Annotated in this window: 48 protein-coding genes and 3 tRNA genes (2 of these 51 running past the window's edge); 28 read left to right on the plus strand and 23 right to left on the minus strand. The window is 53.1% G+C overall.

Annotated features, from left to right (window positions below):
• Positions 1-581 carry the 5' portion of an A/G-specific adenine glycosylase gene (mutY, locus tag AACH44_RS04445; protein ID WP_261848234.1) on the minus strand. 526 nt of this gene lie to the left of the window's left edge, so 581 of the gene's 1,107 nt are visible here — the first part of the coding sequence; it begins with the start codon at positions 579-581; its stop codon lies off the left edge, out of view.
• Positions 582-746: 165 nt separating this feature from the next.
• Between mutY and trmB the strand changes: the two genes are divergently transcribed.
• The 3 genes from trmB to AACH44_RS04460 all read left to right on the plus strand — a co-directional run bounded on the left by trmB (position 747) and on the right by AACH44_RS04460 (position 2,640).
• The gene (gene trmB / locus AACH44_RS04450; protein ID WP_261848235.1) at positions 747-1,466 is read left to right on the plus strand and encodes a tRNA (guanosine(46)-N7)-methyltransferase TrmB; all 720 of its coding nucleotides are present in this window, start codon (positions 747-749) and stop codon (positions 1,464-1,466) included.
• A 1-nt stretch (position 1,467) separates the two neighbouring features.
• The gene (locus AACH44_RS04455) at positions 1,468-1,812 is read left to right on the plus strand and encodes a YggL family protein (protein ID WP_261848236.1); all 345 of its coding nucleotides are present in this window, start codon (positions 1,468-1,470) and stop codon (positions 1,810-1,812) included.
• Positions 1,813-1,926: 114 nt separating this feature from the next.
• Entirely contained in the window at positions 1,927-2,640 is a 714-nt protein-coding gene (locus AACH44_RS04460) for a DUF2884 domain-containing protein (RefSeq protein WP_261848237.1), read from the plus strand.
• Positions 2,641-2,697: 57 nt separating this feature from the next.
• Here AACH44_RS04460 and AACH44_RS04465 read toward each other — a convergent pair whose 3' ends face one another.
• The 3 genes from AACH44_RS04465 to mutH form a co-directional block, all read right to left on the minus strand.
• Entirely contained in the window at positions 2,698-3,759 is a 1,062-nt protein-coding gene (locus AACH44_RS04465; RefSeq protein ID WP_261848238.1) for an NADP(H)-dependent aldo-keto reductase, read from the minus strand.
• Positions 3,760-3,963: 204 nt separating this feature from the next.
• Positions 3,964-4,170, minus strand: coding sequence for a YgdI/YgdR family lipoprotein (locus tag AACH44_RS04470; RefSeq protein ID WP_261848239.1), 207 nt, complete (start codon positions 4,168-4,170; stop codon positions 3,964-3,966).
• A 109-nt stretch (positions 4,171-4,279) separates the two neighbouring features.
• Positions 4,280-4,972 carry a DNA mismatch repair endonuclease MutH gene (gene mutH, locus AACH44_RS04475; protein ID WP_261848240.1) on the minus strand — a complete coding sequence of 231 codons (693 nt, stop codon included), beginning with the start codon at positions 4,970-4,972 and terminating at the stop codon, positions 4,280-4,282.
• A gap of 696 nt (positions 4,973-5,668) precedes the next feature.
• Here mutH and rppH point away from each other — a divergent pair.
• The 12 genes from rppH (at position 5,669) to recD (ending at position 24,528) form a co-directional block, all read left to right on the plus strand.
• Complete coding sequence (gene rppH, locus AACH44_RS04480; protein ID WP_261848241.1) at positions 5,669-6,202, plus strand: RNA pyrophosphohydrolase; 534 nt, start codon at positions 5,669-5,671, stop codon at positions 6,200-6,202.
• A gap of 12 nt (positions 6,203-6,214) precedes the next feature.
• On the plus strand, positions 6,215-8,461 hold the full coding sequence (ptsP, locus tag AACH44_RS04485) for a phosphoenolpyruvate--protein phosphotransferase (RefSeq protein WP_261848242.1): 2,247 nt from the start codon (positions 6,215-6,217) through the stop codon (positions 8,459-8,461).
• Between the two features lie 308 nt (positions 8,462-8,769).
• On the plus strand, positions 8,770-9,636 hold the full coding sequence (gene lgt, locus AACH44_RS04490; protein ID WP_261848330.1) for a prolipoprotein diacylglyceryl transferase: 867 nt from the start codon (positions 8,770-8,772) through the stop codon (positions 9,634-9,636).
• Positions 9,637-9,672: 36 nt separating this feature from the next.
• A complete protein-coding gene (gene thyA / locus AACH44_RS04495; protein WP_261848243.1) occupies positions 9,673-10,467 on the plus strand; it encodes a thymidylate synthase in 795 nt (264 codons plus the stop codon).
• A gap of 181 nt (positions 10,468-10,648) precedes the next feature.
• Positions 10,649-11,152: a prepilin peptidase-dependent protein gene (locus AACH44_RS04500; protein WP_261848244.1), complete on the plus strand. Its 504-nt coding sequence runs from the start codon at positions 10,649-10,651 to the stop codon at positions 11,150-11,152.
• A gap of 5 nt (positions 11,153-11,157) precedes the next feature.
• Positions 11,158-11,772, plus strand: a complete 615-nt coding sequence (locus tag AACH44_RS04505; RefSeq protein WP_261848331.1) for a prepilin peptidase-dependent protein — start codon at positions 11,158-11,160, stop codon at positions 11,770-11,772.
• Positions 11,769-12,224 carry a YgdB family protein gene (locus AACH44_RS04510; protein ID WP_261848245.1) on the plus strand — a complete coding sequence of 152 codons (456 nt, stop codon included), beginning with the start codon at positions 11,769-11,771 and terminating at the stop codon, positions 12,222-12,224. Before AACH44_RS04505 ends, AACH44_RS04510 begins: the two co-directional genes overlap by 4 nt.
• Complete coding sequence (locus tag AACH44_RS04515; RefSeq protein WP_261848332.1) at positions 12,211-12,603, plus strand: prepilin-type N-terminal cleavage/methylation domain-containing protein; 393 nt, start codon at positions 12,211-12,213, stop codon at positions 12,601-12,603. The genes AACH44_RS04510 and AACH44_RS04515 overlap by 14 nt, the downstream gene beginning before the upstream one ends.
• Before the next feature lie 59 nt (positions 12,604-12,662).
• Entirely contained in the window at positions 12,663-16,061 is a 3,399-nt protein-coding gene (gene recC, locus AACH44_RS04520) for an exodeoxyribonuclease V subunit gamma (RefSeq protein ID WP_261848246.1), read from the plus strand.
• 96 nt (positions 16,062-16,157) lie between these two features.
• The gene (gene ptrA, locus AACH44_RS04525; protein WP_261848247.1) at positions 16,158-19,094 is read left to right on the plus strand and encodes a pitrilysin; all 2,937 of its coding nucleotides are present in this window, start codon (positions 16,158-16,160) and stop codon (positions 19,092-19,094) included.
• Positions 19,091-22,672, plus strand: a complete 3,582-nt coding sequence (gene recB / locus AACH44_RS04530; protein ID WP_261848248.1) for an exodeoxyribonuclease V subunit beta — start codon at positions 19,091-19,093, stop codon at positions 22,670-22,672. The genes ptrA and recB overlap by 4 nt, the downstream gene beginning before the upstream one ends.
• Positions 22,669-24,528 carry an exodeoxyribonuclease V subunit alpha gene (gene recD / locus AACH44_RS04535; protein WP_261848249.1) on the plus strand — a complete coding sequence of 620 codons (1,860 nt, stop codon included), beginning with the start codon at positions 22,669-22,671 and terminating at the stop codon, positions 24,526-24,528. The genes recB and recD overlap by 4 nt, the downstream gene beginning before the upstream one ends.
• A 13-nt stretch (positions 24,529-24,541) precedes the next feature.
• Here recD and AACH44_RS04540 read toward each other — a convergent pair whose 3' ends face one another.
• Entirely contained in the window at positions 24,542-25,564 is a 1,023-nt protein-coding gene (locus tag AACH44_RS04540) for a LacI family DNA-binding transcriptional regulator (protein ID WP_425606629.1), read from the minus strand.
• 324 nt (positions 25,565-25,888) lie between these two features.
• Here AACH44_RS04540 and AACH44_RS04545 point away from each other — a divergent pair, with 324 nt between their 5' ends.
• A complete protein-coding gene (locus AACH44_RS04545) occupies positions 25,889-27,085 on the plus strand; it encodes an L-talarate/galactarate dehydratase (protein WP_261848250.1) in 1,197 nt (398 codons plus the stop codon).
• A 63-nt stretch (positions 27,086-27,148) separates the two neighbouring features.
• Here AACH44_RS04545 and argA read toward each other — a convergent pair whose 3' ends face one another.
• Positions 27,149-28,474, minus strand: a complete 1,326-nt coding sequence (gene argA / locus AACH44_RS04550) for an amino-acid N-acetyltransferase (protein ID WP_261848251.1) — start codon at positions 28,472-28,474, stop codon at positions 27,149-27,151.
• A gap of 276 nt (positions 28,475-28,750) precedes the next feature.
• Here argA and amiC point away from each other — a divergent pair, with 276 nt between their 5' ends.
• Entirely contained in the window at positions 28,751-29,995 is a 1,245-nt protein-coding gene (gene amiC / locus AACH44_RS04555; protein WP_261848252.1) for an N-acetylmuramoyl-L-alanine amidase AmiC, read from the plus strand.
• 146 nt (positions 29,996-30,141) lie between these two features.
• On the opposite strand, the gene AACH44_RS04560 is transcribed toward amiC, so the two are convergent.
• The 3 genes from AACH44_RS04560 to AACH44_RS04570 form a co-directional block, all read right to left on the minus strand.
• Positions 30,142-30,218: transfer RNA gene (locus AACH44_RS04560), tRNA-Met, on the minus strand.
• 47 nt (positions 30,219-30,265) lie between these two features.
• Positions 30,266-30,342: transfer RNA gene (locus AACH44_RS04565), tRNA-Met, on the minus strand.
• 48 nt (positions 30,343-30,390) lie between these two features.
• Positions 30,391-30,467, minus strand: a tRNA-Met gene (locus tag AACH44_RS04570).
• Between the two features lie 274 nt (positions 30,468-30,741).
• On the opposite strand from AACH44_RS04570, the gene mltA reads away from it, so the two are divergent.
• A complete protein-coding gene (mltA, locus tag AACH44_RS04575; protein ID WP_261848253.1) occupies positions 30,742-31,872 on the plus strand; it encodes a murein transglycosylase A in 1,131 nt (376 codons plus the stop codon).
• A gap of 95 nt (positions 31,873-31,967) precedes the next feature.
• On the opposite strand, the gene AACH44_RS04580 is transcribed toward mltA, so the two are convergent.
• From AACH44_RS04580 to AACH44_RS04605, 6 genes are read right to left on the minus strand one after another with little or no spacing between them, the layout of a single operon-like run.
• Positions 31,968-32,885 carry a 4-hydroxy-tetrahydrodipicolinate synthase family protein gene (locus AACH44_RS04580; protein WP_261848254.1) on the minus strand — a complete coding sequence of 306 codons (918 nt, stop codon included), beginning with the start codon at positions 32,883-32,885 and terminating at the stop codon, positions 31,968-31,970.
• 43 nt (positions 32,886-32,928) lie between these two features.
• Positions 32,929-33,630, minus strand: a complete 702-nt coding sequence (locus AACH44_RS04585; protein WP_261848255.1) for a TetR/AcrR family transcriptional regulator — start codon at positions 33,628-33,630, stop codon at positions 32,929-32,931.
• Complete coding sequence (locus AACH44_RS04590) at positions 33,615-35,318, minus strand: ABC transporter ATP-binding protein (protein ID WP_261848256.1); 1,704 nt, start codon at positions 35,316-35,318, stop codon at positions 33,615-33,617. Before AACH44_RS04590 ends, AACH44_RS04585 begins: the two co-directional genes overlap by 16 nt.
• The gene (locus AACH44_RS04595; RefSeq protein WP_261848257.1) at positions 35,315-36,250 is read right to left on the minus strand and encodes an ABC transporter permease; all 936 of its coding nucleotides are present in this window, start codon (positions 36,248-36,250) and stop codon (positions 35,315-35,317) included. Before AACH44_RS04595 ends, AACH44_RS04590 begins: the two co-directional genes overlap by 4 nt.
• A gap of 1 nt (position 36,251) precedes the next feature.
• Complete coding sequence (locus AACH44_RS04600; RefSeq protein WP_261848258.1) at positions 36,252-37,238, minus strand: ABC transporter permease; 987 nt, start codon at positions 37,236-37,238, stop codon at positions 36,252-36,254.
• A gap of 52 nt (positions 37,239-37,290) precedes the next feature.
• The gene (locus AACH44_RS04605; RefSeq protein WP_261848259.1) at positions 37,291-38,877 is read right to left on the minus strand and encodes an ABC transporter substrate-binding protein; all 1,587 of its coding nucleotides are present in this window, start codon (positions 38,875-38,877) and stop codon (positions 37,291-37,293) included.
• A gap of 413 nt (positions 38,878-39,290) precedes the next feature.
• Between AACH44_RS04605 and AACH44_RS04610 the strand changes: the two genes are divergently transcribed.
• Entirely contained in the window at positions 39,291-41,549 is a 2,259-nt protein-coding gene (locus tag AACH44_RS04610; RefSeq protein ID WP_261848260.1) for a molybdopterin-dependent oxidoreductase, read from the plus strand.
• A gap of 68 nt (positions 41,550-41,617) precedes the next feature.
• A complete protein-coding gene (tcdA, locus tag AACH44_RS04615; RefSeq protein WP_182812851.1) occupies positions 41,618-42,436 on the plus strand; it encodes a tRNA cyclic N6-threonylcarbamoyladenosine(37) synthase TcdA in 819 nt (272 codons plus the stop codon).
• 15 nt (positions 42,437-42,451) lie between these two features.
• On the opposite strand, the gene csdE is transcribed toward tcdA, so the two are convergent.
• On the minus strand, positions 42,452-42,907 hold the full coding sequence (gene csdE / locus AACH44_RS04620; protein ID WP_261848261.1) for a cysteine desulfurase sulfur acceptor subunit CsdE: 456 nt from the start codon (positions 42,905-42,907) through the stop codon (positions 42,452-42,454).
• Positions 42,908-42,910: 3 nt separating this feature from the next.
• On the minus strand, positions 42,911-44,116 hold the full coding sequence (gene csdA, locus AACH44_RS04625) for a cysteine desulfurase CsdA (protein WP_261848262.1): 1,206 nt from the start codon (positions 44,114-44,116) through the stop codon (positions 42,911-42,913).
• 183 nt (positions 44,117-44,299) lie between these two features.
• Between csdA and AACH44_RS04630 the strand changes: the two genes are divergently transcribed.
• The 4 genes from AACH44_RS04630 to rlmM all read left to right on the plus strand — a co-directional run bounded on the left by AACH44_RS04630 (position 44,300) and on the right by rlmM (position 47,544).
• The gene (locus tag AACH44_RS04630) at positions 44,300-44,521 is read left to right on the plus strand and encodes a YgdI/YgdR family lipoprotein (protein WP_005975888.1); all 222 of its coding nucleotides are present in this window, start codon (positions 44,300-44,302) and stop codon (positions 44,519-44,521) included.
• Between the two features lie 536 nt (positions 44,522-45,057).
• Positions 45,058-45,981, plus strand: a complete 924-nt coding sequence (locus AACH44_RS04635; RefSeq protein ID WP_014700927.1) for a transcriptional regulator GcvA — start codon at positions 45,058-45,060, stop codon at positions 45,979-45,981.
• A 74-nt stretch (positions 45,982-46,055) separates the two neighbouring features.
• A complete protein-coding gene (locus tag AACH44_RS04640; protein WP_261848263.1) occupies positions 46,056-46,451 on the plus strand; it encodes a DUF423 domain-containing protein in 396 nt (131 codons plus the stop codon).
• Entirely contained in the window at positions 46,444-47,544 is a 1,101-nt protein-coding gene (gene rlmM / locus AACH44_RS04645) for a 23S rRNA (cytidine(2498)-2'-O)-methyltransferase RlmM (protein ID WP_261848264.1), read from the plus strand. Before AACH44_RS04640 ends, rlmM begins: the two co-directional genes overlap by 8 nt.
• Before the next feature lie 53 nt (positions 47,545-47,597).
• On the opposite strand, the gene xni is transcribed toward rlmM, so the two are convergent.
• From xni to queF, 3 genes are all read right to left on the minus strand, one after another.
• Complete coding sequence (gene xni, locus AACH44_RS04650; protein WP_261848265.1) at positions 47,598-48,380, minus strand: flap endonuclease Xni; 783 nt, start codon at positions 48,378-48,380, stop codon at positions 47,598-47,600.
• Positions 48,381-48,443: 63 nt separating this feature from the next.
• Positions 48,444-49,808, minus strand: coding sequence for a nucleotide 5'-monophosphate nucleosidase PpnN (ppnN, locus tag AACH44_RS04655; RefSeq protein ID WP_261848334.1), 1,365 nt, complete (start codon positions 49,806-49,808; stop codon positions 48,444-48,446).
• A gap of 317 nt (positions 49,809-50,125) precedes the next feature.
• Entirely contained in the window at positions 50,126-50,974 is an 849-nt protein-coding gene (gene queF / locus AACH44_RS04660; RefSeq protein ID WP_261848266.1) for an NADPH-dependent 7-cyano-7-deazaguanine reductase QueF, read from the minus strand.
• Between the two features lie 75 nt (positions 50,975-51,049).
• Here queF and syd point away from each other — a divergent pair, with 75 nt between their 5' ends.
• From syd to AACH44_RS04680, 4 genes are all read left to right on the plus strand, one after another.
• Complete coding sequence (gene syd / locus AACH44_RS04665) at positions 51,050-51,598, plus strand: SecY-interacting protein (protein WP_261848335.1); 549 nt, start codon at positions 51,050-51,052, stop codon at positions 51,596-51,598.
• A 726-nt stretch (positions 51,599-52,324) separates the two neighbouring features.
• Positions 52,325-52,675: a YqcC family protein gene (locus tag AACH44_RS04670; protein WP_261848267.1), complete on the plus strand. Its 351-nt coding sequence runs from the start codon at positions 52,325-52,327 to the stop codon at positions 52,673-52,675.
• A complete protein-coding gene (truC, locus tag AACH44_RS04675; protein ID WP_261848268.1) occupies positions 52,668-53,453 on the plus strand; it encodes a tRNA pseudouridine(65) synthase TruC in 786 nt (261 codons plus the stop codon). The genes AACH44_RS04670 and truC overlap by 8 nt, the downstream gene beginning before the upstream one ends.
• Before the next feature lie 81 nt (positions 53,454-53,534).
• Positions 53,535-53,990, plus strand: coding sequence for a flavodoxin (locus AACH44_RS04680; RefSeq protein ID WP_261848269.1), 456 nt, complete (start codon positions 53,535-53,537; stop codon positions 53,988-53,990).
• A 103-nt stretch (positions 53,991-54,093) separates the two neighbouring features.
• On the opposite strand, the gene AACH44_RS04685 is transcribed toward AACH44_RS04680, so the two are convergent.
• The 3 genes in view from AACH44_RS04685 to glnD are tightly spaced (at most 53 nt apart) and all read right to left on the minus strand, a layout consistent with a single transcriptional unit that may run on beyond the window.
• A complete protein-coding gene (locus tag AACH44_RS04685; protein WP_261848270.1) occupies positions 54,094-54,483 on the minus strand; it encodes a DUF3461 family protein in 390 nt (129 codons plus the stop codon).
• 53 nt (positions 54,484-54,536) lie between these two features.
• Positions 54,537-55,364 (minus strand): 2,3,4,5-tetrahydropyridine-2,6-dicarboxylate N-succinyltransferase, encoded by an 828-nt coding sequence (gene dapD, locus AACH44_RS04690; protein ID WP_261848271.1) that lies wholly within the window; start codon positions 55,362-55,364, stop codon positions 54,537-54,539.
• A 28-nt stretch (positions 55,365-55,392) separates the two neighbouring features.
• Positions 55,393-57,671: the 3' portion of a bifunctional uridylyltransferase/uridylyl-removing protein GlnD gene (glnD, locus tag AACH44_RS04695; protein ID WP_425606631.1), read on the minus strand. The gene runs 433 nt beyond the window's last position; the window shows 2,279 of its 2,712 coding nt (coding positions 434-2,712); the start codon falls outside the window, past its right edge; the stop codon is at positions 55,393-55,395.

Raw genomic sequence — 57,671 nt, forward strand, 5'->3', positions numbered from 1 at the left:
GTGCAAACCATCGCACCGAGATCCATCATCGCCTGATTAAACTGGCTGACGCCTTCGGCTGGTGTGACGTCTTCACTCCGCGCCCACAGTTTCTTCTCAACCTCTTTCTTGCCCGGCCAGCCGTCAACGGCGTAGCAGCGTGCCAGCACGCGCTTCACATTGCCATCGAGAATCGGGTAATGCTGGCCGAGGGAGAGCGACAGTACCGCGCCAGCGGTGGAACGGCCGACGCCCGGCAGCGCCGCGACTTCATCAAAGGTGGTGGGGAATTCGCCGCCGTGGTGCGACACGATGGTCTGCGCGGCTTTATGCAAGTTGCGCGCACGGGCGTAGTAGCCCAGCCCGGTCCATAAGTGGAGCACTTCATCCAGCGGTGCTGCCGCCAGTGCCGTTACGTTGGGAAAGCGTGCCATAAAGCGTTGGAAATAGGGGATAACCGTAGTGACCTGCGTTTGTTGCAACATCACTTCGGATAGCCATACTTTATAGGGAGTTTTCTCAAGCTGCCATGGCAGGGTTTTGCGGCCATAGCGTTGATACCAGTCCAGCACCTGATGGGCCAACTGTTGCGCTTGCATCATAAAATGGGATCACTATCCGACAGGTAAAAAGTTTGACTGCGATTCCAGCACAGAGTGAATGTGCTGTAAACCGGAACTTTCCGAGGCCGTGGGGTTGCTAAACCACGGTATCCTTGCATAATGCGCGTTTCCTTAATGTAATCGGACAGCAAGTAAGCACTCTTTATGATTAACAACGTCATTTCACCGGAATTTGATGAAAACGGGCGCCCGATGCGTCGTATTCGCAGTTTTGTCCGCCGTCAGGGGCGTTTGACCAATGGGCAACAACTGGCGCTGGATAACTACTGGCCGGTGATGGGCGTGGAATATCAAACCGAGCAGGTAGATTTTAACGCGCTATTTGGCCGTGACGCCCCTGTGGTGCTGGAGATCGGTTTTGGGATGGGTGCCTCGCTGGTGACGATGGCGGCACAGCACCCTGAGCAGAATTTCCTCGGTATTGAAGTTCACCTACCGGGCGTGGGGGCGTGTCTCGCGTCTGCGCAGGAAGCAGGCATCAGCAATCTGCGCGTGATGTGTCATGATGCGATCGAAGTGCTGATGAACATGATCCCCGATGGTTCACTGTCCATGGTTCAACTCTTCTTCCCAGACCCGTGGCACAAAGCCCGCCATAATAAACGCCGTATCGTTCAGGTGCCGTTTGTCCAGATGGTACAGAGTAAGCTGAAAGTCGGCGGCGTGTTCCACATGGCAACAGACTGGGAACCTTATGCGCAACATATGCTCGAAGTGATGACCTCTGTCACCGAGTACCGTAATCTTTCCGATAATAATGAGTACGTTGAGCGGCCGGAATCCCGTCCGCTGACGAAATTTGAAGCACGCGGCCAGCGTTTGGGGCATGGCGTGTGGGATCTGATGTTTGAGAGGATAAAATAAAATGGCACAAGCTCGTAGCCGTCGTTTACGTAAAAAACTTCACATTGATGAGTTTCAGGAATTAGGTTTTTCTGTCAGCTTCCGCTTTCCAGAAGGCACTAACGTTGAAGATATCGATAAGCTGATGGATAAGTTCGTTGACGACGTCATTGAACCACAAGGATTGGCATTCGAAGGCAGCGGTTATTTGTTCTGGGAAGGCCTGATCTGTCTGCAAAAAATCGGCCACTGCACCGAAGAGCATCGCCAACTGGTTAGCCGCTGGTTGGAAGAGCAGAAACTGACGGACGTGAAAGTCAGTAACCTGTTCGATATCTGGTGGGATCTGCCAGAACACCTGCTGTAATCCCTGGCCTTACCACGGCATGTCTGAGCTGATTGTGGCTCAGGCGTTATCCGCCTCATCAACGTGCGGATTGCCGCTCTCCCGTCACTGCTGTTGTTTTCTTCAGGAGAAAATATGTCGCGTAAAATGACCTTGGGTTTGCTGATGTTGTTGTCCTGGCAAGCGCAAGCGGCTTACCAGTGCAATGTGAATCCACAGGACGACATCATTATCAGTCCGCAACACGTACAGGTCGTGGGTGCCAGTGGCAATTTACAGTTCTCCCCACAGGGCGATATCGTTCGTAATGGTGCGCCATTGACCCTGAATGCTGAGCAGCGCCAGAAATCCAAAGCCTATCAGGCGGATTTACGCCAGCAACTGCCATGGATTGACCAGGGTGCGCAGCAGCATCTGGAAAAAGCGCGCGTCGCGCTGGATAACGTCATCGTGCAGGAGCTTGGCAGCAACAGCAATGTGCGCAATCGCCTGACTACGCTGGATAAACAGCTTAAACAGCAGATGAACCGTATTATTGAACACCGCAGCGATGGCCTGACGTTCCACCATCAGGCGATTAAGCAGGTTGAGCAAGATGGTAAGCAGATCGTGCAGCAAAGCATGGGCGGCGTCTTACAGGACAGCCTGAACGAGATGGGCGTAAAACAGATGTCCAGCGGCGGTAATCCACTACAGGCGATGATGGGCAACCTCGGCGGTTTGCAGAAAGCGATTCAAGCCGAATGGAATAATCAGGAACTGGAGTTCCAGCGCTTCGGCAATGATGTTTGTAGCCGCGTCACGTCGTTGGAAAACCAGCGCAAGAGCCTGTTGCTGACGCTGAAGTAAGCGTTCAATGTTTTTTCACGGATTAAAGAAAACCGGGCGATGCCCGGTTTTTTGCGTTTACGGCGCCGGGAACGTGAAGCGGCGGTGGATGGCTTCCAGTTCGTCAAGGATCTCGCTGCTCAGCGTCAGGTTCTGGCTATCGAGGTTGATTTGCAACTGCTCCAGCGTGGTCGCGCCCAGCAGCGTACTGGCAACGAACGGCTGTTGACGCACAAATGCTAATGCCATTTGCGCCGGATTTAGTTCGTGTTTTTGCGCCAGCGCTACGTACTCGGCAACCGCCGCCTGAGCCTGTGGGCCGGTATAGCGCGTGAAGCGGCTGAATAGCGTGTTACGGGCGTTCGCGGGTTTCGCACCATTCATGTATTTACCTGTCAGCGTACCGAACGCCAGCGACGAATAGGCGAGGAGTTCTACGCCTTCATGCTGGCTGATTTCCGCCAGACCAACTTCAAAACTGCGGTTCAGCAGGCTGTAGGGATTCTGAATCGAAACGATACGCGGCAGATCGTGCTTTTCCGCCAAATGCAGATAGCGCATCACACCCCATGGGGTTTCGTTGGAAACGCCGATATAGCGAATCTTACCAGCACGTACTTGCTCATTCAGCGCTTCCAGCGTTTCCAGCAGCGTCACTACTGATTTGTCGTCGGTATATTGTGGTTTGTCATCAGTATATTGATAGTTAAGCTTGCCAAAGCAGTTGGTTTGGCGCTGTGGCCAATGCAACTGATAGAGATCGATATAGTCAGTATTCAGACGTTGCAGGCTGGCATCCAGCGCTGCGCGGATGTTTTTTCTATCCAGCGCCTGCTGTGGGCGAATGCTGTGATCGCTTCCGCGCACAGGACCTGAGACTTTACTCGCCACAATCAATTTCTCGCGTCCGCCACGCGATTTCAGCCAGGAACCGATATAGCTCTCGGTTAACCCTTGCGTTTCTGGACGTGGGGGAACGGCGTACATTTCTGCTGTGTCAATCAGGTTAACACCTGCGGCAATGGCGTGATCTAACTGGGCATGAGCGTCTGCTTCGCTGTTTTGTTCGCCAAAGGTCATCGTACCAAGACCCAGCACGCTCACTTCTAAAGAACTATGGGGAATACGGTGATATTGCATTGCCAGCTTCCTTATGTCTGAAAATAGCAGGCGTATTTCCCGTCATCTCCGCATGATTTACTGCGATTCCAATGAGTTTGGGAAGACACACCTGAATTCGACTATAACGAAGCCGTGGCGAGTGGGGAAGTCTCTTCTGCTATCCTTTTCGGATTATTCTCGATGATGCAGCCCGATGCGCGGCGTTCCGAGCTGACCGCGATCTTAGCGCTGTACGATCTGAGAAACGCGATCGCTGTTGATTTGTTTCTGATTGCCCTGCTCATCGGTATAGCTTAGCAGCCCGGTATCTTTATCTAACACGGGTTTCCCCTGTGTCAGGAGCATTTGCCCCTCTTTTGTTGCCATCACATAGTCACTGGAACAGCCTGCAAGGGCGAATAGTAATGCCAGTGTTATCGCCATTTTCATCGTATTAACCCATAAAAAAATCTAACGCTTAAGGTGAGTCTAGCAAATGGTCGCGAGGGATAACGTAGGAATAATGGAAAAAATGCATTGGGAAGGCATTCATTATGTATCACTCGACCTGCATAAAATGCCGGGCCAGTAGTGGCGCAGTAAAAGTTTTCTTCAAATAGAACCCGCGTGGTAAGGTCAAAATCGGTTGACCAAATTCGCCAATGGCCTCCGTTAATGCCCGGCTATTTGCCGCCTTGGGGCGCAGTTGCAGTACTTCACCATGTCGGGCGGTGATACTTTCTACCCGGCCAAGTACGATCAGATCCATTAACTCTTCCCAATCGCAGCGCAACTGCTCCTCTTCTTCTTCATTGGGGCTCCAGATCAGCGGCGTGCCGATACGACGTTCCCCCAGCGGAATGTGCCGCGAGCCTTCCACCGGAATCCACAGTACTCGGGCGAGCTTATGCCGCACATGGCTGCTTTCCCACGTTACGCCGCTGTTGCCTGTTAACGGGGCGACGCAGACGAAAGTGGTTTCCAGCGGTTTACCCTGTTCATCAATAGGAATCGTTTTTAGCTCAATACCAATGTCAGGGAAATCCTGCTCTGGCTTACTGCCCGCGCTTGCCCCCAGAAAACGTTCCAGCAACACGCCAATCCAGCCTTTATCGCGTTTTAGGTTGGCAGGAAGGGGCAGGCGAGCGAGGTCTGCTAATTCTGCGAGATTGTAGCCCGCGAGGGACTGCGCACGCTCCAGCAAGACGTGTTCATTTTGCGGTGCTGTGGTGTGAACTGAGGGTGAATTCATAAGGTATAACTCGAATATTTTCCGCTCAAAAAAAATACAACAAATGGAAAAGACAAACGCACAGTCTGCAAGGTTGTGGAGAGAAACAATAATAGCATGATTCGTAGCGTTTTTTTTCAGTGTGATGGCGATCACTGAATGCAGTTTTGCAAACTGTGCACGTATAACCACCGACAATAAACAGGATTTTACACTAGGTTATCCACAGATATCTTGGATAACCCACATAAACATGAATTACTGGTTCCATTTACAGCCTTGACTCCCGGGGTTTTTACTGTTTTTGCCTATTTATTGCCTGAGTTTGAGACATTCCCTGTGGATAAAATCGGCATAGTGCGATCTTTCACCAATCTTACGTTGAACGCCATTTGAACAAACAATCAGGGGGCGTTTTTTCGGTTGATATCGTTTGTAATTTAATGAATGAAAAGCATTATTTTTTAATGTGCAGTGATTTTTTTTCTTCATGAGAAATGAGTTTTACTCACTTCTTCATGGGTTCTGCACAAAGATGTCCACAGAAAAAGTGAATAAATTTCAGGTTATGGTCTTCACATGTTTATAACTTTGATCTTATCTGTGGGTTATCTTAATTTTATTAGTGTCACATGCTTTCTAAGCAGTGGTTTACCGCCTGACGGGAGTGTGAAACAATCAGGTCATCTTTGCATTGATGTTTATTGAGGTAGTCCGGTGATCGATGATGATGGCTACCGCCCAAACGTTGGTATTGTAATTTGTAATCGGCAGGGGCAGGTGATGTGGGCCCGGCGCTATGGTCAGCACTCCTGGCAGTTTCCGCAGGGGGGAATTAACCCCGGTGAAAGTGCCGAGCAGGCGATGTACCGCGAACTGTTTGAGGAAGTCGGGTTAAGAAAAAAGGATGTGCGCGTGTTGGCATCTACCCGTAACTGGTTACGCTATAAATTACCAAAGCGTTTGGTGCGTTGGGATACAAAACCGGTCTGTATCGGCCAAAAGCAAAAATGGTTTTTGCTACAGTTGATGTGTAATGAGTCGGATATCAATATGCAGAGCAGCGGCACGCCAGAGTTTGATGGCTGGCGCTGGGTGAGTTACTGGTATCCGGTACGTCAGGTCGTCTCTTTTAAGCGAGATGTGTATCGTCGCGTGATGAAGGAATTTATCAGCCCGGTGATCCTGCTTCAGGAGAGTGCTGCGGTTCGGATGGCGCCCCCACCCGGTTCCCGGCGAAAAAGAGGGTAATTCAGGCACATTATGCTCACGCGCTTGCGAGAAATTGTCGAAAATGTTGCGGCAACGGCCCGCCTTAGTGATGCGCTGGACATTTTGGTCAATGAGACCTGTCAGGCTATGGACACGGAAGTCTGTTCCATTTATCTGGCCGATCACGATCGTCAATGCTATTACCTGATGGCGACACGCGGGCTGAAAAAACCGCGTGGGCGCACGGTTACGCTGGCATTTGGGCAAGGTATTGTTGGGTTGGTCGGACAACGCGCTGAACCCATCAATCTGGCCGATGCACGTGCACATCCCAGCTTTAAGTTCATCCCCGCGGTGAAAGAGCAACATTTCCGTTCTTTTCTTGGTGTCCCCATTATTTATCGTCGTCACCTGTTGGGCGTGCTGGTGGTTCAGCAACGCGAACATCGTCAGTTTGATAAAAATGAAGAATCGTTCATGGTGACGCTGGCCACGCAGATGGCCGCGATTCTTTCCCTTTCGCAAATAAAAACGCTCTTCGGTCAATACCGCCAGACGCGCGTTAAGGCGCTGGTGGCTTCACCCGGAGTGGCGATTGCCCCCGGCTGGCAGGATTGTACCCAGCCTTCTTTGGAACAGGTTTTTCCCGCGTCGAGTTTGGACAGCGAACGCGAGCGTTCTCGATTAACGCAGGCGTTGGAAGACGCGACGGCGGAGTTCCGGCGCTTTAGCAAACGGTTTAGCGCCAGCGCGCAGAAAGAGAGCGCGGCGATTTTCGATTTGTACTCGCACTTGCTGAATGATGCGCGGCTCAAACGTGAACTGTTTCAGGAAGTGGATGCGGGTAACGCCGCTGAGTGGGCCGTGAAACTGGTGATCGAACGCTTTGCCGCGCAATTCACTAATTTGCAGGATACCTACTTACGCGAGCGTGCGGGCGATCTGCGCGCGTTAGGGCAACGGCTGCTGTTTCATCTCGACGATAACGCGCAAATCATGGGGCAGTGGCCTGAGCGCTTTATCCTCGTGGCGGACGAATTAACGGCCACGTTGCTGGCAGAGTTGCCACCGGAGCGGTTGGCCGGTGTTGTCGTGTATGACGGTGCCGCCAATTCACATGCGGCGATCTTGGTGCGGGCTATGGGCATTCCGACGCTGGTGGGTGCGGATATTCAGCCTGACTTGCTGCATCAGCGCCAGCTTATCATTGACGGCTATCGCGGTGAGCTGTTGGTCGATCCTGAGCCTGTGCTGGTTCAGGAATACCAGCGCCTGCTGACGGAAGAAAATGAACTGACCCGTTTGGCTGAAGGCGATATGGAGCGGCCTGCGGTGCTGAAAAGCGGCGAGCGCATTCAAGTCATGTTGAATGCAGGATTAAGCGCCGAACACGAAAAACGCTTTATCAATCAGGTCGATGGCGTTGGGCTGTACCGTACGGAAATTCCTTTTATGCTGCAAAGCGGGTTTCCGTCCGAAGATGAGCAGATGGCGCAATATCAAAGCATGTTGGAGCTTTATCCTACACGCCCTGTAATGTTGCGCACGCTGGATATCGGTGCGGATAAGCCATTGCCTTATTTGCCTATCAGCGAAGAGAACCCGTGTCTCGGCTGGCGCGGCATTCGTATTACGCTCGATCAGCCTGAAATCTTTCTGATTCAGGTACGTGCCATGCTGCGTGCTAATGCGCATACCGGCAATCTCAATATCCTGCTACCGATGATCAGCAGCCTGGATGAAATCAGTGACGCGCGCCGCCTGATCGATCAGGCCGCAGGTGAGGTAGAGGAATTGCTGGGCTTCCCACAGCCCAAGCCGCGCATTGGGATCATGATTGAAGTGCCGTCGATGCTGTTCCTGCTCCCTCATTTGGCTTCTCGTCTCGATTTCGTTTCGGTTGGCACCAACGATCTGACGCAGTATCTGCTAGCGGTGGATCGTAACAACGCTCATGTGGCATCGCTTTATGACAGCCTGCATCCTTCCATGTTGCAGGCGTTAAAGATGATCGCCGTCGAGTGCGATCGGCATAACATACCGCTTTCCGTATGCGGTGAAATGGCGGGAGAAGCGCTCGGCGCACTGCTGCTGATCGGACTGGGTTATCGCTCGTTCAGTATGAATGGACGCAGCGTGGCGCGAATTAAATATCTGCTGCGCCAGATTACGCTAGCTGAGTCTCAGGCACTGGTGAAGCAATTGCTGCACGCACAGAGCGCGCCGGAAGTCCGACAGTGGTCGGCGATTTTCATGGAAGAGCGCGGATTGGGCGGCTTGATTCGCGGTGGGCGCTAATTCGTTTAAGTAAGTGATTCGGGTGACTGACAAACCTGCCTTTAGCAGGTTTGAACGCTGCTTGCAGCGGCCCCAACGGGGCGAGGCACACGCGAGTGTGCCGAGTAGCGCAGCCAAACGTACATGCAACTTGAAGTATGACGAGTATAAATGTTTTACAGAACTTTTCCCCTCAGCAAGCAACGGGCGCGGGTGCGTATGCTATGATTCGCCACCGCGGTTCGCAGGAACGGATTCATTCTCCTGCCTTTTGCCTATCAATGACGATCCCGAAAGCAGGGATAACACAATAAAATATGTGGTGAATGATGACGACAAGCTATCTGGCGTTTCCTCAGTTTGATCCCGTGATTTTCTCAATTGGTCCACTGGCGCTACACTGGTATGGGCTGATGTATCTGGTGGGTTTTGTATTTGCCATGTGGTTGGCGGTGCGCCGGGCGAATAAACTGGGGAGCGGTTGGACCAAGGATGAAGTCGAAAACCTGCTGTACATGGGTTTCCTTGGGGTTTTCGTCGGTGGGCGTCTGGGCTATGTCCTGTTTTATGCCTTCCCGTCATTTCTTGAAAATCCACTCTACCTTTTCAAAGTCTGGGATGGCGGTATGTCTTTCCACGGTGGCTTAATGGGCGTTATTGGCGTCATGCTGTGGTTCGTGCATCGAACCAAACGCCACTTCTTCCAGGTCGCTGATTTTATTGCTCCCCTGATTCCTTTCGGGCTTGGTGCAGGCCGGTTGGGCAACTTTATCAACGGCGAATTGTGGGGGCGTGTCACAACGGATACCCCGTGGGCGATGCTGTTTCCTGGCTCGCGCAGCGAAGATATGATGCTGGCCGTTAGCAACCCGCAATGGCAGACGATTTTCAATCAGTACGGTATGCTACCGCGTCATCCTTCTCAGTTGTATCAAATGATGCTGGAAGGCGTGGCGCTGTTTATCATTCTGAATCTCTTTATTCGTAAACCTCGGCCGATGGGTAGCGTGTCAGGGCTTTTCCTGATCGGCTACGGCACGTTCAGAATTATTACCGAATTCTTCCGCCAGCCGGATGCGCAGTTGGGGCTATTCGGTGACCTTTTCAGCATGGGACAAATCTTGTCGCTGCCGATGGTGCTCGCGGGTATTCTGATGATGGTCTGGGCTTATCGCCGTCAGCCTGCACAGCAATAATCCGCCGTCCTTCTTTAATCTTTGTGGTGAGGTAGTATGAAACAGTATCTGGATCTGATGAAAAAAGTGCTTGAAGAGGGCACGCCGAAGGCCGACCGTACCGGTACGGGCACGCGTTCTATTTTCGGCCATCAGATGCGTTTCAACTTGCAGGACGGATTTCCTCTGGTTACCACCAAAAAATGCCACCTGCGTTCGATTATCCATGAACTGCTCTGGTTTCTGAATGGCGATACCAATGTTGCTTATCTGCATGAAAACAAAGTCAGCATTTGGGACGAATGGGCTGATGAGAACGGTGATTTGGGGCCGGTTTATGGCAAGCAGTGGCGTTCTTGGGGAACAGCAGACGGTCGCCAGATCGACCAGTTGAAGAATGTCCTGACCCAATTGAGACAAGATCCAGATTCTCGCCGTATTATCGTCTCGGCCTGGAACGTGGGCGAACTGGACAAAATGGCGCTGGCACCGTGTCACGCGTTTTTCCAGTTCTACGTGGCAGATGGCAAACTCTCTTGCCAGCTTTATCAGCGTTCATGCGATATCTTCCTCGGCTTGCCATTCAACATTGCCAGCTATGCGCTGCTGGTGCATATGGTGGCGCAGCAGTGCGATCTGGAGGTCGGTGATTTCGTCTGGACAGGGGGTGACACGCATCTGTACAACAACCATATGGAGCAGACGCACTTGCAACTGAGCCGTGAACCACGCGCGTTGCCTAAACTGGTGATTAAGCGCCGCCCAGATACGCTGTTCGACTATCGCTTCGAAGACTTTGAAATCGAAGGGTACGATCCGCATTCCGCCATCAAAGCGCCGGTTGCTATCTAACATTTCCCCATGTTTTCCAGGGCCGCACGATGCGGCCCTTTTTTATTATTTCCTCTGTACTTTCCCCACCTCCCCGCACGTTTTTTCTATTGTTGCATCATTGCAGTGAAACATTGCGAGCCGCCGCGAATAATGCTGTTAACACGCTGTTTTTATCGAAAGGACTCACTATCCTGACGCCATGAAAACAGGGAAGAGACAACCGCGGGGATTTACCTTGCTCGAATTATTGGTGGTGCTGACGATTGTGGCGCTGATGGCTGGCGGTGGCCTGCATGGTTGGGTTCAGTACCAGCAGGCAATCCGTCTGGAGCAGAGCGCACAGCAGTTGTTGGACTTCTTGAGTCGGGTTCAGGCGAATGCCTACTGGCATAACGAAACCCAGACCGTGAAGCTGCAACAGCAGGGGGCGCTGTGGTGCATCGTTGTAGGTCAGAGTGAAAAACAGGTCGAGGAAGTGTGCCGTGAGAACCATTTGGGGCAGTTTGTTCGCCGTTCTCAGGATGTTGTACTGACAACGTTCACCAGCAATGTTTTCACGTTCTTTGGTTTGCGTAACGCGGCGCAGGCTGGGCACATTTCGTTGTCGAGTGCGGCGGGGAAACTACGTCTTGTTATTTCGGTGAGGGGACGCATGCGCCTGTGCAGCGAGTCGCAAGCTGTCCTGGCGATTCCATTATGTTGAAATCGATGGTGTGGAGACAAACAGAATTGAGGCAACCAAGGTTGAGGAGTAAGCAGCGCGGCTTCACTCTACCGGAAATTCTGCTAGCGCTGAGCTTAGGTAGCCTGATTATGCTCTCGGCGGCACAGTTGTACCCGCTACTGCGCAGTCAAAGTCAGGATAGCGCACAGCGTTTTCGGCTGGAGCAACTGTTCAGTCAGGTGGCGATGGGAATCGAGAAAGATATCCGTCGGGCAGGTTTTTGTGCGGGAACCTGTCAGGGAAAGGCGATCAGCTTGGGGAATTATCCAGGAGAGGCAGAAAGCAGCTGTCTGAATGTTTCTTACGATCTTAACCGAAATGGGATTTGGGATGGCGGAGAACAGCAGGATGCCGAGTCTTTTGGCTATCGCCTGCGTGGTCGGTCACTGGAGATTCAGAGTGGCGCACATAACTGTCAGGGCGACAGATGGGAGAAGCTGTTTGATCCGCAGGAGGTTGTACTCACGGTGTTCCGGTTACAGCGTCTATCTGCGAAAAATAATGCGGCGTTGTATGAATTACAACTGGCCGGTTATTGGGCCAAACGTCCTGCCGTTCGGCAACATATCACTCGCATCATTCTCGGACGTAACCAATGAGAAAAGGAAAGCAGGAGGGAAGTGGAACGCTGGCTATGGTGATGCTGATCGCCATTATTGGCCTGCTGTTGATGTCCGGTTTGCAGCGCCAGCTTGATACTGCCATTCAGGTGGGAAACGATGAGCGACATTATCTACATGCCTTCAATCAGGCATTATCTTCGTTAAATTGGGGAAAAGGGCTGCGTTGGAATGCGCTAACGGAAAGCTGGCAGTGCCAGCGGTTGTCGACGGAACAGCTTGTGGTGTGCTTGCGTATGGCCTCTGATGGGACGCAAGGGTTATTGCGTGGTGAAGGGACATTCCCTACTTTGGCGCGGCCGTTGAGGTTGTACCAACGTGTGTCATTTTCGGCACTGTCGTCGGGTCAGATGGCGATCCAACCATTGGGTAGCGGCTGGCTGGACTTTTGCCCAGATAAGGATGCGGCACGCTGTGATGCAACGGAATAGCGCAGTTAACAACAGATTCGTGAGTCATCAATCCGGTTTTAGCCTGCCGGAGACGCTGGTGGCGGCACTGCTGTTCGCCGTCTCACTGATGGGATTATTGCAATATCACCAGATCTTACAGCAATCATTTCAGCACCAGTGGCAGCAGCGTCAGGCCTGGCGATTTGCGATGCAGCAGTTGGAGGCCTATGAGGCGGGTGTGCCGTATCATCCGTCAGATCCTGATAATATTGCGTCCTTTTCGAGTAAAAACTGGCAGTTTAGTCTGTCAGAACAGTTACAGAGCGGCGAATGCCGTCAGGTAACCGTAAGGGTCATGACGCCACGTCGCTATCAGGCTACACTGAACCGTTGGTTTTGCTCGCCATCGCCTGTGTAGTCGGCGTGTGTGAGTAAACGATGAATGATCAACGGTAAACAGCGGCAGCAGGAGCCAGAATGTTTAGAATCTATCACTCCAATCAGTTGGATATCTTGAAAGAACTGATGGTTGAGCTGATAAAACGTCAGCCGCTTGCGGACCCCTTCCAGCAGGAAGTGATTTTGGTGCAAAGCCCCGGGATGGCGCAGTGGCTGCAAATTGAACTGGCTGGGGATTTTGGTATTGCTGCCAACATCCAATTCCCGTTGCCCGGCGTTTTCTTGTGGAATATGTGTCGCTATGTGCTGTCAGATATTCCAAAAGAAAGTGCCTTCAGCAAGGATGCGATGACGTGGAAGCTCATGCATTTGCTGCCTGATTTACTGGCACAGCCTGATTTTGCGGCGCTTAACCACTATTTGCAGGATGATGATAACCAGCGAAAGCTGCATCAACTGGCCGGGCGCGTGGCGGATCTTTTTGACCAATACTTGATTTATCGCCCCGAGTGGATCAAAGCATGGCAAGAGGGGAAACAGGTTGACGATCTCGGTGGTAACCAGCTGTGGCAGTCGGCGCTGTGGCGTGCGCTGGTGGATTACACGCGAGAACTGGCGCAACCTGAATGGCACCATGCGATTCTGTATCAACGCTTTATCAAGGCGTTAGAGCAGGCAAACGTGTGTCCGAAAGGCTTGCCGCCACGGGTTTTTATCTGCGGTATTTCAGCGCTTCCCCCTATCTATTTACAGGCGTTGAATGCGCTAGCGCAGCACATTGATGTGCACCTGCTGTTTACCAACCCTTGCCGCCATTATTGGAGTGACATTCAGGATTATAAATTTTTGGCGAAGCTAAAGGCCCGCAATCGTCGCCTACATCGTTTTGACGGTGAGCAGACTGATGAAACCCGCTCGCTCTTTCGCGATCCCTCACAGGCAGACATGCTGTTCAATGACGACGGTAAACAATCAATTAATAACCCGTTGCTGGCATCGTGGGGCAAACTGGGGCGAGATAATCTTTATCTGCTGGCTGAGCTGGATAACGTGCAGGAGATCGATGCCTTTGTTGAGTCGGATGGCAAAAATCTGCTGCAAACCTTGCAGCGCGATATTCTTGAGCTGGAAGACCACGCACTGGTGGCCGTTAGCCACGAAACACAAAATACCAGCACGCAAAAGCGTCGATTGGCACTCGACGATCGTTCGGTTGATTTTCACGCCTGCCATAGCCCGCAGCGCGAGGTAGAAGTGCTTCACGATCGGCTATTGGCCATGATGGCGGACGATCCTGAACTGATGCCGCGCGACGTCATTGTGATGATGGCGGATATCGACAGCTATACACCATTTATTCAGGCGGTGTTTGGTAATGCGCCGGACAACCGCTATCTGCCTTTTGCCATCTCCGATCAGCGTGCGCGACATGCGCATCCCGCATTGCAGGCGGTAATCAGCCTGCTGGATTTACCCACCAGCCGTTTTACGGCAGAACAGGTTTTGGCATTGCTTGAAGTGCCTGCTCTGGCTGCGCGTTTCGGTATTCAGGAAGAAGGGTTACGTCGTCTGCGCCTGTGGGTGGTGGAATCAGGTGTGCGTTGGGGATTGGATGACGACAACGTGCGCGATCTGATGCTACCGCCAACAGGTCAGCATACGTGGCGTTTTGGCCTGACGAGAATGCTGTTGGGCTATGCGATGGACAGTCAGGTCGGTGATTGGCAGGGAGTACTGCCTTACGATGAGTCTAGCGGTCTGATTGCGGAGCTGGCTGGTCAACTGGCCGAGTTGCTGATGCAGATCCATCAATGGCGCCAGCGCCTGTCTCAATCGCGTGTGCTTGTCGATTGGCTACCGCTCTGTAGAGAGCTGATCGAAACCTTCTTTGATACTGATAGCGAGACCGAAGCGGCGCTGGCATTGGTTGAAAAGCAGTGGCAGTACGTGATTAGCATGGGCACGGTGGCGCGTTATCCGCAGTTGGTGCCGATTTCCCGACTGCGTGATGAACTGTCGCGGCGTCTCGATCAGGAGCGACTTAGCCAGCGCTTTTTAGCTGGATCTATCAATTTCTGTACGCTGATGCCTATGCGCTCTATTCCGTTTAAGGTCGTGTGTTTACTGGGCATGAATGATGGCGTCTATCCACGGACGCTGCCGCCGCTTGGGTTCGATCTAATGGGGAGAAAAATCAAACGCGGTGACCGTAGCCGACGTGACGACGATCGCTATCTGTTTCTTGAAGCGCTCCTGTCGGCGCAGCACAAACTTTATATCAGCTATATCGGGCGATCGATTCAGGATAATACGCGCCGCTATCCTTCCGTATTGGTCAGCGAACTGACGGAATATATTGCACAAAGTTACGTCCTGCCGGGTGATGAAGCGCTGGATATCGATAGCAGCGCAGAGCGTGTCGTGAAGCATCTTTGCCGTGAGCATAGCCGGATGCCTTTTGATGCGGATAACTTCCTGTCAGCACCGCAGCCGTTGAGTTTTGCGGCAGAATGGTTGGCGGCGGCGAACCGAAAAGGGGAAGCTCAGCCGGACTTTGATCGTGAAACGCTCTCCGAAAGAGTGAATGATTGCAGTATCAGTCTGGATGATTTGAAGCGTTTTTATCGCCACCCCGTGCGAGCTTTTTTCCAACTACGGCTTGGTGTGAGTTTTATGCTGCACAGTGACGAACTGTTGGACGAAGAGCCCTTCGTGGTTGATAGCCTCAACCGTTATCAATTGAATAGCGAGTTGCTTAATACCTTGATTAAGGAAGGTGATACGGAAAAACTGTATCGTCGAGCCAGAGCCGCGGGCGAACTACCTTATGGGGCATTCGGTGAAATTTACTGGCAGGAGCAACAGCAGGATATGGCGCAGCTAGCCGCGCGCGTGCGTGATGAGTTAACGCCAGCGCTGCCGGTGAGTCAGGAAGTGGACATTATCCTTGACGGTGTGCGCGTCAGCGGTTGGCTGAATCAGGTACAGCCGGATGGTTTGCTGCGCTGGCGTCCGGGCACACTTTCCATGAAAGATGGCATTACGTTGTGGCTGGAACATCTGGCCTACTGTGCTGCGGGCGGGCAGGGCGAAAGTCGGCTGTATGGGCGGGAAGACACCGCATGGTGCTTTGCTGCCTTATCGGAAACGCAGGCCAGAGAACAGCTGGCCGTGATGGTGGATGGATATCGTCAGGGCATGAGCAAGCCGCTATTACTGCTCAATAAAGCAGGGAGTGCGTGGTTAGCTGAATGTTATGATCGTGAAAGCGATAGTCTGCGGTTGGATGTGGAGGCGCAGAACAAGGCGCGTACCCGCTTGCTGCAAGCCTGGCAGGGCAATATGGGAATGCGGGGCGAAGGCGAGGATTATTACCTGCAACGTATTGTTCGTGAGTTGGATGAAAAGCGAATGAATGAGGTGATTGAAGCGGCGAAAATCTGGCTACTGCCACCGTTCCGCTTTAATCTGGCTTGATGGGCTTGTTTTGGATGATGCCCGAATAGATTTCTAGGTGCGAGAAGGTAACGCACTGCAACGTGAAAAGTGATGGATATGAAGTTGGAGAATTGCATGCGTAAACAGTGGATCTGGATTACCGGATGGTTTCTTTTATTCACATTCTGGCTTCCGGCGAGTTGGGCTGAAACGGGTTGGCAGCCGCTGGCTCAGACCATTCGAAAAAGCGAAAAAGATCCGCGACAATATCAGGCGATCAAACTGGATAACGGCATGACGGTTCTGTTGGTTTCCGATCCACAAGCACCCAAATCGTTGGCATCACTGGCGCTGCCTATTGGTTCGCTGGACGATCCCAATAACCAACTGGGATTAGCGCATTACCTCGAACATATGGTGCTGATGGGATCGAAACGTTACCCGGAACCGGAGGCGCTGTCCGAGTTTTTGAAAAAGCATGGCGGCAGCCACAACGCTAGCACGGCCTCTTACCGTACGGCATTTTATCTGGAAGTGGAAAACGATGCGCTGCGGCCTGCTGTGGATCGGATGGCTGATGCGATTGCGGAACCGTTGCTTGATCCGGTGAATGCCGATCGCGAGCGTAATGCGGTCAATGCGGAATTGACGATGGCGCGTTCGCGTGACGGTCACCGCATAGCACAAGTCGGGGCGGAAACCTTAAATCCGGCGCACCCGAGCGCCCGTTTTTCGGGGGGGAATCTTGAAACCCTGAGCGATAAACCTGACAGTAAACTGCATGATGAGTTGGTGAAGTTCTACCAGAAATACTACTCAGCTAATCTGATGAAGGGGGTTATTTACAGCAATCAGCCTCTGCCTGAATTGGCGAAACTGGCAGTCGACACCTTCGGGCGTATTGACAATCACAATGCTAGCGTTCCAGCGGTTACCGTTCCGGTGACGACGGAAAAGCAGCGTGGCGTAATGATTCACTATGTTCCTGCTCAACCGAGAAAACAGCTGCGCATTGAGTTTCGCGTCAGCGATATTAGCCAGGAATTCCGTAGCAAGACGGATACCTATATCAGCTATCTGCTTGGTAACCGCAGCCAAAATACGCTCTCTGACTGGCTGCAAAAAGAAGGGCTGGTTGAGTCTATCGGCGCAGGTTCTTCACAGGTAATCGACCGTAACGGCGGCATGTTTGCGATTTCGGTCTCGCTGACCGATAAAGGTCTGGCACAGCGTGACGAGGTGATTGCAGCCATATTCCGTTATCTGCAACAAATCCGTACCGAGGGAATTCAGCAGCGCTATTTTGATGAGATCGCGCATGTTCTGGATTTGGATTTCCGCTATCCGTCCATCAGTCGGGATATGGATTACATCGAATGGCTGGTTGATACCATGCTGCGCGTGCCGGTTGAGCATACGCTGGATGCGCAGTATGTGGCGGATCGTTACGATCCGAAGGCGATCGCCGCACGGCTGGATGAGATGACACCGCAGAATGCGCGTATTTGGGTTATCAGCCCGAATGAGCCGCATAATAAAGTGGCCTATTTTGTCGATGCGCCGTACGAGATGGATAAAATCCCGTCTGCGACCTTTGCCAAATGGAAAACGCTGGGGCAGAAAATGTCGCTGTCGTTGCCGACGATCAACCCTTACATCCCAGATGATTTCTCCCTGATCAACGCGGATAAGGCGATGACTAAACCGACGCTCCTGTTGAATCAACCAGGGCTGCGCGTGCTGTACATGCCAAGTCACTATTTTGCCGATGAGCCGAAAGCGGAAATCACGCTGTTCCTGCGTAATCAGGAAGCGCGTAGTACCGCGCGTAATCAGGTGCTGTTTGCGTTAAACGATTATCTGGCAGGTCTGGCGCTGGATGAACTCAGCTATCAGGCATCGATTGGCGGCATCAGTTTCTCTACCCGTAGCAATGATGGTCTGGTGATTAGCGCAGATGGCTATACCCAGCATTTGCCACGGTTGCTACTGACGTTGGCAGATGGTTATGCCTCCTTCACCTCAACGGAAGCACAGCTGGAGCAGGCTAAATCCTGGTATTTGCAGCAGTTGGATGCGGTAGAGAAATCAAAAGCCTTTGAGCAGGCGATACAGCCGATTCAGGCGGTATCCCAACTGCCTTACTTCGAGCGCGGTGAACGCCGTAAGCTGCTGAAGGATATCCGCTTACAGGACGTGGTTAACTACCGCAACGATCTGCTGCAAAGAGCCACGCCGGAAATGCTGGTTGTCGGCAATCTGGCTCCAGAGCGGGTCACCGAGCTAGCGAACACGCTGAAAGCACATCTGAAGGCTAATGGTGAAAATCTGTCACGCAGCGGCGATGTTAAAGTCAGTAAGCCACAGCTTGCTAACCTACAGCGCCCAGGTAGCAGCACAGATTCTGCGTTAGCGGCGGTATATGTACCGACGGGTTATTCGGAAACGGAAAGCATGGCCTATAGCTCGGTGCTGGGGCAGATTGTTCAGCCTTGGTTCTATAGCCAACTGAGAACGGAAGAGCAACTGGGCTATGCGGTTTTTGCCTTCCCGACGACGGTTGGTCGACAGATGGGTATTGGCTTCCTGCTGCAAAGCAATAGCAAACAGCCTGCCTATTTGTATCAGCGCTATGAAGATTTTTACCTGAAAGCGCAAAAGCGTCTGCGTGAGATGAGTGAAGAAGAGTTTGCGCAGTATAAGCAAGGCGTGATGAATGAACTGAGTCAGCGCCCGCAAACATTGGGCGAAGAGGCCAGCCGACTGCGTAACGATTTAGATCGCGAAAATTTTGCTTTTGATTCGCGCGAGAAACTGCTCGAACAAATCAAACCGCTGACGGTGGCGCAACTGGCAGATTTTTTCCAGCAGGCGCTGAAGCCTGAGGGGCTGGCGGTGTTGTCGCAGGTTTCCGGTAGCCATCATGGTAAAGCCGACTACGCTGCTCCGAAAGGGTGGCATACCTACGTGGATGCGTCTTCGTTGCAGAAAACATTACCGCGTGAGAAAGCGCCCGCGATGAGCCCTGCGCCAGCCGTATCGGAAGCTATCGGTAAGGTTTCGGCACAATGACAAGCGCCGCGCCACAATCATTAGACGTCATGACGTTGCCGCTCCTGGGGGAGCGGCTGATTGAGGCGTCGGCCGGAACGGGGAAAACCTATACGCTGGCTGCGCTTTACCTGCGCTTGTTGCTAGGGCTGGGCAAGCAAGCCGCGTATCCACGTCCGCTGCTGGTCGAGGAAATTCTGGTTGTGACCTTTACGGAGGCGGCGACCGAAGAGCTGCGTGAGCGCATTCGTGCCAGAATCCATGCGTTGCGCATTGCCTGCCTGCGTAAAAGTGCCCAAGGCGAAGAGGCGGGAAAACATAAGGATACGTCGCTAGCGCAACTGTTGGCGGAGATTGTGGATCATCGAGAGGCAGCCGATGTCTTGCTGGCGGCCGAACGGCAAATGGACGACGCAGCGATCTACACGATCCACGGCTTCTGCCAGCGTATGCTCAGTACCAATGCGTTTGAATCCGGCGTGCTTTTCGAACAGGTGCTGATAGAAGATGAACAGCCGCTGCGCCGTCAGGCCTGCGCCGATTTCTGGCGTCGTTATTGTTATCCACTGCCGGTAGAGGTGGCGCGGATTGTCGGTTTAGAGTGGAAAGGACCGGAAAATCTGCTGGTCGATCTGGCTCCTTATTTGCACGGTGAAGCGCCTGCGTTTCGCTTGCCGCCAGAAGAAAATGAAACGTTGCTGAGTCGACATGAGAATATCGTGGCGACGATCGACGCTTACAAACAACGCTGGCTGGCGTCAGCCGCAGAGCTGGAAGCGCTGATCGTGGCGTCTGGTGTGGATAAGCGCAGTTACAGCAGTAAGCATCTCCCCAATTGGTTACAGAAAGTCACGCTGTGGGCAGAGCAGCTAACGCTGGATTATCAACTGCCGAAAGATCTGGTGAGATTTGCTCAGCAAACGTTAATCGAGAAAACGAAAAAGGGCGAGCCGCCTGTTCATGCCCTCTTTGAGGAGACCGAACGGCTGCTTGCAGCGCCGCTGTCGCTGCGTGATTTAGTCATTGTCCGCGCGCTGTCGGCGATTCGGGATTCAGTGCGAGAGGAGAAACAGCAGCGTGCGGAGCTGGGTTTTGACGATCTGTTGAGCCGTCTGGATATTGCGTTGCAACAGTCGGGTGGGGAGCAGCTTGCTAGCGCCATTCGCGAACGCTATCCGGTGGCGATGATTGATGAGTTTCAGGATACCGACCCCCAACAGTACCGTATTTTCCGTACACTGTATGTCGGGCAACCGCAGTGCGGGCTATTGTTGATCGGTGACCCGAAGCAGGCTATTTATGCGTTTCGCGGTGCGGATATTTTTACTTATATGCACGCGCGTGGCGAAGTGGCTGCGCATTATACGCTGGGCACAAACTGGCGCTCGTCGCACCAGATGGTACGTGGCGTGAATCGCCTGTTTGAACGTCTCGAACATCCTTTTATTTTTCAAAACATCCCTTTCCTGCCGGTTAATCCTGCTGAATCTAAGCGCGATTTGGTGTTTGACGTTGCCGGACAGTCTCAACCTGCTCTGCAATTCTGGCTAACGGGCGCAGAGCCGATTGGCGTGGGAGATTATCAGCAACAGATGGCGCGCCAGTGTGCGGCGCAGATTCGTGACTGGCTGGCCGCCAGCCAGCGTAATGAAGCCTGGTTGATAACTGATGATTCCCGGCGTTTGGTCAAAGCATCTGACATGAGCGTGCTGGTGCGTAGCCGGCGTGAAGCTTCGCTGATTCGCGATGCGCTAAGTCGTTTGTCCATTCCCTCGGTCTACCTGTCCAATCGCGATAGCGTATTTAGCACGCCAGAAGCCAGCGATATCTTGTGGTTGTTGCAGGCGGTGTTGGCACCGGAGCAAGAGCGCACGTTACGCAGCGCCATGGCGACGGCTCTAATGGGGCTGGATGCCGCGCAGGTCGATGCGCTGGGACAAAGTGAATCAGCGTGGGATGCGCTGGTGGATGAGTTTGCAGGCTATCGTGCGCTGTGGCGTCAGCGTGGTGTGTTACCGATGCTGCGAGCGGTGATGAACCAACATCAACTGGCTGAGAACTTGCTGGCAAGTACAGAGGGCGAACGACGGATTACCGATATTCTGCACATCGGTGAATTATTGCAGGATGCCTCGGCAAGGCTTGATAGCGAGCATGCGCTGGTACGCTGGCTATCGCAGCAGGTTGTCCAGCCTAATCCGCAGGCAGAGAGCCAGCAGCTACGTCTGGAAAGCGACCGCCATCTGGTGCAAATCGTGACGATCCACAAATCGAAAGGGTTGGAATACCCGCTAGTGTGGCTGCCTTTCATCAGTAATTTCCGCGTGCAGGATCAGGGCATTTACCACGATCGCGAGAGCTATCAGGCCGTGTTGGATCTGCAAAATAATGAAGAAAGCCAGATGCTGGCGGAAGAGGAGCGGCTGGCGGAAGATTTACGTTTGCTGTATGTCGCACTAACCCGTTCTATCTACCACTGTAGCGTGGGCGTCGCGCCCGTTCAGCGGTCGCGTAAGAAAGATGGTAGCAGCGATATGCACCAGAGCGCGCTGGGCTATTTGCTTCAGCGGGGTAAAGAGGCTGAGGCCGCCACGTTAGTCAGCGAGCTGGAAGGTATGGTGGGGGATGGTGTCGCATTAACACGGCTACAGGCAACGGAAGAACAGCGCTGGCAGCCAGATAGACCAGAATTGGCAGAGCTGCGGGCTCGCCACATTGAACGGCAACTGCGTGACAATTGGCGAGTGACCAGTTATTCAGGGCTTCAGCAACATGGCAGCACAAGCACACAGGATCTGGTGCCACGTTTGGATATTGAAGTGATAGGTGAACGTCAGGAAGCGGGAGAAACCCAACTGACACCGCATACGTTTCCACGTGGCGCGAGTCCGGGAACATTTTTGCATAGCCTGTTTGAAACACTGGATTTCACTCAACCCGTTGAAGATGACTGGCTGGCCGAGCAGTTGCAGCTACAGGGGTTTGAGGCGCACTGGCATCCGGTGTTGAAGGCGTGGATGGATACGCTGTTGCATACGTCGCTTAACGAGCAAGGGATTATGCTCTCAGCGCTGGATAACACAGATAAGCAGGCCGAATTACAGTTCTATATACCGATTGATGCGCCAATACAGGCGGCGCAGCTCGATCGGTTGGCAAAGCATCACGATCCGCTATCCGCGCGCTGTCCGGCACTCTCTTTTCAGCAGGTGAAAGGCATGCTGAAAGGGTTTATCGATCTGGTGTTCCGTTGGGAAGGGCGCTATTACCTGCTGGACTATAAGTCCAACTGGCTCGGCCCTGATGCCAGCGCGTACACCCAAACGGCTATGATGCAGTCGATGGCCGAACACCGCTATGACCTGCAATACCAGCTCTACACGCTGGCTTTGCATCGCTATCTACGTCATCGCATTGCGGATTATGACTATGAGCGCCATTTTGGCGGGGTGTTTTATCTGTTTTTACGCGGCGTCGAAGCGTCTCACCCTGGCAATGGCATCTTTACTTTTCGTCCCTCTGCTGAATTTGTTTTCGGGCTGGATGCGCTCTTTAAGGGAAAGACGCCTGACGATGCTGATACAGGAATGCCCTCATGATTGCGTTACTTGAAACGGCACTGGCACGGCGGTTGCTGCGCTCGCTGGATGTTCAGTTCGCCAGAATGCTGGCGGATGAGACGCAGCCCGATCTGCTGTTGGCTGCCGCCTGCCTGAGTGCGCACTCGGGGGCGGGGCATGTGTGTTTACCGCTGGAGAACTTGCAGGCGCAGATGCTGTTTGACGGCCGTGAGCCCGAACTGGCGCAGCAGTTGCTTGTGGGGACAGGGATAAAAACGGTTGTCGCCTGGCAGCAGCGCTTACTGGCGTCCGATGCCGTCAGCGACGGTAGCAAACCGACGCCGCTGGTGCTGCAAGGCGAAAAGCTGTATTTACAGCGTAGTTGGCAGAGTGAAGGCCGTGTGGCGCAGTTTATTGCCAGCGAGCGCGATACGATCTCCGTCGATGAACCTGCAATTCGGGCGGTTTTGGATCGGCTGTTTCCTGACTCGGACGAAGAGATTAACTGGCAGAAGGTGGCCGCGGCTGTCGCGTTGACGCGCCGCATTGCGGTTATTTCTGGCGGACCAGGGACGGGGAAAACGACGACGGTTGCCAAGCTGTTGGCGGCGCTGATTGAGCTGAATACGGGAGACGCGTTACGTATTCAATTGGCTGCGCCGACCGGAAAGGCGGCAGCACGGCTAACAGAGTCGCTGGGGCTGGCACTGCATCGTCTGGCGGTAGATCCACAACAGCGGGAGGCGTTTCCAAAAGAAGCGACAACACTGCATCGGCTTTTAGGCGCGGTGACGGATAGCCAGCGCTTGCGTCACCATCAGGGAAATCCGCTGCATCTGGATGTGCTGATTGTGGATGAGGCGTCGATGGTCGATCTGCCGATGATGGCGAATGTGATTGCTGCGCTTCCGCCACACGCCAGAATTATCTTTCTGGGCGACCGTGATCAACTGGCGTCCGTCGAGGCGGGAGCAGTATTGGGCGATATCTGCCGTTTTGCCGAGGCTGGCTATAGTCGTGCGCGAGCGCAACAGTTGCAACGCCTGACAGGCTGTACGCTGGATGAAAGTGGTCCTGAAGGGCTGATGACGGTCGGTGACAGTATCTGCCTGTTACGCCGGAGCTACCGTTTCGATCCGCATTCTGGTATCGGGCAACTGGCGCTCGCGGTGAACGGTGGCGATGATGCTCGCGTGCGTGCGGTGCTGAACGGCGAGTTTGCCGATATAACCTGTAGTGCATTAGCCGAGGCTGAAGAGTATCAGGCCATGTTGGCGCAGTGTGTCGAAGGATATCGTGATTATCTACGGCTTATCGCCTCAGGTGCGACACCGGATGTGGTTTTGCTTGCTTTCCAACGTTATCGCCAGCTGTGCGCGTTGCGCGAAGGGCCGTTTGGTGTAGCAGGTCTGAATCAGCGCATCGAGCAGGCTTTGCATCAGGTAGGGCTGATTCAGCGCAGTCGTAATCCGCTTAACCGCTGGTATCCCGGCCGACCGGTCATGATTGAACGCAATGATGCTGCATTAGGTTTGTTCAATGGTGATATCGGTATTGCCATGATGGGGGAAAATGAGGAACTGCGCGTATTTTTCCCCTTGCCGAATGGCGAAACCAAAGACGTTACGCCAAGTCGCCTGCCGCCGCATGACACGGCCTATGCGATGACGGTGCATAAATCGCAGGGATCGGAGTTCGATCATATTGCGCTAGTACTGCCGAACCACTATTTGCCCGTGCTGACGCGAGAGTTGGTGTATACCGCCATCACGCGTGCGCGCCAGCGTTTGTCACTCTATACCGATGTCCGCATTCTCTGTCGGGCGGTGAAAACGCCAACGCAGCGCTATAGCGGCCTGGAAGAGAGAATTAGCGCACTAATGGTGCGTCCTTGATAGCGTTCTAACGTCAGGCGGATTCACGCTCAATCAGCGAAAAACCGATATCCATGATGGGGAAAGGGACGTCTTTCCCCTCAATTTTTTCTGCCAACATGGCTGCTGCGTCGGTGCCGATCTTCCAGCGATCGATCCTGACTGTAGTTATACTCGGTGTGTTGTGGGCGGCGAAATCAAGATCGCCAAATCCCATCACGGCCAGTTTCTTCGGCACCGCTAATCCTCTGGAGGCTGCTTCGATCATTACACCTTGCGCCAGCGTATCGGAACTGCAAATGATGACATCAAAAGTCTCACTATCGGCCAGAAGTTCGCTTAGCCCCTGCCGCCCTAGCGCCAGCGTGGCGGGCCACGGGGCAATAGCTTCACGCACGTAAGTTCCCAGCTGTTTTTGTATCACGTCATAAATGCCTTTCTTACGCAGCCCGGCACGCGCGTCTTCGGTCCAGACAAGGCCAAAGCGCGAATGTCCTTTACCCAGCAAATAGTGTCCAATGGCGTTCCCGATGCTTTCATGGGAAAAACCGACCAGCATATCGAGCGGCGTTGGGGTGAGATCCCAGATTTCGACAACGGGGATCGTGGCGTTGAGCAGGAGACGTTTGAGTTCGGGCGTATGGTGGATGCCAGTGAGGACGATGCCGTCAGGACGACGAGAAAGCAGGGTGGCGACAATCTCTGCCTCGGATTCATTGGTATAGCCAGCGACGCAAAGCAGCATGTGGTAACCGCGTGCGGCTAGCTCATCGCTGATCGCCTGAACGGTATCAACGAACATATTGTTATTGATTTGTGGTACGACGACGGCAATCAGCCTGCTGCGCCGGGAGGCGAGCCCGCCAGCTAACATATTGGGGATATAACCCGTGGCGCGGACCGCTTCCATCACCTTGTTCACAGTTTCCGCGCGAACAATTTTCGGGTTGTTCAACGCACGGCTGACTGTCATGGGCGAAATGCCTGCGGCACGCGCGACATCTTCAAGCGTGGGCGCGCGCGGCGGCATGCTGCTGGCGTTTTTATCGCGTTTCAATCACGGGTTCCCTTCTGAGGCTGCGCGCACATTTACATGTCGCTGGATTATCGTTGATGGCACATCGGTTTACCAGTCGCCTGTGTTTCTACAACCTGCCGAATTGTCTCGTTTTTTCCGGCTGGCTCCGGAACTGGCTAGGCTGTATTTCTGCGGTATACTCTTACCTTTTGTGGTGATTGCGCAATCATTAATTCTGTCTCTCGATGAACGATTTTATCGTGTTAATGATTATTGTGTGATCTGTGTTGCATTTTTTTCTTAGTTTATCGCTATCTTCCTTCTGTTTATGAATGTTAACGCAATCATTTTACGGGGTGAGACATGACCAACAGTGCAAATTCAGCGGCGGTTAGCTATGCAAAAGTCACGAACGTCAGAACGGCTGCCGAGTCGGGCGATCGAATTGAATGGGTAAAACTCTCTCTGGCGTTTTTGCCGCTGGCAACGCCGGTTAGCGATGCGAAAGTATTGACCGGAAGGCAGAAACCGCTGACCGAAGTCGCCATTATTTTTGCCGAAATCCGCAGTCGTGATGGGTTTGAAGGGGTGGGGTTCAGCTACTCCAAGCGGGCGGGTGGACAGGGCATTTATGCCCATGCCAAAGAGATTGCCGATAACCTGCTGGGCGAAGATCCGAACGATATCGATAAGATCTATACCAAGCTGCTGTGGGCTGGTGCATCGGTTGGCCGCAGTGGAATGGCGGTGCAGGCCATTTCTCCGCTCGATATTGCACTGTGGGATATGAAAGCCAAGCGTGCGGGTCTGCCTCTGTCTAAGCTGTTGGGTTCACACCGTGATTCTGTGCAGTGTTACAACACCTCTGGCGGCTTCCTGCATACGCCATTGGATCAGGTATTAAAAAATGTCGTGATCTCCCGTGAAAGCGGTATCGGCGGGATCAAACTGAAAGTCGGGCAGCCGAATACGGCGGAGGATATCCGTCGTCTCACGACGGTGCGCGAAGCATTGGGAGATGACTTCCCGCTGATGGTGGATGCCAATCAGCAGTGGGATCGCGAAACGGCGATTCGGATGGGCAGAAAGATGGAAGCCTTTAACCTGATCTGGATTGAAGAGCCGCTGGATGCCTACGATGTGGAAGGCCACGCGGCGCTGACGGCCGCGCTGGATACGCCGATTGCCACTGGCGAGATGCTGACCAGTTTCCGCGAGCATGAACAGCTTATCCTCGGGAACGCCAGTGATTTTGTTCAGCCGGATGCGCCGCGTGTGGGCGGGATTTCGCCTTTCCTGAAAATTATGGATTTGGCCGCGAAGCACGGTCGTAAATTGGCACCGCATTTTGCGATGGAAGTGCATTTGCATCTGGCGGCGGCCTATCCGATTGAACCCTGGCTGGAACATTTCGAGTGGCTGAATCCACTGTTCAACGAGCAGCTAGAGTTGCGCGATGGGCGCATGTGGGTATCCGATCGTCTGGGGCTAGGGTTTACTCTGAGTGAACAGGCAAGGAAGTGGACAACATTAAGCTGTGAGTTTGGCAAGCAGCCATAAGCGGATGAAAGATTGTGGCCGACTTTACGGTCGGCCACGAGAGGCGCTATTGAATGAAATAATTCAGAGATCCAGTACCAAAATCTTTGAGCGACGCTGGTAGTTGTACAGCGCCTGTTTTTTCTTCGGCAGCATTTCCACTTCAGCGGGTAAAAAGCCGCGTTCCTGGAACCAGTGAATGCTGTGCGTCGTCAGCACGAACAGCTTTTGCAGACCCTGCTGGCGTGCCTGAGCGGCAACGCGCTGTAACAGCATATCGCCGCGTGATGAGCTGCGGTAATCCGGGTGAACCGCGACGCAGGCCATTTCGCCGATGCTTTCTTCCGGGAACGGGTAAAGCGCGGCACAGGCGATGGTCAGGTTATCGCGTGCGACAACGGTGAATTTGTCGATCTCCATTTCCAACTGCTCGCGCGAGCGTCTAACCAGAATACCTTGTTCTTCCAGCGGACGGATCAACTCCAGAATGCCGCCGATGTCATTGATGGTCGCACGGCGAACCTGCTCGGCGCTTTCCATCACGATCTGCGTGCCGATGCCATCGCGCGAGAACAGTTCCTGCAACAGCGCACCGTCGTCCTGATAGCTGATAAGATGGCTGCGACGCACGCCGCTACGGCAGGCTTTGACCGCGCCGCGCAGGAATCGGACTGTACCTGAATGGTAATCGCCAGCCTGTTCCAGTGCATCAATACGCTGCTGCGCATCGTCTGGGAACAGTTCAGAGATGATGCGACCTTCTTCGTTGGTGACGCCCTGTGACGAGCAGAAACCGATCATCTTCTCTGCTTTCAGCTTAATCGCTAACTGGGTCGCGACCTCTTCCGAGGTTAAGTTGAAGCTTTCACCGGTGACGGAAACTGCAACCGGACCGAGCAGCACAATCGCACCGCTATTTAACTGGCGATGAACCGCCTCTTCATCAATGCGACGAATACGGCCACTATGGCAGTAGTCCACACCGTCATCCACGCCAAGCGGCTGCGCGATAATAAAATTACCGCTGACGACGTTAATATGGGCACCTTGCAGCGGCGTGTTGTTCAGGCTCATCGACAGCCGAGCGGTGATATCCAGTTGCAGCATACCCGCGGCTTGTTTGACCAGCTCCAGCGTGGCGCTGTCGGTGATACGGGTATTTTTATGGTAGTGGGGCTCGTAGTGGTGTGTTGTCAGGTTGGCATCGATCTGGGGACGGGCGCCATAAACCACCACCAGCTTGATTCCCAGACTGTGTAGCAGCCCGATATCATTTACGATGCTAGAGAAGTTGGCATGTTCAATGGCTTCGCCACCTAACATGATGACAAACGTTTTGCCCCGGTGGGCATTGATATAGGGAACTGAATGGCGGAAGCCCTGAACCAGTTCTGTACTCCGTTCCTTCACTGCGAACCCTCTTTGCATTTTTATTCGTAATTTCTGTATTTTTATTCTTTATTTCATAAAAGGCAAGAGGAAGTATTCACCAGAAAAGTCAGGTTATACTTCAAATTTATGATATCCGCCTGTTATAAGGTTTGCAGATGATTTTTGCATGACAGAGTGGAGCAGATTCGTTAAAGTTTTTGACAATTTTTACCTTTATTCATTTTTTAATGGCCTATCCAGTGCATTGGCAACACAACAACGCAGGATAGCGCACAGCAATCAGATCGGAGTGGCATGTCTCATTCGAATCATCATTTGACTCGACGGCGTCTATTACAAACCGCAGCAGCAACCTGGCTGTTAAGCGTAAGTGGTGTAGGGATAGCGGCGACGGCACAGGTCGTTGCCGTGCGCGTCTGGCCGTCCTCCGCCTATACCCGCGTCACGCTGGAATCCAATCACCTGCTGAAATATAAACAGTTTAGTCTGAGTAATCCCGAACGTATCGTAGTGGACATCGAAAATGTTCATCTGAATAGCGTACTGAAGGAGATAGCCAGCCAATTTACGTCAGATAACGATCCGCTGATTAAAGAAGCGCGTATCGGTCAGTTTGATAAAACCACGGTGCGCTTGGTGTTGGAACTCAAACAGCAGGCGACGACCAAGGTCTTTACGCTGGGGCCGGTGGCCGAATTCAAGCACCGGCTGGTATTGGATTTGTATCCTGCGGCAGGGCGCTACGATAACGAAGACGATCCGCTGCTGGCGCTGTTGGAAGATTATAACAAAGGCGAACTGGAGCGCACGCTGCCAGCAGAAGCGCCGAAAGCCGGAAAAGCGGGGCGCGATCGCCCGCTGATTATTATGCTCGATCCCGGTCACGGCGGTGAAGATCCCGGCGCGATTGGCAAAAATAAAACGCGCGAGAAAGACATCGTGCTACAAATTGCCCGTCGCCTGCGCAAGTTAATCGATAATGAATCCAACATGAAAGCGTATATGACGCGCAATGAAGATGTGTTCATTCCGCTACGTGTGCGCGTGGCAAAAGCGCGCAAGCAACGTGCCGATCTGTTCATTTCAATTCATGCGGATGCGTTTACCAATCGAGCGGCAAGAGGATCGTCGGTTTTTGCGCTCTCGAAGAAAGGGGCAACCAGTACCGCGGCCAGATTTCTGGCAGAAACCCAGAACGAATCGGATTTGATCGGTGGCGTAAGCATGAGCGGCGATCGCTATTTAGATCACACTATGTTCGATCTGGTACAGACCGTGACGATTGGTGATAGTCTGAAGTTTGGTAAAGAGATCCTGACCCGGCTGGGTAGGGTGAATCGTCTGCATAAAAACAGCGTCGATCAGGCCGGATTTGCGGTACTGAAAGCGCCGGATATTCCGTCCGTTTTGGTTGAGACGGCATTTATCAGCAATCTGGAAGAAGAACGCAAGCTACGTACCAGCCAGTTCCAGCAGCAGATTGCGGAATCCATTTTTGCAGGGATTAAAGCCTACTTTGCCAGCCAGGCTGAGCGGTAGTTGATGCTGCACGGTGACCGCGTCTTGCTGGCGCGGTTCAGAAGGAATCACTAGGTCTGGGGCGTGGTGTCGGCATGGCAGAGATAATAGCTGACGCAGAAAACAAAAAAGCACCCGTTAAGGTGCTTTAGCGTTTAGGTCTTAGTTGGTTGCGGGGGCCGGATTTGAACCGACGACCTTCGGGTTATGAGCCCGACGAGCTACCAGGCTGCTCCACCCCGCGTCCGTATGACTTATCTTCACTGCTTTTGATGGACGACTCACATCAATTGGTTGCGGGGGCCGGATTTGAACCGACGACCTTCGGGTTATGAGCCCGACGAGCTACCAGGCTGCTCCACCCCGCGTCCGTACTGACTTATCTTCACTATTTTTGATGGACGACTCACATCAATTGGTTGCGGGGGCCGGATTTGAACCGACGACCTTCGGGTTATGAGCCCGACGAGCTACCAGGCTGCTCCACCCCGCGTCCGTGGATGCGCACTATACTCTCCATGAACATTGATGCAACCTATTTCTGTAAAAAGCGCGGCATTTGGCTATTAGGTGATTGATTTACCACCTAATGGGTCGTTTTGTGAGCGTAATAAGTCATTTACAGAAAATAGCTGTTCGCGATGCGGTATGCCGACGGCGAACTATTCCCCCTTACCGCGTTGATTTATGCGCTATCCCATTCCTTTCTCAATAGGCGTTTGTTATCGTTCGACGGTAAATTTTTGATGTAAAAAGCGAGCGCAAAAATGAAGGGACGGTGGGGAAAATATGTGCTGACCGCAGTGGTCATTGCCATTTTGGCGGGGTGTCAATCCAGGCCAACCGATCGCGGGCAGCAATATAAAGATGGTCACCTCAACCAGCCTTTGGAATTGGTGAATGAACCGAATGCCAAAGGGAAACCGGTTAACGCGCGGGATTTCATGACCCAGGTTGCGGAAATTCGGTCGGCATCACCGAATCTTTATGCGCGCAATAACACCATCTTTCAGGCGATAGAAAACTGGATGATGTCAGGGGCGGATACTCGCGAGCTGAGTAAATTTGGTCTGAATGCCTGGCAGATGGAAGGCGTTGATAACTTTGGTAACGTGCAGTTCACCGGTTACTACACGCCAGTATTGCAGGCGCGCTACACCCGCCAGGGAGAATTCCGCCATCCTTTATATGCGATGCCGTCGAAGGGTAAAAATAACCGTCGGTTGCCGGATCGTGCCGGCATTTATTCAGGCGCGCTGGATGAGCGACTGGTTCTCGCCTGGACTAACTCGCTGGTCGATAACTTCATGATGGAAGTGCAGGGCAGCGCCTATATTGATTTTGGTGATGGACGCCCGTTGACGTTCTTCGGCTATGCGGGCAAAAACGGCCATGCCTATCGCAGTATTGGTAAGGTGTTGATCGATCGTGGTGAAGTGCCGCGTGAAGAAATGTCTATGCAGGCCATCCGCAAGTGGGCAGAACAGCATTCCGAATATGAAGTGCGTGAACTGTTTGAGCAGAATCCTTCCTTTGTGTTCTTTAAGCCAATGATGTCTGCGCCCGTCAAAGGGGCTAGCGCCGTGCCGCTGGTGGCGAAAGCCTCCGTCGCCTCTGACCGTTCGCTGATCCCAGCAGGCACGGCTCTGTTAATGGAAGTACCGCTGCTGGATAACGTCGGCAAATTTACCGGTAAGTATGAAATGCGCCTGATGGTTGCGCTGGATGTCGGTGGCGCGATTAAAGGCCAGCACTTCGATATGTATCAGGGCATTGGGCCGGATGCGGGACATTCAGCGGGGTTTTATAACCACTATGGCCGAGTCTGGGTGTTGAAGAACGGGCAAAACAGTATGGCGAACGGTTCCGGCTCGCTGTTAGTGAGTAACCCACAGTAGTTATCTCTTCGTTTAACCTCTCAGAAGTGGCTCAAGATTTACGCCACTTCTGAGATAAAACTCTTGCGTTCCACACGCTACGTTCCAAAAAAGAATCAGCGGTTAAAGCCGTATTTACTGCTCAGTCCTAATTCATTCACGATGCGAACGCCTGAATCCAACGCTTCGTCCTGTAAACCCCGCAGCGGACGACGCAGACTGCCTGCTGGTAAACCTACCGCCTTCATCAAGGATTTCACCGCCACCGGATTGATTGCCGAGTAAGTGTAGTGCAGCAGCGGCAGCAAATGTTGATAGGCCTTACGGAAGCGTTCTGCATCCTCGCCGTTTTTCCACGGACGAGAAATTTCAGCCAATTCTGCCGGTGCAATATTGCCCGTCATGTTGGCCGTTCCGTGGCCTCCCAGCGACATCGTTGGCACGACCAGACCCAGATTGGGCGAGTCGCAGCACATCACCGACACATCAGGGTTCCCCGCCAGAACTTGTGCCACTTGACCCACACGGGTGGTGGATTCTTTATGAATAACGTAGTTCGGGTGTTGGAAAATACGCAGCAGCGATGTCCAGTGCAGGTCTGTTTTTACGCGCGGTGGGTTGTTATAAATCCCTAACGGCAAATCGGTAGCGTCTGCAATTTCCAGAAAGTAGCTTTCGATATCGCTCTCGCTGGCACAGATATAGGCGGGGGCGGCGATGATGGCACCGTCTGCACCGTTGTCATGTGCATAGCGAACATAGTCACTGGTGGTATCGGTATTGTTACCGGTACAGCCATAGAACAGTTTCATTTTGCTGGTGCTGTATTGCGCGGTTCGGCGGATGATCGCCTTTCTCTCATCTGGGGACAGCATGGACACTTCCCCCGTTGAGCCCATAATCAAAACGGCCGCCGTGCCGTTGTCTTCCTGGAATTTTAATAACGCCTCAAATGCGCCGAAATCCACGCTGCCATCGTCATTAAAAGGCGTAATGAGGGCAACGAATGACCCTTCAATTTTTTCTCTGCTCATGTCTGTTTCCTGTCAATGTAAACGTGTTGCGAATAACTAAAAATCAGGACTGAAGTGATATCTCAGTCAGTGGTTCGGCGATAAAACCTGCCTCGACAAAACGTAATAGATGCGACAGCACGCGATCGTCATCGCGGTTGTCACACAGCCCTTTGGAGAGCAACGCCAGACGGCCAGAACGCGGATCGGCGTCGGTTAACACGTGCATGGCGGCACCACGGGCAAATTCATAGCGCCAGATAACCTCCGCGCGCGATAACGCCGGCAGCGCCTGAGAAAAGGCATCGATAAAACGGTGAGCGACGTGATCAAACTGAGCCGAAAGCAAGGCGGTTACCTCCAGACCCGGTGTCGCCCGCAAATGCTGTAACAGGCGAACGACAATACGTCCGCCGTCGGGCGTGCGGGCTGTTTTAACCAGCGGACGCAATAGCGCATCCAGCAGCGCGGCAACGGGCAGTTCATCACCCTGATTGGCCTTTTCCACTTCATCCAGCAGACGCGTTCTTTCGTCATTTAACGGGCCGAGAACGTTGTCCAGTACGGCACGCAGTAATCCTTCTTTCGAACCAAAGTAATAATTCACCGACGCCACGTTTACGTTGGTGGCTTCGGTGATTTCACGAATCGTCGTCAGTTCACTGCCTTTGCAGGCGAAGATCGTGATGGCTTCACGCAGGATTCGCTGTTTGATGTCCGCTTCTTTTTCTTTGCTTTGCGTTTTGGTTTTCAATAATGCCACCATGATTCATCCTTTTGCTCACGCTTGCCGTCGGGGACGGCATCGATCAGTTTGCGGGTATACGGGTGCTGTGGCTGATGCCAGATGCTGTGGTGATCGCCACTTTCCACACAGCGTCCGTTTTGCATCACCATGACCCGATCGGCGATATAACGCACCACCGCGAGGTCGTGGGAAATAAACAGCAGCGACAGACCCATTTCGTTTTTTAACTCCACCAGCAAATTGAGAATTTGTGCCTGAATAGAGACATCGAGTGCGGACACCGGCTCGTCACAAATCACCAGCGAAGGCCGTACCACCAGCGCACGGGCAATGCCGATACGCTGGCGCTGCCCGCCAGAAAATTCATGGGGATAGCGGCTCAGGCTGCTTTGCGGCAAACCGACACGATCGATAATATTGTTGATTGCCTGCTGTCGCTGCGGACGATCGCCAAGGCCATGTACGATCAGCGGCGTTTCGAGAATATGCTGAATACTGTGGCGTGGATTCAGCGAGGCGTAAGGATCTTGAAAGATCATCTGCACCCGCTGACGTAACGCTTTCAACCGTGATTCTTTTAGCGCGGTGATGTCTTGCCCATCGAACACGATCTGCCCGTGTGAAGGTGGTAGCAGGCGCAGAATGGTTTTGGACAAGGTGGATTTACCACAGCCGGACTCGCCCACCAGACCGAGGGTTTCTCCGGGTAAAATAGTCAGTGACACATCGTCAACCGCCAGTACTTTGCCCTGCGCTGTTGAATAGCGGGTATGAATGTTTTTCAGCGAGAGCAGCGGCGACTGGTCCGTATCGGTAGCACGGTGAATCAAACTGGGCGGCGTCAGCAGGGTAAAGCCTTCTTCCGTTGGCGCATGATGGATTTCCGCCAGCCGATGGGTACGGTAATGCCTGTCCTGATCCATGTGTAACGATGTCGCTAACAGCCCGCGCGTATAACTGTGCTTGGGAGAGACGCCGTGTGTGGATGACTGAAACAGGTCAGCCGCCTGGGCTTCTTCGATCTTTTGCCCGGCATACATCACCGCCACGCGATCGGCCCATTGCGCCACCAGCCCGAGATCGTGGGTAATCAGCAGTAAACTCATCGAGAATTCACGACGCAGGTTATCCAGTAGCGCCAGAATTTGTGCCTGAATGGTAACGTCCAGCGCCGTAGTCGGCTCATCGGCAATCAGCAGGCGCGGTCGGCACGCCACCGCCATGGCGATCATGACGCGCTGACGCTGTCCGCCAGAAAGGTTATGCGGATAGTCATCCACTCGGCGGGCGGGTTCTGGGATCTTGACCAAATCCAATAACTCGATAGCACGCGTTCGTGCCTGTACAGGCGTCAGCGCCTCGTGCAATCGCAGCGTTTCGCTAATCTGCTGCCCGATGGAAAGCACCGGATTGAGCGAGGTCATCGGTTCCTGAAAAATCATCGATAGCGCATTGCCACGCAGTTGACGCATCTGCCGATCTGGCAGGGTCAGCAGATCCTGTCCATCAAACAGAATATGACCGCTGATTTTTCCTGGTTCGGCGACCAGTCGCATCAGGGACAGCGCCGTTGCGGATTTACCACAGCCGGATTCACCGACCAGCGCCAGCGTTTCTCCGGCGTTAATCGTCAGGTTTAATCCTCGAACGGCCTGATGACCGGGAAAATCGACGTGTAAATCTTGAATATCGAGCAGCGGCTTCATGCGCTTCTCCCCCGTAACCGTGGGTTCAGGGCATCGTTCAACGCGTCGCCAACCAGATTCAATGACAGTACGGTTAAGACCAGTGCGGTGCCGGGCAGAGCGGTAAGAAACCAGGCGGTACGCAGCGACTCCCGGCCTGCGCCGATCATGCTGCCCCAGCTCACACGGTTCGGATCGCCAAAGCCTAAGAAGGACAGGGCGGATTCAATCAAAATGGCCGAGGCAACCATGACGGATGTGGTGACGATGATCGACGGCAGGGCGTTCGGCAGCATTTCCTGAAAGATGATACGCAGACTGGAAAATCCCTGACTGCGTGCGGCTAACACAAAATCGCTTTCGCGCAGGGAGCGAAACTCGGCCCGTACCAGACGGGCAATCGTTGGCCACGAGGCAATCCCGATAGCCAGTGAAATCAGCGTAACCGAAGGCGAACCGATGGCGACCAGCACCACGACCAGCAAAAAAGTCGGGAAGGTCTGGAACAGTTCGGTGATATGAACCAGCAGGTCATCAACCCGACCGCCAAAATAGCCCGCCAGCGCACCGACGACGGTGCCAATTAACAGGCTGACGATGACCGCCGAGAAACCGATCTGCAAGGACACCTGTGAACCGTGGACGATGCCAGCAGCAACATCCCGGCCCATCGAATCGGTTCCTAAGGGGAAATCAGGGTTTTCGCCCGGCCACAAGAAAGGCTGAGCAACCATATCCAGCGGATCGCCGGGATACAATAACGGTGCGAAGGCGGCCATCAGAAATACCGTAATCAGCAACAGCAGGCCAGCCATCCCCGCGGGATTGCGGATAAATGCACGCACCTCCGGCGACAGGCGAAAAGGCGTTTTTAACGGGCGAGCTGCCGCTGAGCTAACGCCATCCGCTGTGGCTTTCTTCGATGTGAGATTTTCAGGAGAAAGGTGATTCATATCAGCGTGCCTTAATTCGGGGATCGAGCCAGGATTGCAGTAAATCCACCAGCACGTTAGCCAAAATGACTAAGAAGGCAGAAAGCAGCAGAACGCCTAATAAGACGTTGAAGTCGCGAGCCATCACCGCTTCCAGCGCCAGACGGCCCAGCCCCGGCCAGCTAAAGACTGTCTCGACCACGGCTGCTCCACCCAGCAGATTGCCGAAGTGCATCCCCGCCACGGTAGTGATAGGCAGCAGCGCACAGCGCAGAATGTGCCTGACGGTCACCCACAGCGGCGACAGTCCTTTGGCATGTGCAGTGCGCACGAAATCCTGCTGGGTGATTTCCAGCATGGCTGCGCGGGTCAGACGGGCATAAATGGCAATAAAAAAGCTGCTCAGCGCCACTACAGGAAGGATGGCATGCTGCAACATATCCTTGAAATACGCCCAACCGGTCAGGTTCGCGCCGATGGTGATATTGCCGCCGCTTGGCAGCCAATCAAGATGTACGGAAAACAGAATCAGCGTCATCAGGCCGATCCAGAATCCCGGCGTGGAGTAGAGCAGCAGCGCGATGAGGGAGAGCAAGCGGTCGGGCCATTTACCTGCCCACACCGCCATGATCGTTCCCAGCGTTATACCGATGACGATGGCAAAGACCTGCGACAGCAGCATCAGGAAAAGGGTGCCCGGCAACCGTGACAGGATCAGATCCATTACCGGCGCATTGTAGCGAGGCGAAAAGCCGAGGCTGAACTGCGCCAAATTACCTAAATAAACAGAGAGCTGTTGCAGTATGGGTTGATCGAGACCGAATTGAGCGCGCAGGTGTGCCATCGTCGCTTCGGTTGCATTGCCTGATTCGCCAGCCAGCACATCAACGGCGTCTCCCGGTACCAGTTGCAACAGGAAAAACACCAGAATGACAATGCCAATGGCCGTTGGCAGCGCATGAAGCAGGGTTCGCCACAGTACGCGTCCGATTCGTTCTACTTTATTCATCACATACCTTCATGGGATTCCCCTGCCAGCGCAGGGGAATGCTGTATTACGATTACTGATCCAGCCACACGTCGGCCAGGCTGCCGTTGACGCCCTGAATATCCGTGACGACGTTGTGCACGCGCTTGTTGTAAATCGTCTGGCGCTTAATCTGGAGCAGGTTCAAATCGGGAATATCCGTGGCGATGATGCGTTGGAACTGCTTGTACAGCTCCACGCGTTTTTCAGGATTGGTTTCCACCGAGGCTTGCTCAAGCAGACGATCGACTTCCGGGTTGCTGTAATGTGAGCCGTTGCCGAAAGGCACGCCCGGTTGATAGGTTTTTGACCAGTACAGGCGCTGTACGCCTACGGCGGGATCGAACAGGTTCGAGATGGAACCGTTGTTGAAGTCAAAGTCGCGGTCGGTATAAACGCGCTTAACGAAGGTGGCGAAATCCTGCGAGCGAATGGTGACGTCGATGCCGACTTTGGCGAGTGACGATTTGAGGTATTCCGCTACGCGTTTGAAGCTATCGCCATAGGGCATGAAGTCATGTACCAGCTTGAAGCGGATACCGTTTGCCTGACGCGGGAAGCCGGCTTCATCCAGCAGTTTGTTTGCTTTGGCAATATCGAAGCCATAAGGAGAGGGTGTCGCATCATGAAACTGCGCCAGCTCCGGCGTAATGGGTGTCGGTGAACTTACCGCGTAGCCGTACCACACCACGTTTTTCAACACATCAATATTGATGCTGTGCGCAATGGCCTGGCGAACTTTCAGGTTCTTCAGATAAGGGTTATCCAGATTGAACTCGATGCGAGTTTGCGTTGGGCTATAACCATAGCCCGCGGTTTCAATACCCAGCTTGGGGTTTTTCTTGATACGTTCAATTTCACTCAGCGGAACGGGAGAGTCGCTTCCCAGATCCAACGCGCCGGTTTCAAGCGCAATGGTGCGAGTGGCGGCATCGGGAATGATTTTCACCACCAGTTTATCAACGTAAGGCTTGGGGCTGTCCCAGTAGTTCGGGTTACGTTCATACAGGATATGGCTGCCACGTACCCATTCCTTGAACACAAACGGGCCAGTACCAATCGGCGCGGTATTGTGAGGATTAGACAGAATGTCCGTGCCTTCGTATAAGTGCTTCGGCACGATAGGTGCTTCGTTGGCGGAGAACGCGCTCAACAGATAAGGTGCGGGTTTGGACAGTTCAAGGATCGCGGTATACGGATCGGGGGTTTTCACGTCGGTGACGTTGGCGAACGTACCCTGACCACGTGAATTGTATTTTTTGACGGTCAGAATGGAAAACGCAACGTCCGCAGAGGTGAAGTCTTGCCCATCATGCCATTTCACGCCTTTACGCAAATGGAACGTATATTGTTTGCCGTCTGGGCTAACCGACCAACTGGTCGCCAGCTGCGGGGTCGGTTTCATATCGAAATCGTAATTCAGCAAGCCTTCAATCACCTTGGCGTTGATTTTCATCACTGCGCCGCTGGTGCTAACCAGACTGGTTAAGACCGGTGGCTCAGGCTCGGCCAGAAAATTCAGCGTGCCGCCGCGCTTGGGCGTCAGGGGTTCCGCCTGTGCGGCAAGGCCGAAAAGCGAAGATGTCAGAATCAGCGCTGACAAGAAGTGATTTTTTTTCATATTTCCCATCCGTATGCAGAGGGCAGCGTTGTGCGCTCCACCTTTATTTTTTTAATGGCGTGTTTTGAATGATGTGCTTTGGGTGACAAAAAACCGTTCTCTTCAGGAGGAGAGAAAGAAGGCTGGGTTAAGTCAACATCGGGGCAGCAATGAAATAGCATCATTACCGTTGCTGTGTGGTGTCATGGTTTTCATGCTGCGTTCCTGGTTTGAATAACGAACAAAGAATAAAATTGCCTGAACCGACGCTTTATTTTCTGGTTAAATCCTAGTCCAACGTATGTTTTAAACGAACGTTTAAATATGGATAACAAATGCCACATTATGCATAAGCTATTCACTCTTCTTGCTGTTGGGGACGTGAATAATTCAGGTTATTATCCACCCTGCTAATTACTTATCCTGAGGTTGTCATGGCGATTAAACGTTATCCACATCTTGCGCATTGGGGCGCGTTTACCGCTGTGGTTGAAGACGGCAGGCTGATTCGATGCGAGCCGTTTGCGGGCGATCCGGCTCCTTCCCCGATGCTCGATTCCATTGTGCCGCTGGTGTATTCCGACCGACGTATCCGCCGTCCATCGGTACGCCGTTCCTGGCTCCAGAAACGCGAAAATAGCGATAAAACGCTGCGCGGCCGGGAGGATTTTGTTGAGGTGGATTGGGATGTGGCGCTTGATCTGGTCGCGCAGGAGAATCGCCGTATTCGCGATCGCTACGGTGCGGACGGCCTGTTTGCGGGTTCCTACGGCTGGTCGTCTGCCGGGCGTTATCACCACGCGCGCTCTCAGGTGCGACGTTTTTATTTCTCCGGCGGTGGCGCGGTCGATCAACAGGGAAATTACAGTTGGGGCGCGGCGCAGTTCTTCCTGCCGTACGTGATTGGCACCTTCCACCCGCTGACAGGCAAGGTAACCGAATGGCGCAGCGTCGTCGAACACTGTGATATTTTCCTCGCGTTTGGCGGTCTGGCGCTGAAAAACGCCCAGGTGGCCTCCGGCGGTGCCGGGCATCATACGCTTAAACCTGCATTGGAAACGCTGGTGGCGAAGGGGATTCCGGTCATTAACATCAGCCCGATGCGCGATGATTGCCCTGAGTTTGTGAATGCTGAATGGATTCCAATCCGCCCGAATACCGATGTCGCCCTGATGCTGGCGTTGGGTTATGAAATTCAGCGTTTGGGTGCTGATGATAAGGATTTCCTGCAACGCTACTGTGTTGGCTACGAGCAATTGAGTGACTACTTGCATGGTCGCGGCGACGGCGTGGTGAAAACCCCCGAATGGGCCAGCGACATCACGGGTATTCCTGCCGAGCGCATCCGACGTCTGGCGCAGCAGTTGATTGGCGTGCGCAGCTTTATTACCTGTTCTTATTCCGTGCAGCGTGCGCACCGTGGCGAACAGCCTTACTGGATGATGATTGCGCTGTCTTCCATGCTGGGACAGGTGGGGTTACCGGGTGGTGGATTCTCCTTCGGCCACGGTTCGATGAACAGCGTCGGCAACGAACGTATTTCAACGCCTGCACCCGCCTCTCCGTCAACCCCGAACGCGGGGCAGGCGATCCCTGTGGCGCGTATTGCCGATATGCTACTGCGTCCGGGAACGCCTTATACCTTTCAGGGCGAAACCCATACTTATCCCGATATTCATCTGATTCATTGGGCGGGCGGCAACCCGTTCCATCATCACCAGCAGTTGAACCGTCTGGTGGACGGCTGGCGCAAGCCGGATACGGTGATTGTGCAGGATATCGTCTGGACGCCCGCGGCGCAGATGGCGGATATCGTGCTGCCCGTCACTACCACGCTGGAGCGTAATGACATCGGCGGGTCGTCTCGCGATCGTTTTATCTTTGCCATGCATCAGGCGATTGCGCCGCAGCATCAGGCGCGTAATGACGTGGATATTTTCAGCGAACTGGCGGAGCGTCTGGGCTATGGCGACGCATTCACGCAAAACCGCAGCGAGCAGCAATGGCTGGAACACCTGTATGACGAATGTCGAGCAAGGCAGCGGGATGCCGCTGACCGCTGGCCGTCATTTGAGGAATTCTGGCAGCAGGGACATGTAGAAATCCCGATGGATGAAAAGCCGTTTGTGTTCTTTGAGGATTTCCGCCGCGATCCGCAGCAGCATGCGCTGAGTACGCCAAGCGGTAAAATTGAACTGTTTAGTTCGGCTATCGCCAGCTATGGCTATGCCGATTTTGCGCCGCATCCTGAGTGGCAACCTCCCGTTGAATGGCTGGGAGCCGAAAGCTCGGAAGAATGGCCACTGCACTTTATTTCCATTCAGCCATCCGATCGTTTGCACAGTCAACTGGCTGCCACGCCGCAGGTTGCTGCGAATAAAACCGCAGGAAAAGAGACGCTGTACATGCACCCGCAGGATGCCGCCAAACGGGATATCGTCGACCGCTCTCAGGTGGAAGTCAGAAATGCGCGTGGCCGTATTCTGGCGGGCGTACAGATTACCGATGGCGTCACGCCGGGCGTGGTGATTATGTCCACCGGTGCCTGGTTTGAGCCCGGCTTCGGCCAGAAAACGTGGCATCCGGTTGAACAATCAGGAAATGCAAATGTACTGACGCTGGATATCGGTACGTCGCCGCTGACGCAGGGGCCGAATGCTATGAGCTGTCTGGTAGATGTCGTGCGGGTTTAGCGCTATCCTGAGCCGCTTTTTCTCGCTGTTTTATTTTCCTGTGATTTTGTTTTCGTAAGGTTGGTTGAATGAGTACGCAATTATCCGAAGCCTATTTGCAACGCTTCGGCGGCACCGCGCGGTTATATGGTCAACAGGCGCTGGCGCTGTTTTCTCAGGCTCACGTTTGTGTGATTGGCATTGGTGGCGTCGGCTCCTGGGCGGCTGAGGCGCTGGCACGTACCGGCATCGGTGCGATCACGCTGATCGATATGGATGATGTGTGTGTCAGTAACACCAACCGGCAGATCCACGCGCTGCGTCAGCATACTGGGCAGTCGAAGACGGAAGTGATGGCTGAACGTATTCTGGCGATCAACCCAGAATGTCACGTCACCTGCGTGGATGATTTCATCAGCGCGGAAAACGTGGCCGAGCTGCTCGACCAGAATTTCAGCTATGTGATTGACGCCATCGACAGCGTGCGCCCGAAGGCGGCGCTGCTCTCCTACTGTCGCCGCTATAAGATCCCAGTGGTGACCACTGGCGGTGCGGGTGGACAGATCGATCCGACCCGCATTGAGGTGGTCGATCTGGCGAAAACCATTCAGGATCCGCTGGCCGCCAAGCTGCGTGAACGGCTCAAGCACGATTTTAACGTGGTGAAGAACAGCAAAGGGAAGCTGGGGATCGACTGCGTGTTTTCCAGCGAACCGCTGGTTTATCCGCAGCCTGATGGCTCCGTTTGTGCATCGCGCAGCACGGCAGACGGAGTCATGCGTATGGATTGCGCGTCAGGCTTTGGCGCCGCGACAATGGTCACCGCAACCTTTGGGTTTGTTGCGGTATCCCATGCGCTGAAGAAGATGATGGCGAAAAGGGAAAGAGCGTCTGCGTTGCAGAAATAAATAGCCTGAGTGGTTCTACTTGAGTGAAGCCTCTTGTTCGGCAATCTCCTTGATTCTGGCGGCCAGCGCCGCCAGCCCGCTTGAACGGGAAGCGCTGAGTTGAGCGCGTAGCCCTAGGCTATCGAATAGCGCCAGCGGATCGTGCTGCAATAGCGCTTCTGGCATTTTTCCCTCAACGTCGGTTAACAAAACCGCCAGTAATCCCCGCACAATGCGCCCGTCGCTGTCGCCATAAAAATGCAGCCTGCCGTCTTCCTGACGTTGATAACCCAGCCAGACGCGATTTTCACAGCCGGATAATGAAACTTCCTCGGTTTTCAGCTCCTCGGGCAGCGTTGGCAGCGCTTTTGCTAGTAAAATGAGCTGCCGATAGCGATCTTCCCATGCGCGGCAGGCATCGAATCGCGCCAGCAGGTCGGCGACGGTGGTGTGGTGGCCAAAAGGATGCGTGGTGTCAGTTGTCTGGGTCATGGTTTAGTCGATCAATAATTCAAGGGCGCTGCCCACTGCGGCGATCAGCGCAGCAACATCCTGTTGGTTGTTATAGGGGGCAAACGAGGCGCGGAGTGTGCCGCTGACGCCGAGCGCGTCCATTAATGGCTGCGCACAGTGATGCCCAGCACGCAGTGCGATGCCGCTTTCAGCTAACAGCGTAATCAAATCGCTGTGGTGCACATCGGCAATATCAAAGGACAGCACGCTGGACTGTGGGCTACGGAAGCTGCGAAAGCCGGGGAACTGCGCCAGATGCGTTTCGGCAAGCTGTGCTAACTGCTGGCTGTGCTGCTCTACGGCGTGCCAGTCCAGCGTGGTCAGCCAGTCTAGTGCCGCAGACAGACCGAGCACGCCAGCAATGTGCGGCGTTCCGGCTTCAAAACGCTGTGGAATCGCCTGCGGTTTGAAGCCGTCAAAGGAAACCTGCGTCATCATCTTCCCGCCGCCTTGCCACGGCATCATGCTTTCCAGTAAGGCGGTTTTGCCGTACAGCACGCCGATCCCGGTGGGGGAATAAAGCTTGTGCCCGGAAAACGCGTAGAAATCGATATCCAGCGCCTGTACATCGGGCGGGCAGTGAACGATGCCCTGCGCGCCGTCAACCATCACCACTGCACCATAGCGGTGAGCCAGCGCAATCGCGCGCGCCAGATCGGGCTGGCCGCCTGTCACGTTTGACATCTGTCCCAGCGCCAGCAGGCGGGTTTTTGGCGTGATCAGCGTGGCTAGCTGTTCGATATCCGGTAACAAGTCCGAGCCTATCGGCAACTTCACAATCTTAGCGCCAGTTTGCTGCGCCACCATCAGCCACGGAATGAGGTTCGCGTGATGTTCTGCTTCGCTAACGACGATCTCGTCGTCCGGTTGAAGGCGAGGGCGGGCATAGCTCTGCGCGACCAGATTGATCGCTTCCGTTGTGCCCCTGGTCCAGACAATAGAACGTGGATCGTCGGCGTGGAGTAACGTGGCGACTTGCTCACGAGCGCCTTCAAAATGCTGGGTTAACGCCTGTGCGCCGCGATGCTGGCTGCGATGTACCGTGCCGCTCTCGCTACAATAGAACTGCTGTACAGCATCAATGACGGACTGCGGTTTCAGCGCGGTCGCTGCACTATCAAGATACACCGTCGAATGCTGGAGTGCGGGGAACTGTTGGCGAAAAGTAGTCGGGTTAAACGGTGTCATGAGCATCCTCTTTTGGAGGGCAGATCCTGTCCCATTTTGTCGAGAGAGACAAGTTTAGGACTATACTTAATGCGATTTTATGGAAAAAAAAATAACTGTTGCTACGCTTTAAAGTGTTAATTTTCAGGGTTTCCTGATGCATAAGGTTAACTAGAAAACATTTAAATTCATTGGGAGTTAACTATGAAGAATAAAATTTCTATTTTTGCCGCCATCGTGATGGCGTTTTCTCTGGCAGCCTGTTCCAGTAATTATGTCATGCATACCAATGACGGGCGTACCATCGTCGCAGAGGGGAAACCGAAGGTTGATGATGAGACGGGTATGATCAGCTACACCGACGCTTACGGTCAGCAACAGCAAATTAATCGAGATAATGTGAAAGAAATGGCGAAAGGAAAATAGCGCCGTTTGCCCATCATCATACGTTGCCTGTGAATCTGCGCCAGACTTACATACGGCTGTCATGGTGCTGAGGGGGGAAACGTAAGCAAAAAAAAGCACCGCAATTTGCGGTGCTACACAAAAAATCACTTTGGACAGACAGGGTAAATGTACAGGAAGTGAATAGGGTAGACTCGCTACCACATCTGCAAAAGGCAGACAAACAAATAGCAAACACAACATCACAACCACAAGCCAAAAGCACCTCAGGTCACCCATCCGCACTTTTCGTTCCGGCTCAGGAAGTTGCGCTAATATAGGTATTTGCTGGTACATCCTCAATGGACAAATTATAATGTCTCGGATTACAAAAACTAATAGTTGTACCCGTCATCTTTTTGTTGCAGATCGTCTGGCTGTTGCTGATGGTATTAATCGCTTAGCCAGCTAATTGGCTGGTGATCTTTCTCGCTGTCGCCTTTCTGCATCTTAAGATTTAATGGGTACGAATGTGCCTGATAAATCGCTGACCTAGCGTAAACAAAAAGATTTCATTCATGTCAAAACGTCTCCCTCCGCTCAACGCATTGCGCGTTTTTGATGCGGCGGCTCGCCATTTAAGTTTCACCAAAGCGGCAGAAGAGCTGTTTGTCACGCAGGCTGCCGTCAGCCACCAAATTAAATCTCTGGAAGATTTTCTGGGGCTTAAATTATTCCGCCGTCGTAATCGTTCTCTGCTGCTGACGGAAGAAGGGCAAAGTTACTATCTGGATATCAAAGAGATCTTCTCATCGCTGAATGACGCAACCCGTAAGCTGCAATCTCGCAGCGCCAAAGGGGCATTAACGGTCAGTCTGCTGCCCAGTTTTGCTATCCATTGGCTGGTGCCGCGCCTTTCGAGCTTTAACTCCGACTATCCGGGGATTGATGTGCGTATTCAGGCGGTGGATCGTGATGAAGATCGTCTGGCGGATGATGTGGATGTTGCGATTTTCTACGGTCGTGGGAATTGGCCGGGGTTGCGGGTGGAAAAACTGTACGCGGAGTATCTTCTTCCCGTTTGCTCACCGGTGCTGTTGACGGGGAACCATCCCTTGAAGACGCCGGACGATCTGGTGGCACACACGCTGCTGCACGATGCATCGCGTCGTGACTGGTTGTCCTACACGCGTCAACTTGGTGTACAGATCAACGTACAACAGGGGCCGATTTTTAGCCACAGTGCAATGGTGTTGCAGGCAGCGATTCACGGGCAGGGCGTGGCGCTGGCGAATAATGTGATGGCGCAAACGGAACTTGAAGCCGGACGGCTCGTGTGTCCATTTAACGATGTGTTGGTGAGCCGGAATGCTTTTTATCTGGTATGTCATGACAGTCAGGCAGAACTGGGTAAAATAGCCGCCTTTCGCCACTGGATTCTGGCGCGGGCGGCTAGCGAGCAGGAAAAGTTTCGCTTCCGCTATGACAGCGGTACGCGCTGAGGTCGCATCGTTGGCTATCGAAGATTGATGGACCGAATAATTTATGTAGGTAACTACGATAATAGGTAATAACGATGAATAGTCGTTTCATGCTGATGTTTGCTGCTATCAGCGGCTTTATTTTTGTCGCGCTAGGCGCGTTTGGTTCTCATGTTCTCAGCAAAACCCTGGGCGCTACGGAGCTAGGGTGGTTGAAAACCGGCCTTGAGTATCAAGCATTTCACACGTTAGCGATTTTGGCGCTGGCGGTTGCGATGCAACAGCGAACCAATCTGTGGTTTTACTGGAGCGGCGTGTTTCTGGCGTTGGGGACGGTACTCTTCAGTGGAAGTTTGTACTGTCTGGCGCTTTCTCATCTGAAACTATGGGTGTATGTGACGCCGATTGGCGGAGCCTGTTTTCTGGTGGGGTGGATATTAATGTTGATTGGCGCACTGCGTCTGAAGATAAAGGCTGAACGCCATGAATAAAGTCATTTTGTATTGCCGACCTGGGTTCGAGAAAGAGTGCGCGGCAGAGATAACCGAAAAAGCCACGCAGCACAATGCGTTCGGTTTTGCGCGGGTAAAAGAAAATAGCGGTTACGTGGTATTCGAATGCTATCAGCATGAAGACGCTGACCGTTTGGTGAAAACGCTGCCGTTCCATGAGCTGATTTTTGTTCGTCAGATGTTCGTCAGCGGTGAACTGTTACGTGACTTGCCGCCGGAAGACCGTATTACGCCGATCGTGGGTATGTTGACTGGCGCGATTGAACGCGCGGGGGAGCTGCGTGTTGAAGTCCCTGACACCAATGAAAGCAAAGAGCTGATGAAGTTCTGCCGCAAATTCACTGTGCCGTTGCGCGCCGCGTTGCGCGAAAATAAGATTCTGTTGGGCTATGAAAAAGCCGATCGACCGGTCGTGCATGTGCTGTTTATTGCGCCAGGCTGTTGTTATGTCGGTTACTCTTATAGCAATAACCATTCACCGTTTTATATGGGTATCCCACGGCTTAAATTCCCTTCTGATGCGCCAAGCCGTTCGACGCTTAAGTTAGAAGAAGCGTTTCACGTCTTTATTCCTGCGGATGAGTGGGATGAGCGTTTGGGGAGTGGGATGTACGCGGTGGATTTAGGTGCGTGCCCCGGCGGTTGGACTTATCAATTGGTCAAACGCAGCATGATGGTTCATGCCGTAGACAACGGCCCAATGGCACCGAGTTTGATGGACACCGGACAGGTGATGCACCATCTGGCGGATGGCTTCCGTTTTGAGCCACCGCGCAATAATATCTACTGGCTGGTGTGCGATATGGTGGAAAAACCCGCTAAAGTCACGAGCCTGATGAGTAATTGGTTAATTAACGGCTGGTGTCGTGAAGCGATATTCAACCTGAAGTTACCGATGAAGAAGCGTTACGAGGAGGTATCACAGAATCTCGCGTTGCTGCGTGAACGCCTGAGCGAAAATGGGATTAATGCGGAAGTGCGTGCTAAGCATTTGTACCATGACCGTGAAGAAGTCACCGTGCATGTGCGTCGCTTCTGGAGTGCGGTGCCTGGTCGTCGCGACGAGCGATAGTATCGTGCTAATGCGTATCTGGGGTCACTCAGGTACGCATCCATGTTTATCCGCTAGTGAGAATGCGGCGCGGCGCTATTCTGCACCGGCAGCCTCAGTTGCTGTAGATTGCCATTAAGCGTTAAATCGGTACGCAGCGTGGCAACTTGACGACTGATCAGCGCCATTTCCTTATTCTGTTCCAGCTTCTTACGCCACTTCTCCGGCACGGCATCTAATTGCTGATACAGTGCTTCCAAACTTCCGACCTGCTGCAAGAGCTGTGTAGCACTTTTGGGGCCAATCCCCGCGACGCCCGGAATCTTGCTGCTGCTAATGCCTGTCAGCCCCCAGTAGTCTGTAAGCTGCCGCGGTGAAACACCAAATTCCTGCTCGATAAACGGCAGATCCAGCCAGCGCTTCTGAAAATAGTCTCTGATCTGAATGTGGGGTGCCAATAACTGGCAGTAGCCTTTATCGGTCGACACAATCGTGGCCTGATGACCCGCGGATGACAGCTTGACGGCCAGCGTAGCCGCCAGATCGTCGGCTTCATTACCGGAGCTATGCCAGCTTGCTACGCCAACGGTGGCAAACGCCGCTTTAATCTGCGGGAGTTCCTGTTTCAAATTATCCGGCATTGGCGTGCGTCCTGCCTTATAGTCCGGCAAGAGTTGGTGACGCCAACTGGTATCGCGATCTTCGTCATCAAAGACGGCAACCGCGTGCGTAGGCTGGCTGTTTTGTATGAGCTGATGTAGTGCGTGTTGGCACGCTGTGGTACAGGGTGAACCTTGTACCGCATGAATGCGACGTATCAGATTGAGCGCGTCGACAATCAGCAAATGGACAGGCATCGCATCGTTCCTGAAAGAAGGGGGAAGCTGGCTTCCCCACGTAGGTGCTGGTTAAGCGATCGGTTAGGCACAGATTTCGTAGCAGGGAATATAGGCGCTGCCGGGCAGCTTCATGCGCTGTTGGGCGACAAAACCTTGTAACAGCGTATCCATGCTTTTCATCATCTGCGGGTCGCCATGAATTTTGTACGGCCCACGTTGTTCAATGGCCTGAATGCCGACCTCTTTCACATTACCCGCCACAATGCCGGAGAATGCCCGACGTAGCGCGGCAGCCAGTTCTTCAGCCGGTTGATTCGGATGCAGATTGAGATCGGCCATGTTTTCATGGCTCGGTTCAAAGGGCAGTTGCAGATCTGGCGCAATGCGCAGTGACCAGTTAAAGCTGTAGGCATCACCCGTATGGCGGCGGCTCTCTTGCACCAGCGGCATCGCTTTCTTCATCTGACGGGCGACTTCTGCGGCGTCATTAATGATGATCGAATAGTAGCGACGCGCTTGACGCCCTAGCGTACCAACAATGAATTCATCCAGCACGCGGAAATAGTCGGCGCTTTCTTCCGGCCCAGTCAGGATAATCGGCAATACCTGTTCGCTGTTCTCTGGGTTCATCATGATACCCAGTAGATAGAGGAACTCTTCCGCCGTTCCAACGCCGCCAGGGAAAATAATGATGCCATGCCCGATACGGACAAACGCCTCCAGACGCTTTTCGATGTCTGGCATGATGATCAGTTCATTAACCAGCGGATTCGGCGGTTCGGCAGCAATGATGGACGGTTCGGTCATGCCGATGAAGCGTCCCTCTTTGTAACGCTGCTGTGCGTGGCCGACGGCGGCACCTTTCATTGGGGCTTCCATTGCACCCGGACCGCAGCCCGTACAGATATTCAGCTCACGCAGGCCAAGTTGGCTACCCACCTTGCGGGCATACAGATATTCGATCTCACTAATCGAGTGGCCGCCCCAGCAGACCACCATGTTCGGTTCTTCTCCGACGTGGAGCGCCTTGGCGTTACGCAGGATAGAAAACACCAGATTGGTAATATGAGCGGAATTTTCCAGATTCAGGTTCTGATAGCGACCTGCGCTGGCGATTTGGCCGTTGACGAACAGAATGTCGCGCAAGACGGCGAACAGGTTGGCCTGTAGAGCGCGAATGATGTTGCCATCAACAAAAGCGTCTTCTGGCGGGTTCACCAGTTCCAGTTTGACGCCGCGTTCACGGCGCAGCACGTTGATATCAAAGTCTTCATAACGAGACAGTAGCTCTTTGCTGTTATCTGTCTGGCTACCGGAATTCAGTACGGCGAGGGAACAGTTGCGAAACAAACGGTAGAGGTTGCTGCTGGCCGTGCTTTTCAGCATGTCGACTTCCAACTGCGATAACAAATCCATCGATCCCAATGGGCTGATATGTGTAATCAATTTTGCTCCTTGAAACGCAATATAATCGCGATGCCATGCTAGCTGCTGAGAGCACGATCCGTTGTTGCACGCTCGACGTTTCAGCACCATGGCACGAATGTCATTCATTTAAGACACCACGCGGAACGCGCATGCGTTAAATACCGCGAGCCTAAATGAAACCTACTTGAGCACCGTTCAGACGTTATGGATCTTTTGTTGTCTGGTACACCACCTTAACGCGCTGCCATCATTTTTTCCAATGCTGACGGCAGTCTTAGGACTAACTTGCGCGACGCTACGCACTATTTCACAAAGACATGCCGATCGTCGGTTAGTTACTGGCGCGGCAGACGGCCAGTTGGCGCGTTAAAGGGAGTGTTACTGCGCCATGGGTTGATATCCAGCCCGCCGCGCCGGGTATAGCGTGCGTAAACGCTGAGTTTTTCCGGCTGGTAGCAGCGCATGATGTCGTTAAAAATTCGTTCCACACACTGTTCGTGAAATTCGTTATGATGGCGAAACGACACAATGTAGCGCAGCAGTGCTTCACGATTCATGCGTTTGCCGCGATAGTGAATTTGTACTGAACCCCAGTCGGGTTGATGGGTGATTAAGCAGTTGGATTTCAGTAGGTGGCTGACCAGCGTTTCTTCAACGACAGGGGCATCCTGATCGTTTGTTGCCAGATAATCGGCGTTGAAGTCGTAACTGTCGATCTGAATGTCTTGATCGTCGATGCATTCACCAGTAAACCCGGCTAACGGTTGGCCTTCAAGCTCACTGAGTTTGAAAAGCGAAATGCTGACGTCACCCTGTGCACAATGTGCCAGATCGTTGGCTAATGTTGTGCGTACGCTTTCCCAATTGTCGAATGTCGTCTGGTTAAAGCTGTTCAGATACAGCTTAAAACTTTTTGATTCAATCAAATTCAGGCTTTCTGCATTAAGGTGCATTTCACCAACGGCCACCTGAGGCACGCCGCGGGTGTTCAGCCAGGAAAGCTCGTAGAGTGTCCAGATATCTCCACCATGAAAGGGGAGGCTATCAGGGTAAATGCCGAGTGGATCGCGGTTCAGGCTACGTGGCACGGGTTGCAGAAGTGCAGCATCATAGTGGTCGTGATAGGGCGTGGGTTTGCCCAGTGTTAGCCCGCTTAGGGCTTGGTGCTTGTCATAAACGGACATGTTGTTACCTTGATGTCATAAGCGTGATGGCGAATAGAATAGTGTAACCTGACTAAAAGAGTGATGAGAAAAATGATGGAGCAGGAAGTTGTTTCGGCGCTAGCGGCGTTTACCCAGCGTTATGTTGCCTGTTGGCAGCAGGAGAAGGGGCATTTGCCTGCCAGTGAAGCACTTTACGGTATTCCTTCCCCGTGTATTGTTGAAAATCATGAAGATACGGTTTACTGGTCGCCGCAGCCTCTTGTTCCTTCAACTGCATTGGATGGGGTGGAACGCGCGCTGGAAATTAGCCTGCATCCCGATGTTCACGCGTTCTATACCGCGCAGTATGCCGGGGATATGGCGGCGCAGTTTGATTCACTATCTTGCCAACTGCTGCAAGTGTGGAGTGAAGAGGATTTCACCCGGATGCAGGAGAACCTGATTGGTCATTTGTTAACGCAGAAACGCCTTAAACTCACGCCGACGCTGTTTTTAGCGACGACGGATTCTGAGATGACAATGGTGTCGTTGTGTAATGTTTCCGGGGAAATCATCCTGGAAGAATTCGGCACGAAAAAACGTCAGGTCTTAGCCCCGACGCTGGCGATGTTTCTTTCTGGGCTTAATCCGTTAGCGGTCTAATGGTTAATCGAATTTCACTTTCGGTCTTGTAAGAGATCTCTCACATTTGCTGTAAGAAATGTCTTATCTTTAATGTTGAAAGTACGGTTAGTTTTTATTTTTCCCTTATTAATTAAGTGATTATAATAAAAAATAGCAGTATTGCTTAGGGAGTATTGAGAAACATTGTCACTTACCCCTTGCCGAAAGCTGACAATTAATACATCTTATTACTTAAGTTAGTAACCGGTTACAGTGTGTGTAATAGTAACTATCGGTAACAAAATGCGGTTACCACAATTAGATTGTTTTAGGATGAGACATTGTTTTAGGAAGAAACAGTAGTTTCAGGAAGAAACGCGATTTCAGGATGAAATCAGGGACACCTCCAGGAAGGAGATCGAGAGCCGATTAGGAATGTCGGTGGGGCAGGAGCCTAAAGGGATTGAATCACGGAAGAGACAGGATGGAAACGTCAGGACGAAAGTGGGACGCCAGCAAGGATCGTGGGTCAGGAAGACCAAAAAGGAAAAGTTTTCACGGATGAGCAGGGATGCAAATGTGTAGCGGGATAGCTATAAAACGAACGGGGGGTACTGAGTAATCAGTACCCCCAATTTTTTGCCTGTAGCAAGTGGCGTTGGGGTCATCGCCACTTGCACAGGGTCAAAATGCGGCAATTGGGTCAGGTTGATATCAATGCTATGCTTGCCGCCATTATTATTGGCTTCAAGGGCGAGAAAGCGCATGAGTAGAGAGAGTCAGGTTCGGCAGTCATTATTCGATATTGAGCGCGCATTGAGGGAAAGTCCTTTCTGGCAGGTTGTCCCACCGGAAGATAAGGCGTTTAACAGCTCTGAACCCTTCAGCCTTGATACCATGAAACCCGAAGAGTGGTTGCAGTGGGTTTTTTTGCCACGTATGCATGCTTTGTTGGACAGCGATTTAGCGCTACCCGCCGAGCTGGCGCTACTTCCCTATTTTGAAGACGCATTAGAAGGCACCCCGGAACAGACTGCGGCAGTTTTTTTGCGTCTCAAACAGCTCGATGAGCTATTCAACCCTGATGTACAGGATGGCGCAGTACACGATGCTTGAGATTATTTATCAGGATGAGCATCTGGTTGCCGTCAATAAACCCAGCGGTTGGCTAGTCCACCGTAGTTGGCTGGATCGCAAAGAGAAGGTTGTGGTGATGCAGACCGTGCGCGATCAAATCGGTCAGCATGTGTATACCGTTCATCGCCTCGACAGGCCAACATCCGGCGTGTTGCTGCTCGCGCTGTCCAGCGACGTGGCACGAGCGCTATCCCAGCAGTTTGAATCACACCAGATGCAGAAAATGTACCATGCTGTGGTGCGTGGCTATGTGCTGGATGACGGCCTAATCGACTATGCGCTCACCGAAGAGTTGGACAAGATTGCCGATAAGTTTGCCAATCCTGATAAAGCGCCACAACCTGCCGTCACGCATTACCGTTCTTTGGCGCAGGTCGAGATGCCGGTTGCCATCGGCCGTTACCCTACGGCGCGCTACAGTTTGATGGAGCTGAAGCCACAGACCGGGCGTAAACACCAGCTACGCCGCCATATGTCACATATCCACCATCCGATTATCGGTGATACCGCACACGGCGACCTGCGACACAATCGTGGTATGGAAGCACACTTCTCCTGTGGCAGGCTGATGCTGCATGCCAGCGAATTACAGTTGAATCATCCCGTGAGTGGGCAGCCATTGACGTTGCAGGCACGTTGGGATGCGCCGTGGCAGGGGGTGATGAGGCAGTTTGGTTGGCAAGGGATTCTCCCTGCGTTTGAAGGGGTTGAGTTTCCTGCTAGGTCAGGTCAGGATAGCGAGCATTTTGTTGAGTAGTAATCTCTGTCTTATTACTGCCGTATTACTTTTATATTACTTTTATATCAAACATATCGAATTAAAAAGGGAGTCAGAAGCATGGCGCAGATTGGTATTTTTGTTGGTACGGTCTACGGGAATGCATTGCTGGTGGCCGAAGAAGCCGAAAACATTCTCAAGGATCGTGGCCACGAGGTTAAGGTCTTTGAAGATGCGACGCTGGAATCCTGGCTGGACTACCGTGAACATGCCGTGTTAGTCGTCACGTCGACGACGGGACAAGGCCAGCTACCTGATTCTATTGTTCCGCTTTACGCCGCTCTGCGGGACAACGGCGGTTATCAGCCCACGTTGCGCTATGGCGTTATTGCGTTGGGCGATAGCAGCTACCCGAATTTCTGTGCGGGCGGCCATCTTTTCGATACGTTATTGCAGGAAATAGGTGCTAAGCGCTTGGGCGATGTTTTGGACATTGATGCTGTCGAACACCCTGAGCCAGAAGTTATGTCATGCCCGTGGGTCGAAGCATGGGCTGATTTGGTTGATGCCCAGTGATATCGTGCTGAGATAAGAAACGGGAGCTCACAAGGCTCCCGTTTTCGTTGCAGCCCATCATCGCGGTGTACTCTAGCGGCGATGGCATTGAGCGATGATCGGTTTAGCGATTTTTAGTCAATTTCTCTAAATCTGCTTCGATTTCGGTAATTTTGTTGGATACGACGCTTTCCAGATGACGTAGATCGTCGAGGATTTTGCGTTTCAGATCGACTTCAACTTGCTCCTGCTGACAAATCTTGTCGAGTTCATCAATCACATAGCGCAGGTTTGGGCTGATCTCGTTGATCTCTTTATAGCCCTGACCCGCGTTGTCGGCCACGATGGTCTTGCGCTGACGTGGATATTTGAACTTCACGCTTTTAGCAAAAAACTCGCCCTTATCCTTACGGAAATAGATCTTCAGGATGTCGTTGTTCGCTTCCTGACGCAGGCTATAGCGATCGATATCATCGGGATTGGTAATGCCCAGGCTTTTTAGATTGTCATACATAGCGTCACCTTCTCGGTAAAAAAACGGCGGGCGATTAACCTGCCGTTTCTCGTTTAGTCGATAGAGCGTAATAACTCATTGATACCCACTTTACCGCGGGTTTTCGCATCCACTTTCTTCACAATGATGGCACAGTACAGGCTGTGACTGCCATCTTTGGACGGCAGGTTGCCAGAAACCACGACGGAACCCGCTGGCACACGGCCATAGTGAATTTCGCCCGTTTCACGATCGTAAATACGGGTGCTTTGGCTGATGAATACGCCCATGGAGATGACGGAACCTTCCTCAACGACAACGCCTTCTACTACTTCAGAACGCGCACCGATGAAGCAGTTATCTTCAATGATGGTTGGGTTAGCCTGTAACGGTTCCAAAACGCCACCGATGCCGACACCGCCGGACAGGTGAACATTTTTACCGATTTGGGCGCAGGAGCCGACGGTGACCCACGTATCTACCATCGTGCCTTCATCGACATAAGCACCGATGTTGACGTAAGACGGCATCAGCACGGTATTACGGGCGATGTAAGCACCGCGACGTACGCTGGCTGGCGGTGCAACGCGCACGCCTTCACGCTGGAAACGCGCTTCATCATAGTCAGCGAATTTCATTGGCACCTTATCGAAAAAGCGTGTTTCTCCGCCTTCGATAAGGTGGTTATCATTAATACGGAAAGAGAGCAGCACGGCTTTCTTCAGCCACTGATGGGTCACCCACTGGCCGTCGATTTTTTCTGCAACGCGCAGGGCGCCGCTATCTAACAGGCTGATGGCCTGATTAACGGCTTCACGCGTGACGGTGTCTGCATTTGCCGGAGTGATGTCTGCGCGGCGCTCGAAAGCCGTTTCAATGATGTTCTGTAATTGTTGGTGCATCCTGATTTCTCTTTCCTGATTGTAAAAATTAACTCAATGGTACTTTATCGTTTGGGTTAAGGGCTTCTGTCAACCGTTCTTGCAATTTAAGGCGCAAATCCGGCTTCAATGCGCGCCTGTTGCTGTCGGCCAGGATGAAAAGATCTTCTACCCGTTCGCCGATCGTCGAAATTCGCGCGCCATGCAGCGACAGGTTGAGATCGGCAAAAATTTCACCGATACGTGCCAGCAATCCCGGTTGATCGAGGGCGCTGAGCTCCATATAGCTGCGCCTGTCCGTATGTGTCGGTAGGAAATTGACTTCGGTTGGCACGCTGAAGTGGCGCAGTTTAGGCGACGGTCGGCGCACGCGCGGATGTTGGTAGTGTCGGTGGGTCAGCGACTGCTCCAGCGCCTGGCGTATCATTTCATGCCGATCCTGCGCCAGCGGGCTACCATCCGGCTCCAGCACAATGAACGTATCCATCGCCATACCGTCACGGCTGGTAAAAATCTGCGCATCGTGCACGCTGAGATTGCGTCTGTCTAACTCACCAACAACGGCCGCGAACAGATAAGGTCTATCCGGGCTCCAGATAAAAATCTCGGTGCCGCCGCGGCTGGCCTGATGGCTGATCAGCACCAGCGGTTTGTTGGTATCATGCTCCAATAGATGGCGTGCATGCCAGGCAAGCTGATTGGGCGAATGGCGCAGGAAATAATCCGCCCGACAGCGGCTCCAGATATGGTGCAACGCCTCTTCGTCAATGTTATCCATGCGCAGCAGCGCCAGCGCCTGTAACCGGTGATGCCGGACGCGTTCGCGTAAATCCGGCGTATTTTGCATGCCACGGCGTAGCTGTTTCTCGGTAGCGAAATAGAGTTCACGCAACAGGCTCTGTTTCCAACTGTTCCACAGCGTCTCATTGGTGGCGCAGATATCTGCAACCGTCAGGCTGACCAGATAGCGCAGGCGGGTTTCGCTCTGGACTTCGGTAGCGAATTGTTGAATAACCGTGGGATCTTGAATATCGCGGCGTTGTGCCGTGACGGACATCAGCAGGTGGCAACGCACCAGCCAGGAAACCAACTGGGCTTCACGTGAGTTCAGCCCGTGCAGCGCGGCAAATTCCAGCACATCCTGCGCACCCAGTTCAGAGTGATCGCCCCCACGGCCTTTGGCGATATCGTGGAATAGCGCGGCTAGCAGCAATAATTCGGGCTGGGGCAGGCGAGGGTAGAGTTCTACGCACAGCGGATGCTGTGGTCGCGTATCCCCGTCGGCAAAGCTTTCCAACTTGAGCAAAACACGGATTGTGTGCTCATCCACCGTATAGGCATGAAACAGGTCGAACTGCATCTGGCCGACAATGTTCCCCCACAGCGGCATATACGCCCACAGCACGCTATGACGGTGCATCGGCAATAGTGCACGGCTTACCGCATGGGGATGGCGCAGAATATTCATAAACAGCTGGCGCGCTTCCGGGATGGTACAGAGCGGGCTGGCGAGATGACGACGTGCATGGCGCAACTGGCGCAACGTGGTGGAGTAGATGCCGCTGATGTCACGGTTGCGCACCATCAGATAGAACATGCGCATGATAGCTTCTGGTTTTTTGATAAACAGGTTTTCATCGCGCAGATCTAGCAGATTGCCGCGTAGTTGAAATTCATCGTCAATTGGACGAGGTTTTTCACTCGCATCCAACGCCAGAATCGCTTCGTCAAAGAGCTGTAACAGCATCTGGTTCAACTCGCTGACGCGACGCGTCATACGGTAGAAATCCTTCATCATGCGCTCGACTGGCGTGTTGCCTTCCCCCTGATATTGCAGTAACTGTGCGACGTTCAACTGCCTGTCGAACAGCAGTCGGTTGTCGTAACGTGGCAGGATCAGGTGCAGGGCGAAGCGGATGCGCCACAAAAAGCTTTGGCATTCGTTCAGCTCTTTACGCTCCGCTTCTGTCAGAAAGCCGAAACCCACCATCTCATTCAACGAGGTCGCGCCGAAGTGGCGTCTCGCGACCCACAGCAGCGTGTGAATATCGCGTAGCCCGCCCGGACTGCTCTTGATGTCGGGTTCTAGATTATAGCTGGTGCTGTGATAGCGCTGATGACGCTCCTGCTGCTCGGCGATTTTGGCTGGAAAAAACGTGGAAGATGGCCAAAATTCATCACTGAATACCTGTTTTTGCAGCGTGAGAAACAGGGCAACGTCGCCGCATATCATGCGGGATTCAATTAGATTGGTCGCGACAGAGATATCCGCACGCCCTTCTTGTAAGCACTCTTCCAGCGTTCTGACGCTATGGCCAACTTCCAGCT

The organism is Pectobacterium araliae, assembly GCF_037076465.1.
GTDB classification, from domain to species: domain Bacteria; phylum Pseudomonadota; class Gammaproteobacteria; order Enterobacterales; family Enterobacteriaceae; genus Pectobacterium; species Pectobacterium araliae.

Excerpts from the sequence above, each read along its gene's own strand:
- trmB (WP_261848235.1), top strand. The coding sequence starts at position 747 with ATGATTAACAACGTCATTTCACCGGAATTTGATGAAAACGGGCGCCCG.
- AACH44_RS04455 (WP_261848236.1), top strand. The coding sequence starts at position 1,468 with ATGGCACAAGCTCGTAGCCGTCGTTTACGTAAAAAACTTCACATTGAT.
- AACH44_RS04460 (WP_261848237.1), top strand. The coding sequence starts at position 1,927 with ATGTCGCGTAAAATGACCTTGGGTTTGCTGATGTTGTTGTCCTGGCAA.
- AACH44_RS04465 (WP_261848238.1), bottom strand. The coding sequence starts at position 3,759 with ATGCAATATCACCGTATTCCCCATAGTTCTTTAGAAGTGAGCGTGCTG.
- AACH44_RS04470 (WP_261848239.1), bottom strand. The coding sequence starts at position 4,170 with ATGAAAATGGCGATAACACTGGCATTACTATTCGCCCTTGCAGGCTGT.
- mutH (WP_261848240.1), bottom strand. The coding sequence starts at position 4,972 with ATGAATTCACCCTCAGTTCACACCACAGCACCGCAAAATGAACACGTC.
- ptsP (WP_261848242.1), top strand. The coding sequence starts at position 6,215 with ATGCTCACGCGCTTGCGAGAAATTGTCGAAAATGTTGCGGCAACGGCC.
- lgt (WP_261848330.1), top strand. The coding sequence starts at position 8,770 with ATGACGACAAGCTATCTGGCGTTTCCTCAGTTTGATCCCGTGATTTTC.
- thyA (WP_261848243.1), top strand. The coding sequence starts at position 9,673 with ATGAAACAGTATCTGGATCTGATGAAAAAAGTGCTTGAAGAGGGCACG.
- AACH44_RS04500 (WP_261848244.1), top strand. The coding sequence starts at position 10,649 with ATGAAAACAGGGAAGAGACAACCGCGGGGATTTACCTTGCTCGAATTA.
- AACH44_RS04505 (WP_261848331.1), top strand. The coding sequence starts at position 11,158 with ATGGTGTGGAGACAAACAGAATTGAGGCAACCAAGGTTGAGGAGTAAG.
- AACH44_RS04510 (WP_261848245.1), top strand. The coding sequence starts at position 11,769 with ATGAGAAAAGGAAAGCAGGAGGGAAGTGGAACGCTGGCTATGGTGATG.
- AACH44_RS04515 (WP_261848332.1), top strand. The coding sequence starts at position 12,211 with ATGCAACGGAATAGCGCAGTTAACAACAGATTCGTGAGTCATCAATCC.
- recC (WP_261848246.1), top strand. The coding sequence starts at position 12,663 with ATGTTTAGAATCTATCACTCCAATCAGTTGGATATCTTGAAAGAACTG.
- ptrA (WP_261848247.1), top strand. The coding sequence starts at position 16,158 with ATGCGTAAACAGTGGATCTGGATTACCGGATGGTTTCTTTTATTCACA.
- recB (WP_261848248.1), top strand. The coding sequence starts at position 19,091 with ATGACAAGCGCCGCGCCACAATCATTAGACGTCATGACGTTGCCGCTC.
- recD (WP_261848249.1), top strand. The coding sequence starts at position 22,669 with ATGATTGCGTTACTTGAAACGGCACTGGCACGGCGGTTGCTGCGCTCG.
- AACH44_RS04545 (WP_261848250.1), top strand. The coding sequence starts at position 25,889 with ATGACCAACAGTGCAAATTCAGCGGCGGTTAGCTATGCAAAAGTCACG.
- amiC (WP_261848252.1), top strand. The coding sequence starts at position 28,751 with ATGTCTCATTCGAATCATCATTTGACTCGACGGCGTCTATTACAAACC.
- mltA (WP_261848253.1), top strand. The coding sequence starts at position 30,742 with ATGAAGGGACGGTGGGGAAAATATGTGCTGACCGCAGTGGTCATTGCC.
- AACH44_RS04580 (WP_261848254.1), bottom strand. The coding sequence starts at position 32,885 with ATGAGCAGAGAAAAAATTGAAGGGTCATTCGTTGCCCTCATTACGCCT.
- AACH44_RS04585 (WP_261848255.1), bottom strand. The coding sequence starts at position 33,630 with ATGGTGGCATTATTGAAAACCAAAACGCAAAGCAAAGAAAAAGAAGCG.
- AACH44_RS04590 (WP_261848256.1), bottom strand. The coding sequence starts at position 35,318 with ATGAAGCCGCTGCTCGATATTCAAGATTTACACGTCGATTTTCCCGGT.
- AACH44_RS04595 (WP_261848257.1), bottom strand. The coding sequence starts at position 36,250 with ATGAATCACCTTTCTCCTGAAAATCTCACATCGAAGAAAGCCACAGCG.
- AACH44_RS04600 (WP_261848258.1), bottom strand. The coding sequence starts at position 37,238 with ATGAATAAAGTAGAACGAATCGGACGCGTACTGTGGCGAACCCTGCTT.
- AACH44_RS04605 (WP_261848259.1), bottom strand. The coding sequence starts at position 38,877 with ATGAAAAAAAATCACTTCTTGTCAGCGCTGATTCTGACATCTTCGCTT.
- AACH44_RS04610 (WP_261848260.1), top strand. The coding sequence starts at position 39,291 with ATGGCGATTAAACGTTATCCACATCTTGCGCATTGGGGCGCGTTTACC.
- tcdA (WP_182812851.1), top strand. The coding sequence starts at position 41,618 with ATGAGTACGCAATTATCCGAAGCCTATTTGCAACGCTTCGGCGGCACC.
- csdE (WP_261848261.1), bottom strand. The coding sequence starts at position 42,907 with ATGACCCAGACAACTGACACCACGCATCCTTTTGGCCACCACACCACC.
- csdA (WP_261848262.1), bottom strand. The coding sequence starts at position 44,116 with ATGACACCGTTTAACCCGACTACTTTTCGCCAACAGTTCCCCGCACTC.
- AACH44_RS04630 (WP_005975888.1), top strand. The coding sequence starts at position 44,300 with ATGAAGAATAAAATTTCTATTTTTGCCGCCATCGTGATGGCGTTTTCT.
- AACH44_RS04635 (WP_014700927.1), top strand. The coding sequence starts at position 45,058 with ATGTCAAAACGTCTCCCTCCGCTCAACGCATTGCGCGTTTTTGATGCG.
- AACH44_RS04640 (WP_261848263.1), top strand. The coding sequence starts at position 46,056 with ATGAATAGTCGTTTCATGCTGATGTTTGCTGCTATCAGCGGCTTTATT.
- rlmM (WP_261848264.1), top strand. The coding sequence starts at position 46,444 with ATGAATAAAGTCATTTTGTATTGCCGACCTGGGTTCGAGAAAGAGTGC.
- xni (WP_261848265.1), bottom strand. The coding sequence starts at position 48,380 with ATGCCTGTCCATTTGCTGATTGTCGACGCGCTCAATCTGATACGTCGC.
- queF (WP_261848266.1), bottom strand. The coding sequence starts at position 50,974 with ATGTCCGTTTATGACAAGCACCAAGCCCTAAGCGGGCTAACACTGGGC.
- syd (WP_261848335.1), top strand. The coding sequence starts at position 51,050 with ATGGAGCAGGAAGTTGTTTCGGCGCTAGCGGCGTTTACCCAGCGTTAT.
- AACH44_RS04670 (WP_261848267.1), top strand. The coding sequence starts at position 52,325 with ATGAGTAGAGAGAGTCAGGTTCGGCAGTCATTATTCGATATTGAGCGC.
- truC (WP_261848268.1), top strand. The coding sequence starts at position 52,668 with ATGCTTGAGATTATTTATCAGGATGAGCATCTGGTTGCCGTCAATAAA.
- AACH44_RS04680 (WP_261848269.1), top strand. The coding sequence starts at position 53,535 with ATGGCGCAGATTGGTATTTTTGTTGGTACGGTCTACGGGAATGCATTG.
- AACH44_RS04685 (WP_261848270.1), bottom strand. The coding sequence starts at position 54,483 with ATGTATGACAATCTAAAAAGCCTGGGCATTACCAATCCCGATGATATC.
- dapD (WP_261848271.1), bottom strand. The coding sequence starts at position 55,364 with ATGCACCAACAATTACAGAACATCATTGAAACGGCTTTCGAGCGCCGC.